58 protein-coding genes and 2 pseudogenes are annotated in these 46161 nt (G+C 46.6%); 49 read left to right on the forward strand and 11 right to left on the reverse strand.

The features are described 5' to 3' along the window. Positions 1-340, reverse strand: a 340-nt coding sequence (locus ACQG1K_RS25205; protein WP_032428144.1) for a S24 family peptidase, incomplete at its 3' end; no start/stop codon positions are given. A 2-nt stretch (positions 341-342) separates the two neighbouring features. Next, positions 343-582 carry a hypothetical protein gene (locus ACQG1K_RS25210; protein ID WP_001549892.1) on the reverse strand — a complete coding sequence of 80 codons (240 nt, stop codon included), beginning with the start codon at positions 580-582 and terminating at the stop codon, positions 343-345. Positions 583-683: 101 nt separating this feature from the next. On the opposite strand from ACQG1K_RS25210, the gene ACQG1K_RS25215 reads away from it, so the two are divergent. Further along, on the forward strand, positions 684-1904 hold the full coding sequence (locus ACQG1K_RS25215; protein WP_417645277.1) for an ISL3-like element ISKox3 family transposase: 1221 nt from the start codon (positions 684-686) through the stop codon (positions 1902-1904). Between the two features lie 88 nt (positions 1905-1992). On the opposite strand, the gene ACQG1K_RS25220 is transcribed toward ACQG1K_RS25215, so the two are convergent. Continuing rightward, positions 1993-2655: a recombinase family protein gene (locus ACQG1K_RS25220; protein WP_001549893.1), complete on the reverse strand. Its 663-nt coding sequence runs from the start codon at positions 2653-2655 to the stop codon at positions 1993-1995. 380 nt (positions 2656-3035) lie between these two features. On the opposite strand from ACQG1K_RS25220, the gene ACQG1K_RS25225 reads away from it, so the two are divergent. From ACQG1K_RS25225 to ACQG1K_RS25240, 4 genes are all read left to right on the forward strand, one after another. Next, entirely contained in the window at positions 3036-3698 is a 663-nt protein-coding gene (locus ACQG1K_RS25225) for a division plane positioning ATPase MipZ (protein WP_000516402.1), read from the forward strand. Between the two features lie 99 nt (positions 3699-3797). Beyond that, complete coding sequence (locus tag ACQG1K_RS25230; protein ID WP_001185481.1) at positions 3798-4082, forward strand: hypothetical protein; 285 nt, start codon at positions 3798-3800, stop codon at positions 4080-4082. Between the two features lie 205 nt (positions 4083-4287). Next, complete coding sequence (locus tag ACQG1K_RS25235; RefSeq protein ID WP_000469598.1) at positions 4288-4599, forward strand: hypothetical protein; 312 nt, start codon at positions 4288-4290, stop codon at positions 4597-4599. Between the two features lie 35 nt (positions 4600-4634). Next, complete coding sequence (locus ACQG1K_RS25240; RefSeq protein ID WP_001043731.1) at positions 4635-4919, forward strand: hypothetical protein; 285 nt, start codon at positions 4635-4637, stop codon at positions 4917-4919. A gap of 20 nt (positions 4920-4939) precedes the next feature. On the opposite strand, the gene ddp1 (ACQG1K_RS25245) is transcribed toward ACQG1K_RS25240, so the two are convergent. The 3 genes from ddp1 (ACQG1K_RS25245) to ACQG1K_RS25255 all read right to left on the reverse strand — a co-directional run bounded on the left by ddp1 (ACQG1K_RS25245) (position 4940) and on the right by ACQG1K_RS25255 (position 6946). Next, positions 4940-5293 (reverse strand): DNA distortion polypeptide 3, encoded by a 354-nt coding sequence (gene ddp1 / locus ACQG1K_RS25245; RefSeq protein WP_000877224.1) that lies wholly within the window; start codon positions 5291-5293, stop codon positions 4940-4942. A gap of 187 nt (positions 5294-5480) precedes the next feature. Next, entirely contained in the window at positions 5481-5924 is a 444-nt protein-coding gene (locus ACQG1K_RS25250) for a hypothetical protein (RefSeq protein WP_001074369.1), read from the reverse strand. 8 nt (positions 5925-5932) lie between these two features. Further along, a complete protein-coding gene (locus tag ACQG1K_RS25255; protein ID WP_001348704.1) occupies positions 5933-6946 on the reverse strand; it encodes a replication initiation protein in 1014 nt (337 codons plus the stop codon). A 610-nt stretch (positions 6947-7556) separates the two neighbouring features. Between ACQG1K_RS25255 and ACQG1K_RS25260 the strand changes: the two are divergent. The 31 genes and pseudogenes from ACQG1K_RS25260 to ACQG1K_RS25410 all read left to right on the forward strand — a co-directional run. Beyond that, positions 7557-7709 (forward strand): annotated as a pseudogene (locus ACQG1K_RS25260) (DNA-binding protein); the annotation flags it as partial. A 589-nt stretch (positions 7710-8298) separates the two neighbouring features. Beyond that, a complete protein-coding gene (locus ACQG1K_RS25265; protein WP_001025390.1) occupies positions 8299-8814 on the forward strand; it encodes a DnaJ domain-containing protein in 516 nt (171 codons plus the stop codon). Between the two features lie 58 nt (positions 8815-8872). Then, on the forward strand, positions 8873-9109 hold the full coding sequence (locus ACQG1K_RS25270; RefSeq protein ID WP_000792381.1) for a hypothetical protein: 237 nt from the start codon (positions 8873-8875) through the stop codon (positions 9107-9109). Between the two features lie 59 nt (positions 9110-9168). Next, a complete protein-coding gene (locus ACQG1K_RS25275; RefSeq protein WP_000662998.1) occupies positions 9169-9720 on the forward strand; it encodes a hypothetical protein in 552 nt (183 codons plus the stop codon). 8 nt (positions 9721-9728) lie between these two features. Beyond that, a complete protein-coding gene (locus ACQG1K_RS25280) occupies positions 9729-9998 on the forward strand; it encodes a hypothetical protein (RefSeq protein ID WP_001006717.1) in 270 nt (89 codons plus the stop codon). Beyond that, positions 9988-10230: a hypothetical protein gene (locus tag ACQG1K_RS25285; protein WP_000008707.1), complete on the forward strand. Its 243-nt coding sequence runs from the start codon at positions 9988-9990 to the stop codon at positions 10228-10230. The genes ACQG1K_RS25280 and ACQG1K_RS25285 overlap by 11 nt, the downstream gene beginning before the upstream one ends. A 93-nt stretch (positions 10231-10323) precedes the next feature. Further along, positions 10324-10662, forward strand: a complete 339-nt coding sequence (locus tag ACQG1K_RS25290; RefSeq protein ID WP_001099725.1) for a hypothetical protein — start codon at positions 10324-10326, stop codon at positions 10660-10662. Between the two features lie 74 nt (positions 10663-10736). Beyond that, positions 10737-10901, forward strand: a complete 165-nt coding sequence (locus ACQG1K_RS25295; protein ID WP_000004083.1) for a hypothetical protein — start codon at positions 10737-10739, stop codon at positions 10899-10901. Then, entirely contained in the window at positions 10898-11155 is a 258-nt protein-coding gene (locus ACQG1K_RS25300; RefSeq protein ID WP_004199355.1) for a hypothetical protein, read from the forward strand. Before ACQG1K_RS25295 ends, ACQG1K_RS25300 begins: the two co-directional genes overlap by 4 nt. 340 nt (positions 11156-11495) lie before the next feature. Further along, positions 11496-12041, forward strand: a complete 546-nt coding sequence (gene ddp1, locus ACQG1K_RS25305; protein WP_001348698.1) for a DNA distortion polypeptide 1 — start codon at positions 11496-11498, stop codon at positions 12039-12041. A 2-nt stretch (positions 12042-12043) separates the two neighbouring features. After that, positions 12044-13204 carry a MobP1 family relaxase gene (gene mobP1, locus ACQG1K_RS25310; protein WP_004199101.1) on the forward strand — a complete coding sequence of 387 codons (1161 nt, stop codon included), beginning with the start codon at positions 12044-12046 and terminating at the stop codon, positions 13202-13204. Positions 13205-13556: 352 nt separating this feature from the next. Further along, entirely contained in the window at positions 13557-14066 is a 510-nt protein-coding gene (locus tag ACQG1K_RS25315; protein ID WP_000455437.1) for a transcription termination/antitermination NusG family protein, read from the forward strand. Between the two features lie 232 nt (positions 14067-14298). Then, entirely contained in the window at positions 14299-14943 is a 645-nt protein-coding gene (locus ACQG1K_RS25320) for a lytic transglycosylase domain-containing protein (protein ID WP_000953538.1), read from the forward strand. Next, complete coding sequence (locus ACQG1K_RS25325; RefSeq protein WP_000916156.1) at positions 14927-15217, forward strand: TrbC/VirB2 family protein; 291 nt, start codon at positions 14927-14929, stop codon at positions 15215-15217. Before ACQG1K_RS25320 ends, ACQG1K_RS25325 begins: the two co-directional genes overlap by 17 nt. 24 nt (positions 15218-15241) lie before the next feature. Continuing rightward, positions 15242-17995 (forward strand): VirB3 family type IV secretion system protein, encoded by a 2754-nt coding sequence (locus ACQG1K_RS25330; RefSeq protein WP_015060057.1) that lies wholly within the window; start codon positions 15242-15244, stop codon positions 17993-17995. A gap of 9 nt (positions 17996-18004) precedes the next feature. Further along, a complete protein-coding gene (locus ACQG1K_RS25335; RefSeq protein WP_000716326.1) occupies positions 18005-18775 on the forward strand; it encodes a type IV secretion system protein in 771 nt (256 codons plus the stop codon). Positions 18776-18784: 9 nt separating this feature from the next. Then, positions 18785-19042 (forward strand): EexN family lipoprotein, encoded by a 258-nt coding sequence (locus ACQG1K_RS25340; RefSeq protein WP_000759841.1) that lies wholly within the window; start codon positions 18785-18787, stop codon positions 19040-19042. 11 nt (positions 19043-19053) lie between these two features. After that, positions 19054-20109, forward strand: a complete 1056-nt coding sequence (locus tag ACQG1K_RS25345; RefSeq protein ID WP_000235886.1) for a type IV secretion system protein — start codon at positions 19054-19056, stop codon at positions 20107-20109. Positions 20110-20303: 194 nt separating this feature from the next. Then, positions 20304-21032, forward strand: a complete 729-nt coding sequence (locus tag ACQG1K_RS25350) for a virB8 family protein (protein WP_004199085.1) — start codon at positions 20304-20306, stop codon at positions 21030-21032. 5 nt (positions 21033-21037) lie between these two features. Then, the gene (locus ACQG1K_RS25355) at positions 21038-21967 is read left to right on the forward strand and encodes a TrbG/VirB9 family P-type conjugative transfer protein (RefSeq protein ID WP_000783386.1); all 930 of its coding nucleotides are present in this window, start codon (positions 21038-21040) and stop codon (positions 21965-21967) included. Next, on the forward strand, positions 21964-23178 hold the full coding sequence (virB10, locus tag ACQG1K_RS25360) for a VirB10/TraB/TrbI family type IV secretion system protein (RefSeq protein ID WP_001295060.1): 1215 nt from the start codon (positions 21964-21966) through the stop codon (positions 23176-23178). The genes ACQG1K_RS25355 and virB10 overlap by 4 nt, the downstream gene beginning before the upstream one ends. A 1-nt stretch (position 23179) precedes the next feature. After that, entirely contained in the window at positions 23180-23377 is a 198-nt protein-coding gene (locus tag ACQG1K_RS25365; RefSeq protein ID WP_000629109.1) for a DNA-binding protein, read from the forward strand. Beyond that, positions 23374-24408 (forward strand): P-type DNA transfer ATPase VirB11, encoded by a 1035-nt coding sequence (gene virB11 / locus ACQG1K_RS25370; RefSeq protein ID WP_000650512.1) that lies wholly within the window; start codon positions 23374-23376, stop codon positions 24406-24408. The genes ACQG1K_RS25365 and virB11 overlap by 4 nt, the downstream gene beginning before the upstream one ends. 2 nt (positions 24409-24410) lie before the next feature. Continuing rightward, the gene (locus ACQG1K_RS25375; protein WP_000053822.1) at positions 24411-26246 is read left to right on the forward strand and encodes a type IV secretory system conjugative DNA transfer family protein; all 1836 of its coding nucleotides are present in this window, start codon (positions 24411-24413) and stop codon (positions 26244-26246) included. Further along, positions 26243-26635 (forward strand): cag pathogenicity island Cag12 family protein, encoded by a 393-nt coding sequence (locus tag ACQG1K_RS25380; RefSeq protein ID WP_000738524.1) that lies wholly within the window; start codon positions 26243-26245, stop codon positions 26633-26635. Before ACQG1K_RS25375 ends, ACQG1K_RS25380 begins: the two co-directional genes overlap by 4 nt. Before the next feature lie 87 nt (positions 26636-26722). Then, positions 26723-27037, forward strand: a complete 315-nt coding sequence (locus ACQG1K_RS25385) for a TrbM/KikA/MpfK family conjugal transfer protein (protein WP_000754496.1) — start codon at positions 26723-26725, stop codon at positions 27035-27037. A gap of 85 nt (positions 27038-27122) precedes the next feature. After that, entirely contained in the window at positions 27123-27449 is a 327-nt protein-coding gene (locus ACQG1K_RS25390; RefSeq protein WP_004208538.1) for a hypothetical protein, read from the forward strand. Then, complete coding sequence (locus ACQG1K_RS25395) at positions 27446-27940, forward strand: thermonuclease family protein (RefSeq protein ID WP_001215543.1); 495 nt, start codon at positions 27446-27448, stop codon at positions 27938-27940. Before ACQG1K_RS25390 ends, ACQG1K_RS25395 begins: the two co-directional genes overlap by 4 nt. Positions 27941-28022: 82 nt before the next feature. Beyond that, on the forward strand, positions 28023-29285 hold the full coding sequence (locus ACQG1K_RS25400; RefSeq protein ID WP_000517490.1) for an AAA family ATPase: 1263 nt from the start codon (positions 28023-28025) through the stop codon (positions 29283-29285). Between the two features lie 3 nt (positions 29286-29288). After that, a complete protein-coding gene (topB, locus tag ACQG1K_RS25405) occupies positions 29289-31616 on the forward strand; it encodes a type IA DNA topoisomerase (protein ID WP_004199098.1) in 2328 nt (775 codons plus the stop codon). Positions 31617-31627: 11 nt separating this feature from the next. Next, the gene (locus tag ACQG1K_RS25410; protein WP_001293458.1) at positions 31628-32083 is read left to right on the forward strand and encodes an H-NS family nucleoid-associated regulatory protein; all 456 of its coding nucleotides are present in this window, start codon (positions 31628-31630) and stop codon (positions 32081-32083) included. A 37-nt stretch (positions 32084-32120) separates the two neighbouring features. On the opposite strand, the gene ACQG1K_RS25415 is transcribed toward ACQG1K_RS25410, so the two are convergent. After that, positions 32121-32771 (reverse strand): YkgJ family cysteine cluster protein, encoded by a 651-nt coding sequence (locus ACQG1K_RS25415; RefSeq protein WP_000351937.1) that lies wholly within the window; start codon positions 32769-32771, stop codon positions 32121-32123. Here ACQG1K_RS25415 and ACQG1K_RS25420 point away from each other — a divergent pair. The 7 genes from ACQG1K_RS25420 (at position 32761) to dqlB (ending at position 35873) form a co-directional block, all read left to right on the forward strand. Next, entirely contained in the window at positions 32761-33027 is a 267-nt protein-coding gene (locus tag ACQG1K_RS25420; RefSeq protein ID WP_032072053.1) for a hypothetical protein, read from the forward strand. The two genes, ACQG1K_RS25415 and ACQG1K_RS25420, sit on opposite strands and share 11 nt — an antisense overlap. Positions 33028-33043: 16 nt before the next feature. Continuing rightward, entirely contained in the window at positions 33044-33223 is a 180-nt protein-coding gene (locus ACQG1K_RS25425) for a hypothetical protein (protein WP_023408316.1), read from the forward strand. Beyond that, positions 33220-34041 (forward strand): SprT-like domain-containing protein, encoded by an 822-nt coding sequence (locus tag ACQG1K_RS25430; RefSeq protein WP_000196235.1) that lies wholly within the window; start codon positions 33220-33222, stop codon positions 34039-34041. Before ACQG1K_RS25425 ends, ACQG1K_RS25430 begins: the two co-directional genes overlap by 4 nt. A 109-nt stretch (positions 34042-34150) precedes the next feature. Next, complete coding sequence (locus tag ACQG1K_RS25435) at positions 34151-34405, forward strand: hypothetical protein (RefSeq protein WP_000510385.1); 255 nt, start codon at positions 34151-34153, stop codon at positions 34403-34405. A gap of 17 nt (positions 34406-34422) precedes the next feature. After that, positions 34423-34698 (forward strand): hypothetical protein, encoded by a 276-nt coding sequence (locus ACQG1K_RS25440; RefSeq protein ID WP_000557557.1) that lies wholly within the window; start codon positions 34423-34425, stop codon positions 34696-34698. Beyond that, a complete protein-coding gene (locus ACQG1K_RS25445) occupies positions 34695-34973 on the forward strand; it encodes a hypothetical protein (protein WP_001093608.1) in 279 nt (92 codons plus the stop codon). Before ACQG1K_RS25440 ends, ACQG1K_RS25445 begins: the two co-directional genes overlap by 4 nt. An 804-nt stretch (positions 34974-35777) precedes the next feature. After that, the gene (gene dqlB, locus ACQG1K_RS25450) at positions 35778-35873 is read left to right on the forward strand and encodes a DinQ-like type I toxin DqlB (RefSeq protein WP_000609145.1); all 96 of its coding nucleotides are present in this window, start codon (positions 35778-35780) and stop codon (positions 35871-35873) included. A 251-nt stretch (positions 35874-36124) separates the two neighbouring features. On the opposite strand, the pseudogene ACQG1K_RS25455 reads toward dqlB, so the two are convergent. Beyond that, positions 36125-36637: pseudogene (locus ACQG1K_RS25455) on the reverse strand (Tn3 family transposase); the annotation flags it as partial. A gap of 143 nt (positions 36638-36780) precedes the next feature. Here ACQG1K_RS25455 and ACQG1K_RS25460 point away from each other — a divergent pair. Beyond that, on the forward strand, positions 36781-39798 hold the full coding sequence (locus ACQG1K_RS25460; RefSeq protein ID WP_004199413.1) for a Tn3-like element IS3000 family transposase: 3018 nt from the start codon (positions 36781-36783) through the stop codon (positions 39796-39798). Positions 39799-40017: 219 nt separating this feature from the next. Beyond that, positions 40018-41019, forward strand: coding sequence for an IS30 family transposase (locus ACQG1K_RS25465; protein WP_023408311.1), 1002 nt, complete (start codon positions 40018-40020; stop codon positions 41017-41019). 108 nt (positions 41020-41127) lie between these two features. On the opposite strand, the gene ACQG1K_RS25470 is transcribed toward ACQG1K_RS25465, so the two are convergent. Beyond that, complete coding sequence (locus tag ACQG1K_RS25470) at positions 41128-42108, reverse strand: IS5-like element IS5 family transposase (RefSeq protein WP_000019402.1); 981 nt, start codon at positions 42106-42108, stop codon at positions 41128-41130. 234 nt (positions 42109-42342) lie between these two features. Here ACQG1K_RS25470 and ACQG1K_RS25475 point away from each other — a divergent pair, with 234 nt between their 5' ends. Genes ACQG1K_RS25475 through ACQG1K_RS25485 form a run of 3 tightly spaced genes read left to right on the forward strand, consistent with a single transcriptional unit; the run spans position 42343 to position 44167 of the window. Then, positions 42343-43155, forward strand: coding sequence for a subclass B1 metallo-beta-lactamase NDM-7 (locus ACQG1K_RS25475; RefSeq protein WP_032495622.1), 813 nt, complete (start codon positions 42343-42345; stop codon positions 43153-43155). Between the two features lie 3 nt (positions 43156-43158). Further along, positions 43159-43524, forward strand: coding sequence for a bleomycin binding protein Ble-MBL (gene ble / locus ACQG1K_RS25480; RefSeq protein WP_004201167.1), 366 nt, complete (start codon positions 43159-43161; stop codon positions 43522-43524). A 4-nt stretch (positions 43525-43528) separates the two neighbouring features. Continuing rightward, a complete protein-coding gene (locus ACQG1K_RS25485; protein ID WP_004201168.1) occupies positions 43529-44167 on the forward strand; it encodes a phosphoribosylanthranilate isomerase in 639 nt (212 codons plus the stop codon). 10 nt (positions 44168-44177) lie between these two features. On the opposite strand, the gene ACQG1K_RS25490 is transcribed toward ACQG1K_RS25485, so the two are convergent. Both ACQG1K_RS25490 and cutA read right to left on the reverse strand, forming a co-directional pair. Continuing rightward, complete coding sequence (locus ACQG1K_RS25490; RefSeq protein ID WP_004201169.1) at positions 44178-45209, reverse strand: protein-disulfide reductase DsbD domain-containing protein; 1032 nt, start codon at positions 45207-45209, stop codon at positions 44178-44180. Positions 45210-45213: 4 nt separating this feature from the next. After that, positions 45214-45348 carry a divalent cation tolerance protein CutA gene (gene cutA, locus ACQG1K_RS25495; protein WP_023408307.1) on the reverse strand — a complete coding sequence of 45 codons (135 nt, stop codon included), beginning with the start codon at positions 45346-45348 and terminating at the stop codon, positions 45214-45216. A gap of 58 nt (positions 45349-45406) precedes the next feature. Here cutA and ACQG1K_RS25500 point away from each other — a divergent pair, with 58 nt between their 5' ends. Continuing rightward, positions 45407-46111 (forward strand): IS6-like element IS26 family transposase, encoded by a 705-nt coding sequence (locus ACQG1K_RS25500; protein WP_001067855.1) that lies wholly within the window; start codon positions 45407-45409, stop codon positions 46109-46111. The last annotated feature ends 50 nt before the right edge of the window (positions 46112-46161 follow it).

The following is a 46161-nucleotide window of genomic DNA, read 5'->3' on the forward strand; positions in this document are numbered from 1 at the left end:
CCACAATGTGCGTAATGACCCCCCTGACCTCCAACCCGTCCTCATCGTCATCAGGTATAGCCCTGAAGTTATCCAGCTTATCGAGTTCCTGGAGACACCGCTTGGGGTGTAGTCGCAATCGCATGATCCTGAATTCTTGTTCCAGGACACAGAGCACCAAAGACCCGTCAACGGGCGTGCCCCCAAAATCTACTATGAGCAGCGCACCAGGCTTTATCCCTTCCCGGAAAGAGTAGGTATCACTTCGAAAAAAGAATACTCCCGGCGCTCCTGTATTACAGTGCTGATCGAGTGACAGCCTGTTTTCCTGGTAGTCGGTTGCTGGCGATGGAAAACCCATTTTTAACGGCCTCCGTTGGGGTTAAAAAGCATGAATGTCCGGTTCTCTCCTTCCTGAGTGGAAATGTCTTTAAAAACGGTCACGTAGGTTTCAATCCACTGATTTGCTTGGCGACAACTCCAGTGAAAATTAATCAGCGCAAGCTGGCTGACAAAGGCTTCTGTCGTAACTGTCTGACGACCGTTCGGCTCACGCTTAATGCTCGCACGCCAGGCTGAGTCAATTTCATAGTGTCTAGGCATGAAAAACCTCCGATCAATATAGCTGTATGCATATGGGTCTTCCCTTGTTGTGGTGGCTGAAGGCATGATAATGGTGTATTTAATCGCCAGAGGTCACCGCCATGGACGAAAAGTCCCTCTACGCTCATATTCTCAACCTGTCCGATCCGTGGCAGGTAAAGTCCCTTTCTCTCGATGAAAATGCCGGTTCTGTTACTGTCACTATTGAGATCGCTGAAAACACCCGGCTAGCCTGTCCGACCTGCGGTAAATCCTGTTCTGTTCACGATCACCGTCATCGTAAATGGCGCCATCTTGATACCTACCAGTTCACCACTATTGTTGAAGCCGATGTTCCACGAATTATGTGTCCGGAGCATGGCTGCCTGACGTTGCCTGTTCCGTGGGCTGGCCCCGGAAGCCGGTATACGTTGCTATTCGAATCGTTCGTTCTCTCATGGCTGAAAATCAGCACCGTTGATGCTGTCAGGAAGCAACTTAAGCTCAGTTGGAATGCGGTTGACGGCATTATGACCCGGGCAGTTAAGCGAGGTCTTGCCCGGATAAAAAAGCCATTATCCGCCCGTCATATGAATGTGGATGAGGTCGCCTTTAAAAAAGGACATCGTTACATAACGGTGATCTCCGATCGCGATGGTCGGGCGCTGGCCTTAACGGATGATCGCGGCACAGAGAGTCTTGCCGGCTATCTTCGCACGCTCACTGATGGGCAGTTGCTGGCTATCAAAACGCTCTCAATGGACATGAACGCGGGCTATATAAGAGCAGCGCGTATCCACTTACCCAGTGCGGTTGAGAAAATCGCCTTTGACCGCTTCCATGTGGCGAAGCAACTGGGCGAGGTAGTTGATAAAACCCGTCAGAATGAACATCCGCACCTCCCTGTTGAAAGCCGACACCAGGCAAAAGGAACCCGCTTCCTGTGGCAGTACAGCGATAAGTGGATGACCGAATCCCGGCAGGAAAAGCTGATGTGGCTGCGTGCACAGATGAAGCTGACGAGCCAGTGCTGGGCGCTGAAAGAGCTGGCAAAGGATATCTGGAACAGGCCATGGAGCGAGGAAAGACGGAGTGACTGGCAGAGATGGTTGGCGCTGGCGGCTAACAGTGACGTTCCCATGATGAAAAATGCCGCGAAAACGATAGGAAAAAGGCTGTACGGGATCCTGAATGCGATGCGACACAGTGTCTCAAACGGAAATGCGGAGGCACTTAACAGCAAGATCAGGCTGCTGAGGATAAAAGCCAGGGGATACCGAAACCGGGAGCGCTTTAAACTGGGGGTGATGTTCCACTACGGAAAGCTGAATATGGCGTTCTGAGCCTTCCCACCATGATCGGGGAAGACCCATGCATATACAGTATAAAGAATCAGTTTTATTCTTCAACACACTGTTTATTATGTTGTAACTACTCCCTACCTTCAGGTTCATGGTTCATTTTGTTAACGGTCTGTTGCTTCACAGCTTTGCTGATAGTCGCCCGGCTACAACCCAGCACTTTTTGAATCTGGCTCCAGGAGCTGCCGCTCGCAATCAGCCTGTTTATGGCGTCATAGCGAGACTGATTAACCTGGCGGCCTTTATACTTCCCTTCCCTTTTCGCCCTGGCGATCCCCTGCTGCTGCCGTTCCCGGCGCTGTTCATAGTCTCGCCTGGCGACGGCGGCCAGCATATCCAGCAACATATCGTTTATGGCCGAAAACATTCGGCTGTCAAAATCATTGTGACCCGATGCGAGCCAGGTTGTCGGAACGTTGACGGCCACAACCCGGATATCTTTCTGCCGGATCATTTTCTTCAGTGTGTTCCAGTCCTCCCCTACCAGGCGTGAAAGCCTGTCCACATCCTCTACCAGCAAGATATCGTTTTGCTGACAATCTTTCAGGAGCCGGAACAACTCAGGGCGTTCAAGCTTAGAACCTGATTCATTTTCAATGTAGTAGTTACAGATGCTCAGGCCGCGCTCGATGGCGAAGGTATTTATCGTGTCCAGGGCGCGTGTTGCATCCTGTTCAGTCGTGGATGCGCGTAAGTAAGCTCTGACAAAGCCTTTCGGTACTGTTTGAGTCATTATAGGGAACCAGTTCATTTTGAGTTAACCAGACACACCCATACAGTACCCATTTCAGTTGGTTCAGGGAAGGCACACTCAAAAAGAACCAGCAAACAGACCCCAGCCCTATAGTGACAACGTCACACTAAAAATTTACAACATAAAGATGATGTAAAGACACACCAAGATTTACACCATAAAGCGCACATAAAGACACAGCAACATTTACCATGTAAAGACACCATAAAGATAAATATATCTTTATTTGTGCTTTACATGGTAAAGCCATTGCATTATAAAGACACTGTAAAGACAAAAGTATCTTTACGAAAAACACACCATGTAAAGACATTCATATCTTTACATGAGCTTTACAACATAAAGAGAGGGATTCTGAAATGGGTAAAATCTTGCTTGTCGTATCAGATAAAGGTGGGGTAGGCAAAAGCACCTACGTGGCTAACACAGGCTCAATGCTGGTCAACAAAGGTAAGTCGGTAATTATCCTGAAGACAGATAAAAACCACGATCTGTTGAGCTGGAACGAAAAGCGGACAGATAACGGCTTACTCACTATCCCGGTTCACGCAGCTTACGGAAACGTCAGCAACGAAATTAAGCGCCTTAGTAAGCTGTGTGAAGTTCTCATTGTCGATTGCCCCGGCCACGACAGCCAGGAGTTCCGTAGCGCCCTGACAGTATCAGATATCGTGGTGACACTGGTTAAGCCGTCCTCTGATTTCGAAAGCGAAACACTGACCAGTGTTACAGAGAAAATCCGCACCGCTCAGAAAGCTAACGCAGCTCTGGAACCGTGGGTGCTGTTCACCAGAATCAACTCAGCGAAACCCCGCCACAGAAAAGCGGCCATTGATCTGGATAAATTACTGCGTTCGGACAACATCTGGATTCAACCTCTGAAAACCCGGATATCCGAGCTGGATGTGTATGAAAGCGCCTGTAATGAAGGGGCAGGGGTACATGACGTTAGCCGGGCATCGAGCCTTTCAACAGCGAAAGCACAGATTGAACTTGTGGCACAGGAAATTGGCATTTTATAGAAATATCAACAATATTCATCGAAATCTTTACATTGTAAATACACCATAAAGATACTATGATATTTACAATTAATGCATACCGTACAAGGGGAAATTTTCATGGCTTTAAAACTAAACCGCCCGAACATCGATGAATCTCAGCAACCAGCAACAAACGCAGAAACCGCGCGTTTTATCTCCGGCGCTACCAGAGCGCCTGTAGCGGGTAAACCAAAGTTGATGAACTTCAGACTGCCAGCGTACTTTGAGGAGATCCTGGAAGCGGAGGCGCAGAGAACAGGCCAGAGCAAGACAACCGTTCTAAAGGCAGCGCTGGCCGCATTCGATAACCTGGACGAGAACCTGAAAAACCACTGGCTGCTTGAATCTGCAAAATTAGGGTAGCGTTATGGCTAAGAAAAAGAGATATGTTGTGATGGTTAGAGATAAACCAAATACAGCGGCAATCAGCGATTATTAGCCTGGTTAGTATGGTTCGCTAACAGGCATAATAAGGCCGTTGCCTATGACTGCGGAGAATGGATTGTCGAACCATCACATTGGTTAAGAATTGGAAATCCAAAATAGAAAGAAACCTAAGGAAAGAAAAATGTTCATATTCAGATATATTAAAACTCTTATTAATATCTACTTGTTATACATCCAACCGATATTGGGGATGTTCCTTATAGGTATAGGCTTATGGGGGTTCTATGCACCTGATGAGGGAACTTGTACTAATCTCAATATTGAGTTATGCGCTGTATCAGCTATTGATGTTCTGAAGCCTGCTATTTTTGTATTTTTAGGCATTATTACCGTTGCCGGATGGTACTTTACCGAACTTCAGCCGAAGCTAAGGGGGGAGGGCAAGTATATGAAGGTAAAAACAGGTGTAAAACCGGAAGATTTCGTTAAGTAAAAACCGAGCCTAAAGACGTTAACCGTGGGGGATTTATGAATAAATCATGGCTTGAACAACAGGTGCAAAATGAAAAATTAAAAAAAGTACAGGAAGAGAAAAAAGATGGCACTATCCAAAAAGGATTGTACAGGGTTCGTATAAAAGACAAATACAGGTGGGATTTGTGGGAAAATGATTTCAGAGTTGTTATTGCTTATTCGAAAGATGATGCAGAGCTAAAATTTACAGAAATGACAGGTTTTAATGAGCATTACTATATAGAAAGCATTGAAAAAATAGTGCTTTCAGATATAGAAAAAATCTTACTGGAAAACTGAAAAGATAGTTATCCAGAGGTTTAGTTAAATAATGGCGTCAGTTTTTCAACCAGTAGCAGATCGCTTAAACCGTCTAAAGAAACAACTTCTATACCAGAATCAACAAGTGAATCAACTCCACATACTTCACCGAAGCCGATAACCATAATCGGCTTTCGGTCTATCAAATCAAAAATCACCAAAGGCAATATTACACTGTTAATCGCTTCAAACTCCTGAAAAAACATTTCAGAGCCGTATTCGCTGGCAGGAAAAAGAATCTCACTTAATCTCAAACCATAAAAAATATGGTAGTGTTCTTTAAGGTTATCCTTTAAAATATTAACAGCCTTAGAATATTTTTCGTTAATAAACTCTTTAACCTGATATTTCATAACTCTCTCCAACAAGAACCGACTGTAGGTCACCGGGCAAACGTTGCGGAATGGCGTCAGAGACGTCATTTTGCGGCGTTTGCCCTATCCTGCATCGCAGTGAAAAGAACTCGCCTCGTGCGCTATGATTAACCGATGATAAAAGGCTGAAAGAAGCACTGCAAGCCGACTGGATAACATTGTTGCTTCACGGCTGATCATCATTGGTTGCCTCAGTGCTAGTGTGCTTTGCATCAGGAACCAGAAGACGATACCACGGCATTTTTTTGTTAAGCAGCTCCATCAGGGGAGTGGCAAACAAACTCAATCCCCACAGCGTTACGATTACTGGAATCGTGAAATTTTGCGGCGTCCAGAACTGGCGCTCAAGGTGGAACCATGTAACAACACAGAGCATTCCACCAATCCAGAAAATAGCTTTACTGAAAGCCCCCAGGACTGCCAGAGAAATAACAGAGACTAAATGCAGTGCGCCAGCCGTAGCAAGACGTAGATAAAACCAGAACCATTTAGCGTGCCGGATAACCGGGTTACCGTTCGTTTCTCGCAATCGTTTTTTACGTTCCCGAATGATTTCTTTTTTCAGCTTACTTCGTTCGGCTCCCTGCGGAAACTCATATATTTTAGCCATGTTTTGCCTCACTTATTCTTTTTTGGTGGAACGACTTTGTCAAACTCCTCTAAAAATGCCATATCATCTTCCGAAAAGGATGAGGATTTTTCATTTATACTAAACTCAAATCTAAGCATGTGAGCCATTCTCCCTTTTTTCCCAACAACAGAGAAAGATAACTGATTTATTTCCGTTTTCTCAATTATCTCATTAATGCTTTTATTGATAACATCACGAACAAAAAATGAGTATTTAGGATACTTATATTTCTTCTCCCCTTCCTCAATAGTATAAAGTCCCATTTCCTCTTTTAAATCATCCACGGATATATCAAAAGATTTTTTTGAACTATTCTGACTGTAATATTTCCTAATGACTTGATAAAGGTTTGTTGAGTTTACACTGTTCAACAACACAACTGATTTCAATACCTGAGTGGTATATCTATTTTCAGAACCAATCAACTTAGAAAAATATCGCTTAGCTGTATTTGTGAATTTTATCCGTACAGTTGCAAGATGATCGTAATAGGCACAGAATTCTGTTAAGTTTAAATCCAAGCGATCAGGTATTTTATTCTTAGATGATAGTATCCCAAGTTCATCAGCCAAATTTTTTAAATCATCTCTGTTTAAAACTAACGTAGTTGAAGAAAGAACTTTAGCTCCCTCTTTCAGAGCTGCATAAGAGGCATATTTATCTAAAGAAGTAGCTTTTGAAAAAAAGTCAGCATCAACCTCCAAAATATCATCATCTAACATTTCCTTTGTATCAATCTGGCAAAGAGCCAGAAAAAGCACTCTTTTTGCTGAAAGGGAAAGGGATGCAAGAGTTACCCCAACTTCATTTCTATGTCTAACTTTCGTTAATCCCGTTACTGTCTTCACGATAAGCCTCATATAACCTTTCCTATGTAGGCAAATCATAACCCCACAAAGGTTGTAATTCAAGACAACAATACAACCTTTAATTAAAAAACCTCTCACCTTTAGATATGAAGATCTGAGGATCTTCATATCTAAAGATAGCAACAACCGCATGTTTCACTTGATGTTCAGTCAAACTGTGGAAACCGTTAAAAATCTTCTCACCTTACGTGAAAAATCCTCTCATCTTTAGTGAAAAATCTAACTACCTTAACTTAAAAATCTTCTCACCTTACGTGAAAAATCCTCTCACCTTACGTGAAAAATCCTCTCACCTTTAGCAATTTTTTTCCATAATTTTCAGGTAATTGAAGCGAGCTAAGTTTTTAAGTTTTTAAGATCAAGAAGAAAATATAAGGCTTTTAATGCACAGCGTCTGTGGATAACTCAGCATAAATCCAGAGGATAGATCCGTCTGGCCTCCCTGAGCACTGCACCACCAAAAATTGAGCAAATATTAACCTTAGCGCGTAAGTGCTCTATTGAAACCCCGTGGAAATTCCGCTTCCTCGCTCACTCGCGGGCTTCGCCCTGTCGTTCGGCTGCGGCGAGCGGTGTAATCTCTCTAAAAGATCCAGACGGGATCCTTTTCCGATCCAATTCTTAAATGCTCTCAAAAGCCCTCAGAGGCGTTTTAACCGCTTTAACCCGGTCATGGTTCAACGGAGCGGGTAAAATGCGCTTAGAACGTCATACAGCTCGTTTTTAACCTGATCCCTAATCAGGGGGTATAACAGAGGCGGCCAAAAAATCCGGCCTTGCTCGTCAGAGTATCTACCGCGCATTATCCCCGAACGGAAACCCGACCATCACAACACTTGCACAGCTTGCAGCAGTAGCCGGGTTACAGTTCACTCTCAGTAAGCCCAACCACTAACCTTTCAGACAAGCCCCTCATACCGGGGGGATTATTTCTTATGCCAGCAAAATTTCACGACCGGCGAGGATGGCCAAGTGTTTTTTGCTGGCAATTTTCGTGCAGCAGCTGGCGCCCGGATTCATTTTTTGCTGTCAGGCATCAATCGGTTTCAGCAACCCGCCCCGTAATTCGCTGCTAACGCATCTCATAACGCGCAGATACAGCGCCCCGCGCCAGTGTTTCACACTGACCCGGCGTACCGTTCGCAAGCTCACGCGCTAACTGCGACAGGCTAAACATCGTCTGATAGTCAGAAATTGGCCTGGCAGGGGTGAGGGGGGTTATCGCTCTCATTCGGGCTTGTTGGTTCGCCAGTCCTGGCGAACGTCTCCGGCGCGATGTTACGACAGCGCATTATGTAACTACAGTTCGCGCCTCTTTCGGAAATCCCTTCATGCGCGGTAAAGCAATATACATCTTTATGTAATCTTTACAATGTAAAGCATTAAAAATGATTCCATAACCATCATTTGATGGTATAATGAATTTGTTGGTTGGGAATGGTTCCCTGCCAGATTCCAGAAGCCCACACGGGCGGGAGCGAAAAATGAATATTCAGGAAGCATTAAACGTTTTTGGTTTATCCGGTGATCTGACTGAAAAGGACATCAAGGCGGCATACAAAAAAGCGGCTTTAAAATATCATCCAGACCGCAATCCATTGGGTGCCGAGCTGATGAAAGCAGTAAATGCTGCGTTTGATTTTCTCATGGCTAACATTGATAAAATCAATCAGTTTCAAAGCACTGATGAAAACGCACGTTACAACTACGGTGAAGATCTGGAAAAAGTTCTGAATACGCTTTCCGGCCTTACAGGGATTGTCTATGAAGTTATTGGTAATTGGGTCTGGATTAGCGGAGAAACTAAAGAACACAAAGACATTTTAAAGGAAATGGGCTGTAAGTGGGCATCTAAGAAAAAACAATGGTTTTACCGTCCTGAAGAACACAAAAGCCGCTGGAACCGTAAAGAACACAGCATTGAAGAAATTCGTGAAATGTATGGTACAGCGGGTAAACGTAAGGCGTCAGGCTGGACACGTGTAGAAGCAAGCGCATAACCGGAATGGGGGCGAAAGCCCCCTAGAACATGGCAAAGATTGATTCGGAGACACGTTGATGAAAAACAAGACCATAACGGAAGCGGAGCTGATAAACATTTTTGAAAGTTACGGAGCCTACATTTGCCCGGATGAGATCGAAGTTACAGCCAAAGAATGCAATGAAAATGGTTCAGTCTTGCACCGTGGCTTAAACGCAGAAGGATGGGCGCATCTTTTTGCGAAGGAAGAAGCATATCAGCAGGAATGCGAAGCCCAGGAAGCTGCAAGTGATGATGGACACTTTGATGAATAGTCTTAAAACTGCCGTAATTCGATTTACGGCTTTTTTATTGAGTTCAAAAGGCTGAATCGATGAAAGAACAGAAAAATTTCTTTGAACGGTATAAACCGGTGTTTGAAATCGTTTGTCGAATCCTGGGGAACGGCTGGCGTGTAAATCTGCTCGATGATTGCCAGTACAGGATTAAGCTAACCTCACCTGATTTTAAAAATTACTCTATACATATTCGAATGGAGAAAGGAAGGTTAGTTATCATTGGAAGCGTAGATAGTCGCAGCTGGAGAAGTCCTTACCATACTTGCACAGTATCGCCAGAGCGTAACCCTGTAGAAATCGCCGCCGATATTGAAAAGAAAATCCTGTCGGATGCTTTAGATAATGTAGATATGGCGCGAGAGTATGAACAACAGTTACAGCAAAAACGCGAGAAAAAACTGATCCTGAAAGGAATGCTATCTCGTTTAGTGCATCTTGAAAGCTGGCATGGGACATTGACCGGGTTTAAAGTTGAGAATGGGTTAGATGGTAACGTATCAGAACGGGGCGACGGATATGAAATGGTAATTCGTGGCCTGAGTGTAGATCAGCTCATAAAGGTAGCGGGGTTTATTAAACAGCTATGAGGCAAAAAATGAATGAAGTCCTGAGCGACAGGAAAAACAAAGGTAATGTAACATACAGGATTGTTGTGTCTGAAGATGCAACACGTTTGTTTATTGAACTTGAAAAACTGATGAAGGTACGCTCTAAAGAAGCGGATAAAAAAACAACTAAAAAGATTGTTTTCCAAAAATCATTTTATTACGAAGAATTCTCGAACGTTAAAGATGAAATTGATGATCCAATTTTATTGAAATTCTATACAGATACTATTGTGAAGGTACAAAATCATGAGTTTTAAGCCAACACCTGAAGAGGTGAAACAAGCACGTATTAAAGCTGGCTTTACGCAGCAGGAAGCCGCTGAACGGTTTGGTTTTACGTTATCAGCCTGGCAAGCCAAAGAAACATCCGGTAAAACGTCTCGTGGTTTAGCCGCTGGTACGTATGAATTACTTTTGCTCCTGGCTGATGAACATCCAGATTACCAGCTCGTTAAGAGAGAAAAAAATCAGGATAAAGTGACTAAATAAATTGCATTACCATCATATGATGGTATAATTTATTTGTAGGTCGGGAATAGTTCCTTACCATGATCCAGTAGCCCAAACGGGCGGGAGACTAAAATGAACACGTATGTTATCACTTTCCAGGCTTTAAACACTAAGAAAGAAAAAATCACCTGCTCTGCTTTTGTCCATTCAGAAACTCTCTTCCTTGCCGTTCATTCTTTCGAAGATAAAAATCGCGGTCGTGGTTATGTTATCACGTCTGTTAGTGAATTGTTGTCCGAGGAACTGACGGCGAAAAATTCCCTCAAGAAAAATATTAACTTTTGGTTTAATGAGTGTGGTTTAAGTAAATCTGAGGTTATAAACGAAGTAATTAACTGGAAGAATTTCGCATATACCCTTAAAGAACTGGAGGAAGCCAAAAATGAAGCGATAAGAGAACTGCGGAGTTAATCAATTAGGGGTGGTATCAGGTTGTGGAGGCAACCTGATACCGTGACACTCAATTCCCTCGCGAGGAATATAAAATGTCGGAACGCATGTTATCAGCAATACAGACTGTTGAAAAGGGTGGGCGTCCGGTTTTTCCCTTGATGCCATTCTCTGCTTTTCCTGAGTACATGGCATTACTCAGAAAAGCCCTGGAAAAGAAAGAAACAAAAGCACTGATAGAAAAACAGGAGGTGCTATGAAAAAACAGGAGTTTTTAGATTTTATCAGTGCAGAACAGAGGCGGGGAGCTGTCCGGTTTTCGCTGGGATTTAACAGCAAAGGGGAAATTGTATTGCACTGGACTAACGAGGCCGGGTTAAGAGTCTGGAGTATACTAAGCGGTAACAGGGGAAAAAGTCCCAGCCGGGCAAACCGGGAAAGAATGAGTAACCTCCGCCGCTGGCTCCATGATGCCCGGCAGGGCATGGAAGGCGACACACCAGAGGCAGAATAAAATTCCCGTTCCTGAATCGCCGAAGCCCTCCCGTTTACGGGAGGTGCTTTTTTTGTATATTCCGTAAAACAGCGCTCGCGCCCCCTGCCAGGCCATTCGCGTAGCGAATTTATTTCCGCCCAAGTTAGCCGCGAATCCGTTGTCTCCGGTCGCAGACGCACCAGATCACAGCCACGATAGCCTTTCATTTTTTGCATTTCGATGGACGCTGAAGCACAATTTATGTGTGGAGGTAGTTCACTGCGATGCAGGATAGGGCAAACGCCGCAAAATGACGTCTCTGACGCCATTCCGCAACGTTTGCCCGGTGACCTACAGTCGGTTCTTGTTGGAGAGTTTTATGAAAAAAGTTCAATTCAGGATTGAAGAAAGCCAACATGATGATCTACTTGATTGTCTTAAAACACTTTATCCAGATGAACCGGGTTTAACCGTGGCAAAAGGAATGAAGCTGCTTGCCAATGCTTTACTGAAAAGCAAGGTTAAAAATGAAGATGTTAATGTGTCAAAAGACAATGATGATTTTATCAAAACCACAATGTATTTGACAGGGAAACAAAGAACTTTAATAGAGAAAGCGGCTCATCGTCATGGCTGGAATTTATCCAGAGAATGTCGTTATCGAATCCAGACGACACTTGAAAATGAACTTGATTTTTTCGATCAGGAACTTCTGGTGATGAATCGTTGCCGTAATGCAATAGATAAAATAGGGCGAAACTTTCATTATATTATCGTTAATGATAATGCCAGAGTACTTGATAAAGATGGGTTCTATCAGGACGCTGAGCGGTTGAGTTCAGAGATAATGAGTCTCAAAAGTGAGTTTGAAAACTACATTATGTTATGCAAAGGGCGAACTGTTTCTAACAAGGTTGAGGTGTAATCATGGGCGTTTATGTTGACAAGGAATTCAGGGTTAAGCGTAAGTCCTCTGAAGCTGGCCGCAAGTCTGCTTTCGCCCATAAAGTTAAAAATGGTGGTAAAAACTATCAACGCAACGTTCAGGAACGTATCAACCGCAAGGGTGCCAGTAAGGAGGTTGTTGTCAAAATCTCAGGAGGTGCGATTACCCGGCAGGGAGTTCGAAACAGTATTGACTATATGAGCCGGGAGTCAGAGCTGCCAGTGATGAGTGAAAGCGGTCAGGTATGGAAAGGTGATGAGATTCAGGAGGCTAAAGAGCACATGATAGATCGTGCTAATGACCCTCAAAATGTTTTCGATGATAAAGGTAAGGAAAATAAAAAAGTAACCCAAAATATTGTGTTTTCACCGCCTGTATCAGCAAAGGTAAAACCTGAAGATCTGCTTGAGTCTGTCAGGAAAACGATGAACAAGAAGTACCCAAATCATCGTTTTGTGCTTGGCTATCATAACGACAAAAAAGAACATCCACACGTGCATGTCGTTTTTCGTATTCGTGATAATGACGGTAAACGAGCTGATATCAGGAAAAAAGATTTACGGGAAATTCGTACAGGTTTTTGTGAAGAGCTGAAGATGAAGGGCTATGACGTTAAAGCCACTCATAAGCAGCAGCATGGACTTAACCAGTCTATTAAAGATGCGCACAAAACAGCGCCAAAACGACAGAAGGGCGTTTATGAGGTTGTTGATGTTGGCTACGACCATTATCAGAACGATAAAACCAAACCAAAGCAGCATTTCATAAAGCTTAAGACACTGAACAAGGGCGTGGAGAAAACATATTGGGGGGCTGATTTTGGTGAGTTAACCACTCGCGAGAACGTTAAGAAAGGTGATCTTGTTAAGCTGAAGAAGTTAGGACAAAAGGAGGTGAAAATCCCTGCACTTGATAAGAACGGTGTACAGCATGGCTGGAAGACTGCACACAGGAATGAGTGGCAGCTAGAGAACCTGGGGGTTAAGGGCATAGACAGAATCTCTTCATCCAGTAAAGAGCTGGTGCTGAACAGCGCGGAGATGATTAAGAAACAGCAACTCCAGATGAGAAATTTCTCGCAAATAAAACAGTCGATGATTCAAAGCGAACAGAAAGTGAAAATCGGAATTCGTTTAGGATAATTCATACTCTCCGGTAACTTATTGATTAAGATCGATTTATTTATCTTGTTAGCAGAGTTTTTGTAAAAAGTAACTAGCGGTAAAAAATTTAGTTAACTTGACTATAAAATAAGCGCATGGTGATCAATCGATCTGCTTTTTTGTTATCAAATAGCATATGTATCTAGATATAAATAAAATACAAGCACAAACAAAATGAAATGTGTCGTAAATGCGATCTAAAGATCTGCTTGTGTGGTTGAACGCAGCACATGTAGCTGATAAAGTTTTTATGAGATGTAAATTTGTCCTTTTGTTTTTTTTCTCTGATTCGGGGTCATCCGAGTCGAGAGAGCGCCTGAAAGGAAAAACTATGGAATGGTATGTTTTGCAATTCACCACTACGAGATTTGCAGCAGTTTTTGCTCATCTCGAACGCCTGAACTTCTCTTACTTCTGTCCTATGGAGACTGAAAGGTATCGTCGCCCGGATAAGATAATTTCATATCGAGAAAGACGTTTGCCGCTTTTTCCCGGTTATCTTTTTATCCAGGCAGATTTTGAAGAGGTTCATTCCACTACAATAACTGCTATCCCTTACGTACAACGCTTTATCTCATTTGGCGGTGAGCCTTTACCTGTACCAGAAGATGTGATGGCGGAGCTTTTGTACAGACAATCACATACAACAGCTCAGGCAAATCTTTTAAGGAAATCAATTCCACACGATTTTGCTGAAATTCTACTCATGGATAATCCGCAGCAAAGAAGTATGGCTTTCATCCACTACATCACAGAGAGAAGCTTAACCCACAAAATGAAACGGAAGAAAAATGACTGCTACCCGAAAAAAAACCGCAACGAGACGCAAGCCCCAACGTAATACACTCTACCTGCCCTCAGCTTCTCGTGAGGAACTGGATAAAATTGCTCTGGAGATTGGCTATCGCAGGGGGCGACGTATTTCAAGCTCTGGTGTTGTCCAGTACCTCATAAAAAAATATTCCAGCCAGGCTATTGAGGAGCTGATAAACGAAGACGATGAAGACGATGACGACTTCGATGACTAACCATTCAGTCTAAACTTTCCGCGCTGTTCTGGCCGGGAGAAAATCATGTTATCTACTACTGCTTTTGCGGCGCTTGCTTTGCAATGCGCGGCCAGCGTTCATCCCGATACTGCGCATGAAGTTGCAAGGGTTGAATCTGGTTTTAACCCATATGCTATTGCCGAGATAATACCGAAGGTTGAACGTAAGCCCGGTGACAAAGGCGTAGTGTCCTACTTTCCCAAAACTAAGGAGGCTGCACTCCAGATCGTAAATCAAATTGAATCACGAAATCATCGTTACTCAGTCGGTCTTATGCAAATAACGAGTACGAATTTTGCAAACTTCAATACAACCGCTGAGAAAATGTTTGACCCCTGCGAAAATCTCAAGGTTTCAGAGCAAATTTTGGTGGATTGTTATAAACGTGGTGGCGATATTTTACGTGGCCTGAGTTGCTATTATTCCGGCAATCCAGAAACAGGAACTAAACCTGAATCAGATTTTAATAACACCAGTTATATACAGCGCATAGGGTTTAATCCGCCTGATAACAAAAAAAACTGGGTGGTTCCTTCAGTTAAAGATGCAATCAGAAAGGAGAATGTAACACAGAGTATCAAACCTAAAGAAGTTACCGTATATCCCCAATATGCCATGCGTGGCACTGTTTTAGATGAAAAGGAAACAAACGATGTTAAAACTCAATAAACGTTATTTAACTCTTTCTGTATTTATGGCTGCATTGATGCTTTGTGTAGCAGAACCCGCCTTTGCTGATGATGTATCCACTAAAACAACTGGCTTCTTGCAGAAGATTATCGATTTTCTGACGGATATCCGTAAGCCAGCAATCACCATCATTGCGCTGGTAATTGGTTATATCGCTATCTTCTCACGCCAGCATGCAGCGTGGATTACGCCTTTAATTATCGGGATTATCATCTTTATTGTTGCGCCATATCTGCCTGACTGGTTAGCGTAATATGTAATAAAAGGGGGCGTAAAAATGAGTACCGTTTTTAAAGGGCTGACACGCCCCGCTTTGATTAGGGGGCTGGGCGTTCCGCTCTACCCCTTTCTTGGAATGTGCGTTATCTGCGTTTTGCTTGGTGTCTGGATTCATGAGGCTATGTATGCCCTCATCCTCCCTGGCTGGTATGCCATCAAGCGAGTTACGAAGATAGATGAACGCTTTTTTGACCTGCTTTATCTGCGAATGCAAATCAAAGGTAATCCTCTGGCAAACAAGCGCTTCAATGCCGTCCATTATGCGGGGAGTTCGTACGACGCAGTCGATATATCGAAAGTGGACAATTTTATGAAGCTTAAAGACCAGTCTTCTCTTGAAGAGTTAATCCCGTATTCATCACACATCACTGATAACCTCATTGTTACCAGAAACCATGATCTACTGGCGACCTGGCAGATTGACGGAGCTTATTTTGAATGTGTAGATGAAGCGGATCTAGCCTTGCTTACTGACCAGCTCAATACGCTGATACGTAGTTTTGATGGGAAACCCGTTACCTTTTATACGCATCGTATTCGGGTTAGAAAAGAAGTGCGACCTGTATTTGACAGCAAGATCCCATTCGTCAACAGAGTGATGAACGATTATTACGAATCGCTTTCGGCGGCTGAGTATTTTGAAAACAAATTATACTTAACCGTATGCTATAAACCGTTCAGCGCTGAAGATAAAGTGACGCATTTTCTTTCAAGGAAAAAGGGTAATAAAAATATCTTCGAAGAACCCATTAATGATATGAATGAAATATGTGGCAGATTGAGCACCTATCTCTCCCGGTTTCATTCCCGTCGTCTTGGGTTATATGAAGAAAATAATATAGTTTATTCAGAACAGCTTACGCTGTTCCAGAAACTGCTATCCGGGCGCTGGCAGAAAGTCAGAGTCACCAATAGTCCGTTTTATACATACCTGGGTGGTAAAGACCTGTTCTTTGGTAACGATGCTGGACAAATCACTGCCTCTGACCATGCCCGGTACTTTCGTTGCATCGAGATCAAGGACTACTTTCAGGAAACGGATGCCGGAATTTTTGATGCACTGATGTATCTCCCGGTTGAGTATGTACAGACTTCCTCTTTAACTCCGATAGACAAGCAGTCTGCAATCAAGGCGCTGGATGATCAGATCGACAAACTCGAAATGACCGATGATGCCGCTAAATCCTTGCTCGCTGATTTGAAAGTTGGTCTCGATATGGTCTCCAGCGGCTATATTTCTTTCGGGAAAAGTCACCAGACACTGATTGTTTACGCAGATTCGCCGGAGCGTCTGGTGAAGGACACCAATATTGTAACGACGACCCTGGAGGATTTAGGGCTGATCGTAACCTATTCAACCTTGAGTCTTGGCGCAGCGTATTTTGCTCAGTTACCTGGTAACTACACGTTACGGCCACGCCTGAGTTCTATCAGCAGTCTGAACTTTGCCGAAATGGAAAGCTTCCATAATTTCTTTACGGGCAAGGAGAAAGGAAATACCTGGGGTAACAACCTTATCACCCTGGGCGGCTCAGGAAATGATATTTATAACCTGAACTATCACATGACTACCGAGCATCAAAATTACTTCGGTAAAAACCCCACGCTGGGGCATACCGAAATTCTTGGTACGTCAAACGTGGGTAAAACGGTAGTGATGATGACTAAGGCTTTCGCCGCCCAGCAGTTCGGAACGCCGGAGTCTTTTCCACCTGAGAGGAAATTAAAGAAGTTAACTACAGTATTTTTCGACAAAGATCGGGCAGCGGAACCCGGTATACGTTCAATGGGAGGTGCTTACTTTCGGGTGAAAGAAGGAGAGCCGACTGGCTGGAACCCTGCGGCTTTGCCACCAACCAAACGAAATATTTCCTTTATGAAAGACCTGGTGAGGCTACTTTGTACGCTTAACAGTGAGCCGCTTGATGATTACCAGAACCGCCTGATTTCTGATGCCGTTGAGCGCCTGATGCAGAGGTCAAACCGCTCTTATCCGATCAGTAAGTTGCGACCACTCATTCTGGAGCCTGATGATACTGAAACCCGGCGGCATGGGCTTAAAGCACGCCTGAATGCCTGGGTGCAGGGAGGGGAATTTGGCTGGGTGTTTGATAACCCGGACGATACGTTTGATGTGGACAACCTGGACGTTTTCGGTATAGACGGAACGGAGTTTCTGGATAACAAAGTACTTTCCAGCGCCGCTTCATTCTATCTCATCTACCGTGTCACCATGCTGGCTGATGGCCGCCGACTCCTTATCTACATGGATGAGTTCTGGCAATGGATTAACAACGAAGCGTTCAGAGATTTTGTTTATAACAAACTCAAAACCGCGCGTAAGCTGGATATGGTGCTTGTCGTAGCGACACAATCGCCGGATGAACTAATTAAATCACCTATCGCGGCTGCCGTTCGTGAGCAGTGCGCAACACATATTTATCTGGCGAACCCCAAAGCGAAACGTAGTGAGTACGTAGACGAGTTGGAAGTGAGAGAACTTTATTTTGACAAAATTAAAGCCATTGACCCGTTATCTCGTCAGTTCCTGGTCGTCAAAAACCCACAGAGGAAGGGGGAAAGTGATGATTTTGCGGCTTTCGCAAGACTGGATTTGGGAAAAGCGGCGTATTACCTACCGGTTCTCAGCGCATCGAAACCCCAGCTTGAACTGTTCGATGAAATCTGGAAAGAGGGTATGAAGCCGGAAGAGTGGCTTGATACCTATCTGGAACGTGCAAACCTGATTTAAGGAATCCCTATGAAAAAGCATATCGTTGCGGCACTTATCGCCTCTGTTACGGTTATTTCTGGTGCTCAGGCTGGTGTTCCCGTTGCCATTGATGCAAACCCTGAATGGGCTGTCGAAGCGCAGCGCTGGACAGAACGCCTCAAACAGTGGCAGGACACCGTGAACCACTACCAGAAACAGATTAATGCCTATAAGCAGGAGCTGCTGACCAAAACGGGCATTCGTGATGTTCAGGGACTGGTGCAGTCTGCGCAATCTGTCAGTAAGGAGCTGGAGAATATTTACGACCAGGGGAACTCCTTCATTGATGATTACATTAAGAACCCGGAAGCCACCCTGTCTGAGCAAGCCAGATCACTACTGGCCGATTATAAGGTGACAAACACCTGTAAGGGGCTGGGATATACGGGCGACCTGGTGCGGGGCTGTGAAGCCTCGTTCCTGTCCCAACTGGCGGGGATCGAGTACGGCAATAAGCTGGAAAGTAAACTGCGTGAAGATAATCAGGAAATGGCCGACCTTATCGACCAGGTGAAGAACGCCCAGGACACGAAAGCCACGCAGGACGCGACAAACGCTGTATCTCTGGCAAGCCTGAAATTTAACAAGCTCAAATTTCAGTATGAAATGTATCGCGATAAGCAGCGCGATCTTGCAGAATACAAGGAGAAAATGTTACAGGCTGCTTTCCAGGAGAAACAATTAGGGGCTGTTAATAAAGAAACTCCAGTTGTTGATTATAAGGCAGCATTTGAGCAGCAGAGTTATGAAATGAACTGAGGGGGCATTTTGAAAAAATATGGATTAGTTGCGGCGTTGGGGCTTACATTCTTTCTTACCGGGTGTGAAGAGGTTAAATCTGTAGACTGGTGGCAGTCTCACGTAGACGATGCAACGAAAAAAGTAGCTGAATGCAAAAAGTCTGGGAGTGATAGCGAAAATTGTAAAAACGCTAAGGAAGGTTTGTTTAGGTATAAGCAATTACATCCTAAGCATGTTGACTATAAAGATGCATTCAAAAATGTATTGGGTAAAGATGGAAGTTAAAAGGAGCCACTATGGCAACTTCTAGGTATTTCCAGGCCGCTCATGACGTTATTGTTAAAACTCTTGACCAGTCTTTGACTGGTCAGTTAGATAACTTTTCTTCAATAGCGTCTCAGTTGGGTAAGTATGGTATTTCCATTTATATATTGTGGTATGCTTATACCACAATAGTTGGGAAGCAAAAAACCGCAGTGCAGGATTTTTTATGGAATCTATGTCGATTCTGGTTAATTCTTGTTTTTGTCAAAAATATGGGGGGGTGGTTAGATAGTGCAACTCAGGCCATTGATGGGCTGAAGGAAACATTTGCAGGAGGTGATCCTTGGAAATGGGTTGACGAGCTTTGGGAGAAAGTTCAGCAGGTAGCTGCATATCTTATGTCCAAAGATACTTCGAAGTATGTGAAAACAGATGGGGCAATCGCATCTTTATTAACATATGCTGGAGGGATAATTGCATTATTGCTAACTTCAATAGTTTATCTCGCCGCCGAAGTTACTATTAAGATACTTACTATTACCGCGCCGTTGTTTATTATTTGTCTTTCATTTGGTTTTTTAAGGCAGATGTTTAATAGCTGGCTTCAGTTAATATTTAGCTCATGCTTCATATTCTTGTTTTGTGGACTGGCAATTAAAGCGGGAATGACGTTCCTTAATGGCATTCTGACAATCTCGATAGCTAACGCAGATGAATTAAATCTGATATCAACAGGTGCTCAGGCCGGGGTTGCAGGTGCATTTATGGCCTGGATTATCTGGCAAGCCAAAACCTATGCTTCCCAGCTCGCAGGGGTAGGTGTTGAAGGCGCGATGCAAGGGGCAGCCGCAATGGGGATTGGTGCTGGCGTGTTCGGCGCTTCCCGTATGGGGCGTAATCTGCTTGGTATGGGTAAAAATGCAGGGATTGGCGCATGGAAAGGCGTTCGCCGTCAGGATGGAGGGTTCAACCAGTCTCCTGGTGTATCCGGTAAGTTGGGGAATCTGACCGGGCAGGGCGTTAATATTGGCGCTAAGAGGCTTCGCCAGGCTGCGATAGATGCGGCGAAAAAGAAATATGGAGGTTAACCGATTTATTATTTAAATCTGTCAACTCTGAGTATTCCGCAGTAAATATTCACTCCTCTATTTAGGTTCTCACATTATGAAACTACTTATCACGGCTATCGTGACGCTTTGCCTTGTCGGATGCCAGGCGTCACATAAACAACCTCCGGTATCCGGAAAAAGCGAACCTGTTAATTCAGCAGAGGTAATGCGCAATGGGGTTTAAACTCTCAGGATTAAAACTTCCCGGTTTTAACAAGAAAAAAGAAGTAACAGACTCTTCAACTACTTTTGAAGAGAAAAATGTATTGATGCAGGAGAAAATGAACCGCATTTATAAATTCGGTGGTATTGCAGGAATTGCCGTAGGTGTGTTGTCTCTGCTGGCACTGAATGGAGCGCTACCGTTAAAGAGTACGGTTGTCGAAGCTTATCTTATTAATGGTGTCACTGGCGTTGCTGAAAGACTGACTTCTGTTAAAAAAGAAAACCTCTCTGAAAATGAAGCGCTGGCGAAATACTTCATTACTCAGTATGTGAAGCGTCGTGAAGGGTATAACTATTTCAGTCTCCAGCATGATTATGATTATGTTCTGTTATACAGCGCTGAGAATGTGGCGACGGATTACAACGCTTTAATCAACGGCAACCAGTCACCAAAGGTTATTTATAATAAAGCGGAAAAAACCGCATCTGTTCAGGATAATCCGTCCGTGATTATCAGTCCGTCATCCCGGCGCGATGATAAGGATATGGGAGCATATATCCGGTTTAAATTAACCATTCGAAATGTCGCGACAGGCCAGGATGATTATGAATACTGGAACGTCCGGTTGACCTACCGTATTGAACCACAGGTCGAAATGGCATCGGGTGACCGAAACAATAACCCGCTTAAATTCGTTGTAACGAGCTATGTACGCGATAAAGAAGTGAAAGGGTGAAAACTATGAAAATGAATAAAGGAGCGCTAATTGTGGCGCTTCTGTTGGTGTCGCACGTCTGCCATGCAGCCGTTACGCCAGCAGCCAGCCGTTTTGATCCCCGTAATCAGATTGTCAGTTATAACCCGCAAAACACGACAGTCATAAACAGTGCGGTTGGCTATACAACCACACTGGTATTTGACGAGGATGAAACGGTCATCAGTGCCAGAACCGGCTTTCCCCAGGGCTGGGAAGTGAACAAAGAAGATAACCTGGTGTATCTCGAAGTGAAGCCCGTCAAACAGACCGTACAGAAGAACAGTACCGATGACAATGGCAACCAGTCTTCAGAGGTGGTCAGTGTAGCCCTTGATCCTGAAAACGACCTGGAACGCTGGCGAACAAACCTGTTTGTTCGCACAACAAAACGTAATTACAGCATGGAGCTGAACGCCCGAACGTTCCGGCAGCCGGATAAGATCGCGTTTGTTGTTAATTACCAGTACCCGCAGGAACGCCGGAAGGAGCAAGCCGAAATCGAGAAGAAACGGATTGAGGCTCTTAACAAGCGGCAGGAGGAGCAGGCAATCAACCGTTCTCTTGAAAATGCGAAGTCGCCCAAGAACTGGGATTACTGGAAGCGGGTAGCTGACGGCAGCCAGTCAATCAGCCCGGATTATGCGTATGACGATGGCCGCTATACCTGGTTTGGCTTCAGCCCCCTGAAGAAAATCCCCAGCGTCTTTGTTATGAGCGGCGAACAGGAAACGCTGACTAACCCGGTAGTCAAAAACAGCGGTAGTTTCACCGTTGTTGGTGTTCCTGTAGACCAGCGCTTTGTTTTGCGTATGGGAAATCAGGTTGTTGGGGTTGAAAACCGGGGCTTTGGCAAAGTCCGTCTTCCGGCAGGAGATACCGTTTCCCCGAACGTTGAGAAAGAGGTGATCCAGTGAGCGAACAGGAAAATAAAATCCCGACCGCTGTAGAAATTGAACAGGCACTACGGGAACGGCATCAGAAAGAAATTGAGCAAAACGATAAAACGGATAAGGGAGATGAAGATGACGGTAAATCAGTAAAACGCCTGGGTATCGAGAAGCTTAAAAAATCGCGTAAGGGGCTGGTGATTATTGTGGCCGCTTTCCTTCTGCTGGCCGCCGGGGTGTCTGTCTACTATATCCCGTCGATTATTCGTGCAATGTCCAGCGGTGATGATAAGCCTGCCAGTAATGCGGTATCTACTGGTTCAGTAAAACGCGCGACAGGACTCAGCGATGATGTTGATCCATTCAACACCAGGGAAGAACCGGCTAAGACGGAAGAACGGAAGGAAAGCAGCGGCAAAGCGGAAACGCCACCGGAAAAAGTACAACAAAACTTCAGTCGTGCGCTGGATGTGGCCTATGGGGGGAGCAGCTCTGCTTCCTCAAATTCCGGTGGTAGCTCATCAACGGCCAGCAATACCAGGAACGAGGGGGACGGCAGTGACAAACAGGCAGAGGTTCAGCCTGTTAATGCAGGGCAACCCGCGCAGCTTTCTAAAATTACGCGCGTTCCTTATGACCCTAACCTTTTCATTCCTGAAAATACCGCGATTAAGTGCTCGCTGGACAGACGATTTATTTCTGATCTGGCTGGCAAGCTGGTCTGTACGATTAATGAGGACGTATACAGTGCAAACAGGAATGTAAAGCTAATTGAAAAGGGAACAGCCGCATATCTGATGTATAAAACGGGCACGTTCAATCATGGTCAGGGAGCCGTGTTTATCGCTGCTACGAAGCTTAGAACACGTAAGGAACCTTTCATTGATATTCCGCTGATTGATACACAGGCGGCGGGAGCGCTGGGTGAGGCCGGGGCTTCAGGCTGGATTGACACACATTTTGCAGATCGCTTTATGGGCGCGATGATGGTTGGCATGATCCCCGATGTGGCACAGGCCGCAAGTGGAGCGGCTAAAAGTAATAAAGACAATCAGACCGACTATACAGCTAACAGTCGCCAGGCTTTTGCTGATATAGCACGCGAAGCGTTTGCAAACAGCGTAAATATCCCTCCAACGCTTTATAAAAACCAGGGGGAAATCATTACTCTGATCGTTGGTCAGGATTTGGATTTCTCCAGCATCTACAAATTAAAAATGGTGGGTACCCGGAGGTAATTTGATAACGCTGGATATCAAAGAGTTTTCAATGCTGTTAGGAATAAGGGAAAGCGAAATATACCATCATATTCGTAAGGGCATACCAATAAATGGCGTTCCTTTCCCCAAACCACTGAAACAAATCAAAACGCATCGATTTAATTACGAAGAAGTCATGCGTTTTATTGAAGATCTTAAAGGAAAAGGTGAATTATGAAGGATGCAGAGAACAGACATATTGTTTATGAAATAATAGATGAATACTTCCACCACTGGCTTAATGAAGTCGATGGTTTAACTGAAATCGCGGTAAATCGGCCTGATGAACTGTTTGTTAAAGTGAGTGGGAAATGGCAGCAGCATGAATTAAAAATGGATTTTAAAGATTGTATGTCATTTGCAGGGGCAATTTCTGATTATCATGATGGTGGGTCGGTTACGCCAGAATATCCCTTACGTTCTGTTACGCTCCCCGGAGGGGAGCGTGTACAAATAGTTATTCCCCCGGCAACGGAACGGGAAACGGTGTCTATTACAATCCGTAAGCCGTCCAGTGTGTTTATCGACCATGATACCTTTGTTAAACAAGGGTTTTACTCAAGGCTAAATCAAGGGGGGAAATTCAGGGATAAAGAAGATGAATTATCTTCAATGTTTAAAGATAATTGTTTTGAACAATTTGTCCCTGAATGCCTGGTTAAGGGTAAAACGATGGTATTTTGTGCCGGAACGGGGGCGGGTAAAACCACCTTTGCAAATGCCTGTCTTCAGTACATACCCCATCATTTACGATGTATTTCAATTGAAGATACAGATGAAGCAAAGTTCAGGTTCCACAAAAATCATGTGAAATTGTATTACCCGTCAGAAGGGGAAAGTAGCACTGTCAGTTCCGCTTCTCTTTTACGTTCTGGTTTTCGTATGAACCCGGACAGAATCCTCATGACTGAGGTTCGCGGCGCGGAAGCCTGGGATTTTCTCAAAGGCTCAAGTTCCGGCCATGCAGGGAACCTTACAACCGTCCATGAGAGCACCCCTGAAGATGCTGTGCTTGGACTGGTTCAACGGTGCTATATGAACCCTGAATGTCAGAATTTGCCTTATAACATTATATTGCGGAGGGTGTTAAGCAACGTCGATGTGATTATGAGTATTAAGTACATCGATGAGGAAGATAACCGATTTGCATCGGGTATTTACTATCGTGATATTCATTTTCAGGAATACTTTGAAAAGCTGAAGGAGTGATTATGTCTCTGAAACTACCCGATAAAGGCCAGTGGGCTTTTATCGGTCTGGTTATGTGTCTTGTGACGTATTATACTGGCTCAGTTGCTGTTTACTTCCTGAACGGAAAAACGCCGCTTTATATATGGAAGAATTTTGATTCCATGCTGCTGTGGCGGATAATAACAGAGAGTAATATACGGACAGATATCAGGTTAACCGCAATCCCCTCTCTTTTATCAGGTATGGTTTCGTCTCTCATTGTGCCTGTTTTTATTATCTGGCAACTGAATAAAACGGATGTTGCTCTTTATGGTGACGCGAAGTTTGCCAGTGATAATGATTTAAGAAAATCGAAACTTCTGAAATGGGAGAAAGAAAACGATACTGATATTCTTGTAGGTGCATATAAAGGTAAATACCTGTGGTATACCGCACCAGATTTTGTATCACTTGGCGCAGGAACCCGCGCAGGTAAAGGGGCTGCAATAGGTATTCCAAACCTGCTGGTCAGGAAACATTCCCTGATTGCATTAGATCCAAAACAGGAACTGTGGAAAATCACCAGTAAGGTACGTGAAAAACTGCTGGGTAATAAGGTCTATCTTCTTGACCCTTTCAACAGTAAAACGCATCAGTTTAACCCGCTTTTCTATATTGATTTAAAAGAAGAGAGCGGGGCTAAAGACCTGCTGAAGCTGATTGAGATCCTGTTCCCGTCTTACGGTCTGACCGGAGCGGAAGCACACTTTAATAACCTCGCGGGGCAGTACTGGACGGGGCTGGCAAAATTGCTTCATTTCTTTATTAACTACGACCCCTCCTGGCTTGGTGAGTTCGGGCTTAAACCTGTTTTCTCAATTGGTTCTGTAGTCGATTTGTACAGCAACATCGACCGGGAGCTGATACTCAGTAAGCGAGAAGACCTGGAGGGAACAAAAGGACTTGATGAAAACGCGCTGTATCATCTGCGCGATGCCCTGACCAAAATCAGGGAGTATCACGAAACCGAAGACGAACAACGTTCGAGTATTGATGGTTCGTTTCGTAAGAAAATGAGTCTGTTTTATCTTCCGACTGTTCGCAAATGTACAGACGGCAATGATTTCGACCTTCGCCAGTTGCGCCGGGAAGATATCACTGTTTATGTTGGCGTTAATGCTGAAGATATGTCCCTGGCCTATGACTTCCTCAACCTGTTCTTTAACTTCGTTGTGGAAGTCACGTTACGAGAAAACCCTGACTTTGACCCGACACTGAAACATGACTGTCTGATGTTCCTGGATGAGTTTCCGTCTATTGGTTACATGCCAATCATTAAAAAAGGTTCGGGTTATATTGCCGGGTTTAAACTCAAACTTCTGACGATTTACCAGAATATCAGTCAGCTTAATGAAATCTATGGTGTTGAAGGTGCCAAAACGCTGATGAGTGCGCATCCCTGCCGGATTATCTACGCTGTCAGTGAAGAAGATGACGCTAAAAAGATTTCGGAAAAGCTGGGCTATATCACCACCAAATCGACAGGTTCAAGCAAGACAAGCGGACGCTCAACGTCGAAAAGCAGTTCAGAAAGTGAGGCGCAGCGCGCCCTTGTGCTCCCGCAGGAGCTGGGAACGCTGGATTTTAAAGAAGAATTTATCATTCTTAAAGGTGAAAACCCGGTTAAAGCTGAGAAAGCCCTCTACTTCCTCGACCCGTATTTTATGGACAGGCTGATGATGGTAAGCCCCAAACTTACCGAGTTAACCGCCTCTCTGAATAAGACTAAAAAAGTATTGGGTGTTAAAGGGCTTAAATATCCTTCTAAAGAAAAAATGCTCTCCGTCGGTGAGCTGGAGTCAGAGGTTTTACTATGAAAAAAATGTTAATGGTCAGTGTCCTTTTTCTCTCTGCCTGTTCCTCTCCGCCTGAACCACCACAGGTTGACTGGGAACAGAATCCTGAAACGGTGAATACACAATTAATGGACTGGCAACCGACATACTCAGTTATTAAATCAGACAAGGTTAATTCATCGTGGGTTAAGGTTATCCATAATTTCAGGCCTGAAAACCGCCTTTACGATGATGCTGTTTTTTATTCTGTTGCACATTCTGATTCAGTGATTGTTGAAACCAGTAACGGAACAGACTTTTTCACAGCTAAAAACTGGTTGAGGGCGAACGGTGCAAACGGTGTCATACAGTATCGTTATAAAATGAACTGTTTTTCTTGCCGGACTACCAGTGTTTATTTATCACGATAACGCCGGATTAATAAAATTCTTGTAATTTTATTGAGCCGGGGTTGAACAACCGCAGGGCGTTAGTTGCCCGTTATCCATGAGGTGTATATGAAAAAGACCGTAACCACGGCAGTGCTGCTTTGTGCGTTCGCTGCCGGAACTGCTCATGCTGAGGAAAAGGCCGACCCGAACGATCCATGTGCAATGGTGTTATGCCTTGCCGGAAAACTTGACGGAAGTAGTCCGGCAGAATGTGACCCGATGTATAAAAGTTTTATGTCAATCAGGAAAAAGAATAAACATGGTTTTTTACCCGATCACACGGCAGATGCCAGAAAGAAAAAACTAAATGAATGTCCTGCGGCTGATGCAGGTACAGTAAGTAAAATTATTTCAAGCTTTGGCCGATTGAAAAACTTTTAATTCTGTTTGATTTAATTCTGATGTGAATACGCAAGTTTCAGGTTTGAGACTGGAACTTGCGAACATTTTTTACAGGGGTGGGAGGATGAAAATTATTAACGTACCTGATGCAAGAAGTGTGAGAATTGCCGGAATTGAAATTATCGATAGTGTCAAATCGGTCGCTTCTGTTTTTACTGAAATTTTGTTGTTTATGGTCTGGTTTCCGGCAATTGTCTATGGGCTTTATCGTTTTGTTATCGTTTTGTGGGATGCTTCCTTAAAGCCGCAATCGCTCATTGAGTTTATTAATTTCATGGTTGAGTTATACAGCTATGTACTTCCTTCGTTGGCTGTTATCGCAGTGGCTTTAGTCGTCGTTTTATCCATTTTTAAAAGACTCTCAGCAATATGGGAGGGAAGAAAGCAATGAGACATTTTTTTAATGTTCTTTCCTTTGCTGTTGCCCTGTTGCCAGCTACATTGTGTGCTGCTCAGATTCAGGGGAAAGTTATTCGCGTTCTCGATGGAGATACCATCGAAGTTAAAACACTACCCGCGAAAATTGTTGTGTATGAAGTTCCGATTCGAGTCCGATTGATAAATATCGATGCACCGGAAAAAAAACAACCCTTTGGTCGCTGGTCAACCAATCAACTTAAAGCCCTGCTGGCAGGGCAATCAGTTACCGTCTCTTATACGCAAACAGATCGCTACGGGCGAGTCCTGGGACGAGTGGTGACAGCGAACGGCACTGAGGCTAACCGCCAGCAAGTGCTAAAAGGGGCTGCATGGGTTTATGACAGGTACAACACCGATAACTCATTACCGGCTCTGCAACGGGAAGCTCAGACACAGAAGCGCGGCCTGTGGGCTGACAGTAATCCCGTTCCTCCGTGGGAGTGGCGTCATAAACAAAACTGACGCGCTTCGCTTGTCCAACCCCTCCTCTGCCTGAAGAAAATCTTCAGGCAACGTCACGGTTTTTAATATACATGGTGCGCATATGGGTAAATTAACTCTGGTAGAGCAGGCTTTACGGCTCCATAAAGAATATTACGGTGAAGATAATTTTGGTACTGTCGTAAAGGATTGTGATTACTATCCTAAAGTGGCAGAGATTTTTATAAACAGAAAGAATCGTAAAATTTATTCGAATCTTGATATCGAACCCGTTGCTTCAACCGTCGTTCATACGGGAAGTAGCCCTGTTATGGCTAAAGCCGGGAGGATTAAAAAGCTTATGTTTAAAGATGGTTCGGGAGCATACCGGATTCATCTTGGTCAAAATGAAGTGGTTCATATTATTCGCTTCATTCTTAACTCTAAAGTCAGAATGGAGTACGCAGTTGGCACAACCAAAAGTATGTCGATGCTTCATAATCTTTGCGAAGCTGGACGCGCTAAATTAAACCGCTCTTTACCCCGTAAAGGTATCTGGAAAATCGGGTGTTACGACGGCGTTTATTATCACGGTAAGGCAAGGAAGGAAGAAATAGAAAACGCTTTACGTTTTTCTGTTCATCCAAAGTTTAATGAGCTGGAGAATGACTTTAATCAGTTCTTTTCGGATATTGATTTCTACACCCGTTATGGTCAGTCAGGAATGCGAAAAGTGCTTTTTACTGGTCCTCCGGGCACAGGGAAAACGACTATCGCAAAAGCTTTGGGGGCAAAATATCAGGATAAATATGTATTTGTTTATGCTGATGATTACTTTAAAGATGTTTGCTATGCCGCAGCTCAAAAGAAAATACCCGTTATCATAATAGCTGAAGAGGTTGATGAACTTTATCGGGCTGATGCCGGAACGTTAAGTTTTCTTGATGGGGCTGATACACCGCGAAATCTTGCCGGGACATATGTTATTTTTTCAACGAACTATCCTAACCGGATTGATCCGCGCATCAGAAAACGCCCTGGCAGAATTGACAGAATCATATCTGTAGGTGCTTTTCGGACTAAAGCCGCTGCCGCTTGTGCCAAAATGTACTTACCAGACGATATAAATATTGACCTTAAAGAACTTGGCGCGGTGCTGGACAGAACGACTCCTGCTGAAATAAAGGAGATAATAAATATTGCTATTGGCATGATTCGCGGAACAAAAAACGAATTAACAGTAGATGTAATCAAGAATGCGCGTGCCTTTTTGAAAGGAACCCTTGACCTTAGTGTGCAGGAGGCAGAAGAAGACATAGAGGAAAGGGAAGAAATCTTTAAAAAGAATGGTGCGCAGCCTGACTATTCAAGTTACCTTGAGGATTGATTAATGAGACTTTTTATTGCAGAAAAACCGTCTTTAGCAAAGGCTATTTTTGAAGGACTGGGCGGAAATCCCAATACAGAAAAGAAAAACGGCTATTTTGAACACGGTTCTGATGTCGTTACCTGGTGTTATGGTCATATGCTGGAGCTTTACGACCCACAGGATTATGACGACAAATATTCCAACTGGCGTTATAGTGATTTACCCATTAAAGCGGTTTATCCGCCAAAATATAAAATCAAGCCTGAATCAGAAGCACAGACCCGCATTATTTTGTCTCTTATCGATAAAGCCGACAGCATCGTTCATTCAGGCGACCCCGATGATGAAGGATGTTTGCTGGTTGATGAGATTCTGGGTTATGCCGGAAACAAGAAACCCGTCCAGCGACTGCTTGTTGCCGACCTCAACCTTGCGCCAGTGCAAAAATCACTGTCGAATTTACAACCTAACGATAAATTTCGCGGTATGACGTTAAGCGCCCTGGCGCGTTCCCTGTGCGATCAGGGTTTTGGCTATAACATGACGCGGGGATGTACATTAAAAGGCCGTGAGAAGGGCTATGACGGCGTTCTGAACGTTGGCCGGGTACAAAGTGCCGTTCTTGGTCTGGTGAACATGCGCACGCTGGCGAACCAGAATCACACAGAAAGCTTTTATTACGATGTATTCGCCAGTCTGTCGATGAACGGGCATCAGATTAAGGCGAAATATCAGACAACAGACGACGATCAGATAGACGAGAAAAAACGCCTGATCTCCGAAGCTCAGGCCGCGCATATTGCCGGACGTGTTACGGGTAAGGATGCTATTGTTACTATCGCGACGACAAAGCCGGAAAATAGCAAGCCTCCGCTTCCGCTTAACCTTTCCACGCTTCAGCAGCTCTGCGCAAAGCGATTTGGTTATTCTGCAAAAGATACGCTCGATGTGATGCAGGGGCTGTATGAAACTCACAAGCTTCTGACCTATCCACGTTCTGACAATCGCTATCTTTCAGATGAGCATTATTACCAGGCCGGAGATATTGCCACTGCTATAGCGGCCACCGTACCCGAACTGGCGTCTGCGATCGTAGATATGGATAAAGGCCAGAAACACAAAGCCTTTAATGCCAGTAAGATTGAGGCGCACCACGCCATCATCCCGACGACAAAAAGCGGAGCCGGTATTCAGCTTAATGAAAAAGAGCGGAACGTTTATAACCTGGTGTCCGTCTACTTTATCGGGCTGTTCTACCCGGATGCGATCCGCAACAAGACGAAAATCCACTTTGATATTAAGGGGGATACCTTTACGGCCACACAGAGCGTTCTGGTACAAAAGGGCTGGGAAGCGCTGGGTAAGGATAGTGATGACGAGGACGAAACCGAAGATGCCGGAACGGACGGTTTTGACCTTTCATTGCTGAAATTTAATGACAGCGGCCTGTGTGAATCGGCAGACGTGGACAAGAAAAAGACTACACCACCTCGCTATTTCACAGAGTCAACGTTACTGGCCGCCATGACGAGTGCGGCAAAATTCATTGATGATCCGGCTCTCAGAAAGGCGCTGGAAGCGAAAGACGAGGGCAGCAGTGATCGTGGCAGTATCGGAACGGAAGCCACCCGCGCGGGTATTCTTGAGAAACTGGCGGCAAATACCGGGCTTATCTCCATCGAAAAAGAAAAGGGGTATTCGGAGCTGGTATGGAAAACCACAAAACAAGGCCAGGAGTTTTGCGCTGCACTGCCTCCTGAAATCACTAAACCGGATATCTCCGCTCTGTGGGCTGAAAAGCAGTCTCAGATCAAAGCCGGAGAGCTGACAGTTGAGGAGTTTATTAAGGAAAATGATGAGTACGTCCAGGGGTTAATCGACGAGCTGGACAGGAACGGAATTTCGATTTCTTCAAATGCCACGCCCTGCCCGGTTTGTAACAACGGTTTCCTGCGTAAGCGTAAGGGGCAAAATGGCTTTTTCTGGGGATGCTCCTGCTACCCTGAATGCAAGACAACATTCCCGGACAAAGACGGCAAACCGGATATGGAAGCAAAATCCAGATCAGAAGGTTCCATGTCCCGGCTCGAAGCCCCCTGCCCTTCATGCAGTAAAGAAATTATTATCCGGCCTAAAGGCTTTTTCTGTTCCGGGTGCGAGTTTAAAATCTGGTCTGAAGTGTCAGGAAAAAAACTGACACAAAATCAGGTTGAGACATTAATCAAAAAAGGTAAAACCGGAGAGATTAAAGGCTTTACCAGTAATAAAACCGGGAAAAAGTTTGACGCTGCAATTGTTTTGCAGGATAAAACTACGGGTAAACTTGGGTTTCAGTTCAGTAAAAAATAAGGATTAACTCGATGAGTGAAAATGAAACGTTTGACGCAACAAAAAAGCTACTCCTGAATATTCGCTCTGTTCGTGTTTTTGCGCGAGAAACCAGCTTTGAACAACTGCTGGAAATGCAGGAAAAGCTTAACGCCGTGATCGAAGAACGTCGTGAAGAAGCAGAGCGTGAGGCAGCAGAACGCGCAGAGCGCGAAAGAAAGCGCCAGGAACTGCTCCAGTTGATTGCCGGAGAAGGTTTTTCACCGGAAGAACTGCTTGGCCTGTCCGAAGATGCGCAAAAAACACGCAAAAAGACGTTGCCAAAAGCGCCGCCTAAATATCAGTTTGATGAAAACGGCGAAACGAAATACTGGTCTGGTCGTGGCCGGACACCAAAACCAATCGACGAAGCGTTAAAAGCTGGCCGTTCTCTTGATGAGTTTCTCATCAAAAAAGATGCTTCCAGCACTGCTGGTGACGAACAGTAATCTAACAAGCCTCTGACACTGCGTCAGAGGCTTTTTTTTAGCAAAAAGGGCGCGGGGGGTTATGGTGAAGAAATCTTTGGATATCTTCGCGGGGATAAGGGAAGTAGTCTCTGATATCTTTGGTTTCTAACTTACCAGTGCAGTGATACGTCTGAAAATAGATCCACTCTGCTATTGTTTTGTAGATGTGATTTCCCATGTTCGCGCTTTGAGAACCATACTGCATGACTTGTGCATCCAGGTCATTACACATCTCCGGCGGAGTGAGTACATGATATGTCCTGCATAACAGCGGGCGGTAATTGTAGATTGAGCATGTTCCCTTCTCAGACAAAAACGGACATTTTGACTCATGCCCGGTCGTAAGCGGGTTGTCTCTGGCAGTAAGTTTACTTGCTTGTGCAATATGTGTTGCCTCAAGCGCGGTTAAATGAACATCCATTTTACAGCACGAAGAGCACCCCTTTTGACAGGAGGTAAACGTGCTCACAAATTCTTTGTTAAAACGATCCAAAAAGGCGTACATCTGTTTTAACTTGAGGTAAATATTACCGGATTGAGTATTGAGTTTATTTATGAGTGCCTTTAACTCATCGAAATACTTATCAGGTACGGGTTTCAGATTGGTATAGCCGGGTAATGTTTCGCCTGGCTCCAGGTGGATCACTGAGTTAGGTTTGATATCCATTGCTTTTGCTTCCTATATTCTTCTCGCGCTGGTTGTTCATTTGACACTAAAACAAGCGTCATACAATGGCAAGGTGTCAAGCCCAGCAGTAAATCACGCTTGCCAGCAAACCAGTTTCCTGCAGCCGGTTTGGCCGTTGATTTTTGCCAGCAATATTACCCGCTCGATGCCCGCCCTGGGCGTGAAATTGCCAGCAAAAAAGATTGCCGCTATCAAAGGTGTGGTTTATATTATCTGTATCGTACGATACAGATAATGGAGAAGCTTAATAGATGACTGAAAAAATCACTGACGAGGAACTGGTAGATTTGTTGGAGGCGCTCAAAAGAGCACATGGTATGGGCGTTTGTTCAAAGGCGGTTAAGCTGGCACAGCGTTGCGCTGATGTGTTCCCTGCTATTGTTGCAGAGTTACAGGAATATCGGAACGCCGCTAAGCGAACTTCAGCATGACAAGAGCCACGGAACGCGCTTACAGCGAGCTACAACAGGCGTTTGATTTCTATAACCAGCGCCTTTTTGACGGCGAACTCCCTGACTGTCTGATTACGTTCCAGCGCGGCAAGAACACAATGGGCTATTTCAGTTACAGGCGCTTTGTTGCTGCTGACGGCAGCGGCAGGATGATTGATGAAATCGCCCTCAATCCTGAATACTTCCCGGTGTACCCGCTTATTGAAGTCATGCAAACGCTGGTTCATGAGCAGTGCCATATGTGGCAGTACCACTACGGCAACCCGTCGCGTAAGACGTACCACAATGCGCAGTGGGCGGCAAAAATGGAAAGTATCGGACTTATGCCCTCCTCCACCGGGAGACCTGGTGGTGCGAAAGTCGGCCAGAAGATTAATGACTATCCGATCCCTGGTGGCCGCTTCCAGCGCGTCACACTGGAACTGTTCCAGGGGCAATTTGCTTTGAGCTGGTTTGATCGCTTCCCTGTCCAGGTCGAACAACAAAAAGATATGACCGCCGTAATAGAGCAATGGCGCGAAACGCTTGCTCTGGCGCATCAAAATGCTGAGGCCGGGATTGATATAGAAGCGGTGCTTTCTATGGCTCTGCTGCCGTCAGTGTCACCGCAGAACGGGAGCCATTCAGATGATATGGCCGGGAGCAATGACAATGATTTGTCAGTTGCAGCATTTGAGGACAAGCCAAAACGAAATAAAGTTAAATATCAGTGTCGCGGGTGTGGCGCTGCCGTGTGGGGCAAAGCCGGACTGAATATTGAATGCGGCGATTGCGAGCTGGCTTTCATCGAAAATTAATTGCCAGCAAATTTTCCCGGTCACATCTGTTGGCCAGTGTTTTTTGCCAGCAAAGTTTCTTCCCGGGTTCGCGCCGGCAGCGCAAAAATGACAGCAAAAGAGGGGTATCATGGGGCATTACACAATCAGAACGAATGACGACGAAGATCAGGCCATTAAAAAGGCGCAGGAAGCGACCGGACAGGCATCAGCCAGCAAAACCTTTATGACGGCTATCCTTGAGCTTCAGCGTAACAGAGACGAGATGGCGCAGCTACGGCGTGAACTGGCGCAGGAAAAAGCGCGGAGTCAGGAGCTGGTATCATCGGTAAAACAATTCCGTTCCAGCCTGAACAATCTGTTTGATCTGGCTGACAACCCTTAAATAACAAGGAGCGAAACGTGCATACCACAAATGCGATTATCCTGTGCCTGGTGTCATATCCCTGCATCGTTGCATGGGTTATCTATAAAAACAGATTTGTCGATTACTTGTTTTTAACTCTGCTTGCTTGTTTGGGGAGCATTTTTTCAGTCGTATTGTATAAACAGCCCGACTACTCATTGACCATATATCAGGCCGTTGCTGTCGGCTATGCTGCCGTGATCATGCCAACGGTGTTAGTTTTGAGTGTCGTTAATATCTTCATGGGAAAAGCAGAGAGAACGTGCAAATGAATACACTGGCTGCACTGGAAAATACGTTTCGTGATATGAGAAAGCATGGCTGCCAAACAGTCATGGTCACGCAGTCTTTAGCTGATTTTGGCCGCTACAGCTATAAACCGCGCCCTGCATTTCAGGACTGGATCGAACGGCTGAAGACTGGCGAACGTCTGCCGCGAGGCCGTTACTTTGTTGGCAAGAAGCCTGGTGGCCGCCTGGTGCTCATTGATGAATTGGGGGGAACATGGACAGAAAAAGTAACAGTGATTCATACCAACGCTGGATGATAGAGAAGGCTGACAAAAGGGAAAGGACGCAAATCAGTATGTCGTTCGTAAAGATGAAGGACGTACTTTTTAACGTGCTGGCTATCGGTACTGTTTTAGCAGCCCTGGTGGTGATCTTTTATGAAGTGCAAAGCAGCTTATAAATTGATGGCCGTTGACAATGAATGTCATACTACCTGACCGGGCAATGCCGGAAGATTTCTTTCACGGGTGATGGTTTGTGATCCCGGCATTGTTCCGGCGCTCTCTCGTAAATTCTCGCGCCCAATCCCCCTCGCAAAACCTCAGAATTCACGTAACGCACCGCGATTTCGGCAACCATCAACCCTAACGTCCTTATGTTGTTGGGTTTGCCGCAGAACAATTTATTCATTTAAAATAGATTTAAACGAAGCGGGAAACCGCAGACGTAAAAAAACCGACTGGTGAGGTCGGCTTTTTTACGGTTCCGGTGCGAGCTGGTAACTCAGCCCGGAAGGGAAACTCTCTACAACTGACAATAGTATGATAATCCGTGAAGCCTGATTATGCAATATGACGGGCAGTGACTGTGCGTTAACGGTTTGCCTGAACGTTAGATAAACGTATAATCAGAGGGTTAGCTCTGTGGTGAGTCTCTCCCTGCATTCCGCTAAATGCGGCATGAACAGGTTCAAAGTCCTGACAGGTAATACAGGTGGTGCTGGTTATCTGTGCTCTGGCAGGAGTGAGACTCTCTACAACTGACAAGACGAAGAGAAGCCGTGGTGACAGGCAGTGTAAGAGCAAGCCACGGTGTCTTTACTCCATTTATGGAGAAAACGGATGATTAACCTGTTAATCATCGTTCTGAGGGCGGTAGCGGCGCTTGCAAACGCGCTGATTGCCATTCTGGAACTGATCCGCCAGTTCATCGACTAATGAACACGGAAACGTAATTAAGGCCGGAGGAACACCACCTCCGGCCTTTAATAAAAATATAGTTTAGTTACAACATTCACTAGTCTGTACTAACCACCACACACCTGACCTTCTGCGCACAAGTTACCTTTAATCACTCCTAAACAGGCATTTCATGAAACTCCCCTGTTCTTGCATCGGTAACAGGGGTCTGACGCTCAGTGGAACGAAAACTCACGTTAAGCAACGTTTTCTGCCTCTGACGCCTCTTTTAATGGTCTCAGATGTCCTTTGGTCACCAGTTCTGCCAGCGTGAAGGAATAATGGCCGAGCATATTGATATGTCCGTGGCAAAGCGGGGAGAGGCGTGCGATATCTTCATCATTCAGTGTTTCACCCTGCGCCCGGAGATGATCCAGGGCTGCCTGCATATAAATAGTGTTCCATAACACGACGGCGTTAGTGACCAGCCCCAGTGTGCCCAGTTGATCTTCCTGACCGTCGGTATATCGTTTTCTTATCTCACCTTTTTGACCGTGACAGATGGCTCTGGCAACGGCATGGCGACTTTCTCCCCGATTAAGCTGGGTCAGAATGCGCCGGCGGTAATCTTCATCATCAATATAATTAAGCAGATACAGCGTTTTGTTGATGCGCCCCACTTCAATGATTGCCTGAGTCAGTCCGGAAGGACGTTCACTTTTCAGCAATGAACGGACCAGCACTGAAACCTGTACTTTGCCCAGCTTCAGGGAGCCAGCGGTCCGGATCATTTCGTCCCACTGAGGGGTTCTAGGGATTTTCCGTCCAAAAACGACAAAGTGCTCTGGAGGCCCCGCCGTCTGTGGCCTCCAGAGGGGTATTACTTTTTTCGAGATCCCTATTTGGGCTCTGTTTGAGTAAGATTTAGTCTTTTTGGGCTAAATCCATGGCATTCGAAGAACGTGTCCAAATCTTGTCCGAGGCAGAACAAGATGAGTTATATGGACCCCCCGCTTTCACCTCCGCCGACCAACGCTTCTTTTTCTCGCTGAACGATAAGGAACTGGCGATCGCTAAAAGCCTCCGTCATCGGGGCCAGCGTTACATGCTGGTGGTACTGCTGGGCTATTTCAAAGCCAAGCCGGTGGTGCTGAATCCCGGCTTTCATCAGATCAAGCAGGACCTCAAATACGTTTATCAAACCGTTCTACCAGGCCCAGGCTGTAGACCCTTTAATCTCACGCCAAAAGAGAACGAACGGATTTACCAACGTGTTTTCCAGCTCTGCAACTACCAGCGCTGGAATGTCAAAGACCATGGAGCGGCGTTGAGAGATTACTTATCCCAGCAAGCCAGAGCCTGGACAGCGCCTAGGCACCTCTTCGATGCGGCCAATGAATATTGTTCGGGGCAGAAGATCGCAATCCCTGCCTACAGCACGCTGCAAAAGATCATCAGTCAGGTGGTGGGAGACGAACAGGAACACATGGCCGCGCACCTTGAGCGTGCAATGTCACGCGGTCTTAAGCAAGCACTGGCGGAGCTCGTGAACGGCACAGGTCCACTGCCGTTCCGACAGTTGCGACAATCGGCTCGTAACTTCACCGGAACCGAGTTGGAGAAAGAACTGATTGTCTATCGCCATATCCAGCATTGGATGCCGGAAGTGGATCTGCTGTTGAGCACGCTATCACTGTCGCAGAAAAATCTGCAACACCTGGCAGAGAAAGTCGACTACTACGGTGCCAAACTGAAACGTCAAACCGTAGGCAGCCAATGGCTGTATTTATTGTGCTATCTTCAAACGCGATGGCAGCAAGCGCTGGAACGTATTGCCGATGGCTTTGTGCATCATGTCAGACAGACCAAACAGAAGGCAAAGGATTATGCGCAGGAAGCGGTGTTTAAGGATTGGCAAAAAGCAGCTAAAAATGTCAGCAAGGCAGCTGAAGTACTGCACCTGTTCATTGATGACAGCATTGATCTGCAACTACCGTTTGCAACAGTAAGACAGCAAGCACTGAGCCTGCTGACCAAAAGGGATCTGGAATCTGTATGTCTCTTCCTGAACGAGCAGCGACGATCGGTCGATGAAGCCATGTGGCAGTACTGCGACGAGAAAGAAAGTCTGCGGAAAGGTTTGCTGCGAGAGTTGTTCCTATGTCTGCGCTTCGAAGGCTGCGACGGCACCCAGCACTTAGCGGCCGCCTTGGCGAAAACACAAAACGAACTCAACGGCCAGGACGCTCAGTTGCAAACTGCCGACACCAGACTCCTTTCCAAAAAATCACGTGAATTCCTGCTGGATGGTGAAGGGAATATCCTGATCGATCGTTATGAGTGGTTCCTCTATCAACAGATTCCTGATCGCCTGAATGGCCAGCTGACGCTGCCTGATATCACTAAATACCGGGCACTCGACGCCGACCTGATCGACGGGGAACATTGGCGAAAAAACAAATATACGCTGCTTCAACAGAGCCATTTTACAAAATTAGCGGAGGAGCCTGAAAAGCTGATCAAACAGATGGCCATGGAATTGGATACCCGTTTGTACGAAGTCGGCGAATATCTTGAACAGGAAGACAACCGGAATATCATCTTGCGTAATCCGCAGGGTAAACGCTTCTGGCGCCTGCCTTCGGCCAGCAAACATCATCTGGTCAACAATCCCTTCTTCCAGCAAATTCCCACAACGGGGATTGCGGATGTACTGCGCATGGTTGATCGTGACACCGGTTTCATTGACTGCTTCGCTCATGTGCTGGGTTCCCAATCCAGAAGCCGTTCCCATGAATATGACCTGTTGGCAATTCTGGTCGGCAATGCAACCAATCAAGGCATTTACGGCATGGCACAGATCTCTGATCGTACCTATGATCAGCTCAGCACTATCCAGGCGAACTATCTTCGCCTGGAAACATTGAATGCTGCTAACGACAACATCAATAACGCGACAGCCAAGCTACCCATCTTCCGGTACTACAACATCCAGGAAGATGTGATCCACGCCAGTGCCGATGGTCAAAAGTTCGAAGCCCGGCGCGAGACCTTCAAAACCCGTTATTCGTCGAAGTACTTTGGCACTCAAAAAGGTGTTTCTGCCATGACCTTGATCGCCAATCACGCTGCGATCAACGCCAGAGTGATCGGCGCCAACGAACATGAATCGCACTACATCTTTGATTTGTTGATGAGCAATACGTCAGACATCATTCCGGATGTGCTCTCAACCGATACCCATGGGGTGAACCATGTGAACTTCGCGTTACTGGATCTGTTCGGATACCAGTTTGCCCCACGCTATGCCCAGGTTGGCAAAGTGATCAATGACATGTTTGATGTCAAGGAAGACAAAGAACACCGAATTCAGCTGTGCTTAAAAAAGCCAATCAATACCCATCGTATTGCGCAGCACTGGGATACCATCCAACGGATTGCAGTATCACTTAAGCAGCGGAAAACAACGCAAGCCACCTTGGTGAGAAAGCTCTCGGAGTACAAGCGCAATCACCCGCTGCTGGAAGCCCTGACGGAATACAATCGCCTGGTGAAAGCGAATTATCTACTGTGCTACATCGATGATGCCAGTTTAAGAAACTATGTTCAGCGCGCGCTGAACCGGGGAGAGGCCTATCACCAACTGCGTCGGGCCGTGAGCAGCGTCAATGGGGATCAGTTCCGGGGCAGTTCAGACGAAGAAATCCAGCTATGGAATGAGTGCGCTCGCCTGGTCACCAATGCCATCGTTTACTTCAACTCCAGGATACTCAGCCAGCTGTTGACCAGCTTCGAATACCAAGGAGATACCAAGAGAATAGATATCGTCAAACAGGCATCCCCTGTGGCCTGGCACAACATTAACCTCAAGGGGACTTACCACTTCGAATTGAGCGAAAAATTGCCAGATCTGGAGGAGCTTATGCGCTCAATCGAGGGATATTTACCCGTCAGCGAAAAGTAATACCCCTCTGGAGGCCACGGACGGCGCGGCCTCCAGAGCACTTTGTCGTTTTTGGACGGAAAATCCCTAGAACCCCATTATCTAAAAATACTTAATTGTCTTTTAACGTCGCTAAATTTTAAATAAATAAGTGAAGAGTGTTAGTGGAGCCACTGATTTAAAGTTGGCAGAGTAAAACTTGAAGTGCGACATAAACCACCTAATTAATTTAAAGGGTTTATGGAGTATATAAAATTGTCATACCATCATCTTAACTTTGAAGATCGTACTGCATTAATGCTTGAGTCAAGAAAAGAAGGCTTTTCAGCCAGAAAATTTGCTGAACTCATTAAAAGACATCCTAGTACGATCTATCGTGAGCTTAAAAGAAATAGCATCAATGACGTTTATCAAGCTCGATATGCTTCTGATAACACCTTCGCTAGACGTAGACGTGGTCACAGAAAACTCAAAATCGATTCAATCCTCTGGAAATTTATTGTTGAAGCGATCCGTTGTTTATGGTCTCCTCAGCAAATAGCAAAGCGTTTAAAGACATTTCCTGATTTGGATCAAACAATGAATGTAAGCCATACAACGATTTATTCAACGATACGAGCATTACCAAAGGGTGAGTTGAAAAAAGACTTATTATCCTGTCTACGTCATGAAAATAAAAAGCGAAAAGCTAACGGTGAACCTAAAAAAGATTCTATATTACAGGATATTAAAACTATTCATGAGCGCCCAGCCGAAGTTCAAGAAAGAAAAATACCGGGTCATTGGGAAGCTGATTTAATTAAAGGTAAAGACAATAAAAGTTCGATAGCAACACTTATTGAACGAAATACACGGCTCTGTATCTTGGCAACATTACCTGATGCAAAGGCAGAATCAGTGCGCAAGGCTTTAACTGAAGCTCTGAAATATTTACCTGCAGAACTGCGTAAAACGTTGACCTATGACCGTGGACGTGAGATGTCAGAACATAAAATACTCGAAGAAGATTTAGGCATAGATGTATATTTCTGTGACCCACATTCACCCTGGCAAAAAGGCACATGCGAAAATATGAATGGTTTAATTAGGCAATATTTACCTAAAGGGATTGATTTAAATCAGGCAGATCAGCATTATTTAAATCAAGTTGCCATGTCACTGAATACTCGTCCTAGAAAGGCGTTAGATTGGCTTACACCATTAGGGAAGGTGCGAATAAGCGGGGAAATTCTTCTCGGCTGACTCAGTCATTTCATTTCTTCATGTTTGAGCCGATTTTTTCTCCCGTAAATGCCTTGAATCAGCCTATTTAGACCGTTTCTTCGCCATTTAAGGCGTTATCCCCAGTTTTTAGTGAGATCTCTCCCACTGACGTATCATTTGGTCCGCCCGAAACAGGTTGGCCAGCGTGAATAACATCGCCAGTTGGTTATCGTTTTTCAGCAACCCCTTGTATCTGGCTTTCACGAAGCCGAACTGTCGCTTGATGATGCGAAATGGGTGCTCCACCTTGGCCCGGATGCTGGCTTTCATGTATTCGATGTTGATGGCCGTTTTGTTCTTGCGTGGATGCTGTTTCAAGGTTCTTACCTTGCCGGGGCGCTCGGCGATCAGCCAGTCCACATCCACCTCGGCCAGCTCCTCGCGCTGTGGCGCCCCTTGGTAGCCGGCATCGGCTGAGACAAATTGCTCCTCTCCATGCAGCAGATTACCCAGCTGATTGAGGTCATGCTCGTTGGCCGCGGTGGTGACTAGGCTGTGGGTCAGGCCACTCTTGGCATCGACACCAATGTGGGCCTTCATGCCAAAGTGCCATTGATTGCCTTTCTTGGTCTGATGCATCTCCGGATCGCGTTGCTGCTCTTTGTTCTTGGTCGAGCTGGGTGCCTCAATGATGGTGGCATCGACCAAGGTGCCTTGAGTCATCATGACGCCTGCTTCGGCCAGCCAGCGATTGATGGTCTTGAACAATTGGCGGGCCAGTTGATGCTGCTCCAGCAGGTGGCGGAAATTCATGATGGTGGTGCGGTCAGGCAAGGCGCTATCCAGGGATAACCGGGCAAACAGACGCATGGAGGCGATTTCGTACAGAGCATCTTCCATCGCGCCATCGCTCAGGTTGTACCAATGCTGCATGCAGTGAATGCGTAGCATGGTTTCCAGCGGATAAGGTCGCCGGCCATTACCAGCCTTGGGGTAAAACGGCTCGATGACTTCCACCATGTTTTGCCATGGCAGAATCTGCTCCATGCGGGACAAGAAAATCTCTTTTCTGGTCTGACGGCGCTTACTGCTGAATTCACTGTCGGCGAAGGTAAGTTGATGACTCATGATGAACCCTGTTCCATGGCTCCAGATGACAAACATGATCTCATATCAGGGACTTGTTCGCACCTTCCTTAGAGAAATTTGCTCAGCTTGTTGATTATCATATGGCTTTTGAAACTGTCGCACCTCATGTTTGAATTCGCCCCATATTTTTGCTACAGTGAACCAAATTAAGATCATCTATTTACTAGGCCTCGCATTTGCGGGGTTTTTAATGCTGAATAAAAGGAAAACTTGATGGAATTGCCCAATATTATGCACCCGGTCGCGAAGCTGAGCACCGCATTAGCCGCTGCATTGATGCTGAGCGGGTGCATGCCCGGTGAAATCCGCCCGACGATTGGCCAGCAAATGGAAACTGGCGACCAACGGTTTGGCGATCTGGTTTTCCGCCAGCTCGCACCGAATGTCTGGCAGCACACTTCCTATCTCGACATGCCGGGTTTCGGGGCAGTCGCTTCCAACGGTTTGATCGTCAGGGATGGCGGCCGCGTGCTGGTGGTCGATACCGCCTGGACCGATGACCAGACCGCCCAGATCCTCAACTGGATCAAGCAGGAGATCAACCTGCCGGTCGCGCTGGCGGTGGTGACTCACGCGCATCAGGACAAGATGGGCGGTATGAACGCGCTGCATGCGGCGGGGATTGCGACTTATGCCAATGCGTTGTCGAACCAGCTTGCCCCGCAAGAGGGGCTGGTTGCGGCGCAACACAGCCTGACTTTCGCCGCCAATGGCTGGGTCGAACCAGCAACCGCGCCCAACTTTGGCCCGCTCAAGGTATTTTACCCCGGCCCCGGCCACACCAGTGACAATATCACCGTTGGGATCGACGGCACCGACATCGCTTTTGGTGGCTGCCTGATCAAGGACAGCAAGGCCAAGTCGCTCGGCAATCTCGGTGATGCCGACACTGAGCACTACGCCGCGTCAGCGCGCGCGTTTGGTGCGGCGTTCCCCAAGGCCAGCATGATCGTGATGAGCCATTCCGCCCCCGATAGCCGCGCCGCAATCACTCATACGGCCCGCATGGCCGACAAGCTGCGCTGAGCCATGGCTGACCACGTCACCCCCAATCTGCCATCGCGCGATTTCGATGTGACAGAGGCGTTTTATGCGAAGCTGGGCTTTGCGACGAGTTGGAAGGATCGCGGCTGGATGATCCTGCAGCGCGGCGGTTTGCAGCTCGAATTCTTCCCCTATCCTGACCTCGACCCAGCTACGAGCTCGTTCGGCTGTTGCCTGCGGTTGGATGATCTCGATGCCATGGTGGCATTGGTGAACGCGGCGGGAGCCGAGGAAAAAAGCACCGGCTGGCCGCGCTTCAAAGCTCCGCAACTGGAGGCGAGCGGCCTGAGGATCGGCTACCTGATCGATCCCGACTGCACGCTGGTGCGGCTGATCCAGAACCCCGACTGACCGCATGCCCGCGAAAATCAAGATTTGCGGGATCAGCACACCCGAGGCGCTCGATGCGACCATCGCGGCGCGGGCGGACTATGCCGGGTTGGTGTTCTATCCAGCGTCGCCCCGTGCGGTTACGTCGAATGTCGCGGGCGCTTTGACATCGCGCGCAGCTGGCCAGATCGCCATGGTCGGTTTGTTCGTCGATGCGGATGATGCTGTCATCGCCGACGCACTGGTGGCAGCCAAGCTGAACGCGCTGCAGCTGCACGGTTCGGAATCGCCCGAACGCGTGGCCCAGTTGCGCGCGCGGTTTGGCAAGCCGGTGTGGAAGGCGCTGCCCGTCGCCAGCGCCAGCGATGTCGCACGCGCCGCAGCCTATGCCGGGGCGGCGGACTTGATCTTGTTCGACGCCAAGACCCCCAAAGGCGCGCTGCCCGGCGGCATGGGGTTGGCGTTCGACTGGTCGCTGCTGGCCGGATATCGCGGTGCCTTGCCGTGGGGGCTGGCAGGCGGGCTAAATCCGACGAATGTTGCCGAGGCGATTGCGCGCACCGGAGCGCCGCTGGTCGATACCTCCAGCGGCGTCGAAAGCGCGCCGGGCGTCAAGGATACCGACAAGATTACCAATTTCGCCTTTGCGGTGCGCTTGGCCTAAATCGCGTCGATCAATAGGCGTCGTTCAGCGCAAAGATCGGCTTGCGGGTGCGCCACTGCCCTCGGGTGAAGTCGGGAAAATCTAACGTGCGATTGCCCTCAGCAATCGATTGTTCCGACAGAGGCGTGATCGCGCTCCAGGCCAGCGCGTCGTAAATGTCGATTGGCATCGGGGCCTTGGCCTTCAGCGCCTCGACAAAAGCGTGGATCACGAACCAGTCCATCCCGCCATGCCCGGCCCCTGCCGCCAGATCGGCGTAGCGTTTCCATAGCGGGTGATCGTATTTCGCAAACCAGCCCTCGGCAGGCTCCCAGCGGTGCGGCTGTGGGCTCTTGCCCTCCAGATAGATCGACTTGTTGACGTCCATCCACAGCCCCTCGGTGCCTTGCACCCGAAAGCCGAGAGAATAGGGGCGCGGCAGCGAGGTGTCGTGGCACAGCATGATCGTTTCACCATTAGTGCAGCCGATCATGGTGTTGACCACATCACCCAGTGCGAATTTCACCTCGGCGTTGGGATGATCGGCAGAGCCGTTCTTGACGACATAATCATGCAGCCCGCGCGCCTTACAGCCGAAGCCGCCAGCGCCCGCTTCGCCCGGCAACGCGACCTTCAGGGTGCGGGTCTGCGGCGGGTAGCACACGCCGGCATCGGCGCAGCCCTGGTACTTCACGGTCAGGGTGGTCGCGCTCGCGCCGGCCGCGGGCGTGCCGGTGAGGGTGCCGAGCAATTCCTTGCGGTAGGTTTCGACGTCGCCGAAGAATTCGTCGCGGTAGGCCTTGCCCTTCGGCAGCGCCATGGTCGCGCCGGTGAAGGCGGCATCGGCCTTGACCGAGGTGCGGTGCCGGTACAGGTAATAGCCGTCGGCGATCCGCCAGCGCACCTCGATGCGGTCCGGCGCGGTGGCCTGCGCGGACAGGACGAAGACCTCGTCGACCGGCGGCAGTTCGAAGTCCTGGGCGACGGCCGAGGTCGCGGGCAGCGCAAGCAGCAGGGCGAGCCCGGCCAGCCAGCGGCGCAGGCGGATCGTGGATGCGGTCATTGGCTCAGTTTACCGGTCGGCTCTCGGCGGCCAGCCATTGCAGGTATTCGGGCAGGCCGGACGCGGCTTCGACCGCGAGCAGCTCCGGGAGTTCGTAGGGATGCAGTTGGCGCAGGCGTTCCTGCAGGGCGGGGGGCACTGTTGCAAATAGTCGGTGGTGATAAACTTATCATCCCCTTTTGCTGATGGAGCTGCACATGAACCCATTCAAAGGCCGGCATTTTCAGCGTGACATCATTCTGTGGGCCGTACGCTGGTACTGCAAATACGGCATCAGTTACCGTGAGCTGCAGGAGATGCTGGCTGAACGCGGAGTGAATGTCGATCACTCCACGATTTACCGCTGGGTTCAGCGTTATGCGCCTGAAATGGAAAAACGGCTGCGCTGGTACTGGCGTAACCCTTCCGATCTTTGCCCGTGGCACATGGATGAAACCTACGTGAAGGTCAATGGCCGCTGGGCGTATCTGTACCGGGCCGTCGACAGCCGGGGCCGCACTGTCGATTTTTATCTCTCCTCCCGTCGTAACAGCAAAGCTGCATACCGGTTTCTGGGTAAAATCCTCAACAACGTGAAGAAGTGGCAGATCCCGCGATTCATCAACACGGATAAAGCGCCCGCCTATGGTCGCGCGCTTGCTCTGCTCAAACGCGAAGGCCGGTGCCCGTCTGACGTTGAACACCGACAGATTAAGTACCGGAACAACGTGATTGAATGCGATCATGGCAAACTGAAACGGATAATCGGCGCCACGCTGGGATTTAAATCCATGAAGACGGCTTACGCCACCATCAAAGGTATTGAGGTGATGCGTGCACTACGCAAAGGCCAGGCCTCAGCATTTTATTATGGTGATCCCCTGGGCGAAATGCGCCTGGTAAGCAGAGTTTTTGAAATGTAAGGCCTTTGAATAAGACAAAAGGCTGCCTCATCGCTAACTTTGCAACAGTG

It is taken from the genome of Enterobacter cloacae complex sp. 402C9 (genome assembly GCF_050030745.1).
GTDB classification, from domain to species: Bacteria; Pseudomonadota; Gammaproteobacteria; order Enterobacterales; family Enterobacteriaceae; genus Enterobacter; species Enterobacter intestinihominis.

Coding starts and splice junctions, on each gene's coding strand:
- ACQG1K_RS25210 (WP_001549892.1), bottom strand. CDS start 582: ATGCCTAGACACTATGAAATTGACTCAGCCTGGCGTGCGAGCATTAAG.
- ACQG1K_RS25500 (WP_001067855.1), top strand. CDS start 45,407: ATGAACCCATTCAAAGGCCGGCATTTTCAGCGTGACATCATTCTGTGG.
- ACQG1K_RS25335 (WP_000716326.1), top strand. CDS start 18,005: ATGAAAAAGCATATCGTTGCGGCACTTATCGCCTCTGTTACGGTTATT.
- ACQG1K_RS25400 (WP_000517490.1), top strand. CDS start 28,023: ATGGGTAAATTAACTCTGGTAGAGCAGGCTTTACGGCTCCATAAAGAA.
- ACQG1K_RS25265 (WP_001025390.1), top strand. CDS start 8,299: ATGAATATTCAGGAAGCATTAAACGTTTTTGGTTTATCCGGTGATCTG.
- ACQG1K_RS25425 (WP_023408316.1), top strand. CDS start 33,044: ATGACTGAAAAAATCACTGACGAGGAACTGGTAGATTTGTTGGAGGCG.
- ACQG1K_RS25475 (WP_032495622.1), top strand. CDS start 42,343: ATGGAATTGCCCAATATTATGCACCCGGTCGCGAAGCTGAGCACCGCA.
- ACQG1K_RS25320 (WP_000953538.1), top strand. CDS start 14,299: ATGTTATCTACTACTGCTTTTGCGGCGCTTGCTTTGCAATGCGCGGCC.
- ACQG1K_RS25325 (WP_000916156.1), top strand. CDS start 14,927: ATGTTAAAACTCAATAAACGTTATTTAACTCTTTCTGTATTTATGGCT.
- ACQG1K_RS25300 (WP_004199355.1), top strand. CDS start 10,898: ATGAAAAAACAGGAGTTTTTAGATTTTATCAGTGCAGAACAGAGGCGG.
- ACQG1K_RS25390 (WP_004208538.1), top strand. CDS start 27,123: ATGAAAATTATTAACGTACCTGATGCAAGAAGTGTGAGAATTGCCGGA.
- virB11 (WP_000650512.1), top strand. CDS start 23,374: ATGAAGGATGCAGAGAACAGACATATTGTTTATGAAATAATAGATGAA.
- ACQG1K_RS25315 (WP_000455437.1), top strand. CDS start 13,557: ATGGAATGGTATGTTTTGCAATTCACCACTACGAGATTTGCAGCAGTT.
- ACQG1K_RS25380 (WP_000738524.1), top strand. CDS start 26,243: ATGAAAAAAATGTTAATGGTCAGTGTCCTTTTTCTCTCTGCCTGTTCC.
- ACQG1K_RS25230 (WP_001185481.1), top strand. CDS start 3,798: ATGGCTTTAAAACTAAACCGCCCGAACATCGATGAATCTCAGCAACCA.
- ACQG1K_RS25395 (WP_001215543.1), top strand. CDS start 27,446: ATGAGACATTTTTTTAATGTTCTTTCCTTTGCTGTTGCCCTGTTGCCA.
- ACQG1K_RS25270 (WP_000792381.1), top strand. CDS start 8,873: ATGAAAAACAAGACCATAACGGAAGCGGAGCTGATAAACATTTTTGAA.
- ble (WP_004201167.1), top strand. CDS start 43,159: ATGGCTGACCACGTCACCCCCAATCTGCCATCGCGCGATTTCGATGTG.
- ACQG1K_RS25220 (WP_001549893.1), bottom strand. CDS start 2,655: ATGACTCAAACAGTACCGAAAGGCTTTGTCAGAGCTTACTTACGCGCA.
- dqlB (WP_000609145.1), top strand. CDS start 35,778: ATGATTAACCTGTTAATCATCGTTCTGAGGGCGGTAGCGGCGCTTGCA.
- ACQG1K_RS25275 (WP_000662998.1), top strand. CDS start 9,169: ATGAAAGAACAGAAAAATTTCTTTGAACGGTATAAACCGGTGTTTGAA.
- ACQG1K_RS25410 (WP_001293458.1), top strand. CDS start 31,628: ATGAGTGAAAATGAAACGTTTGACGCAACAAAAAAGCTACTCCTGAAT.
- ACQG1K_RS25240 (WP_001043731.1), top strand. CDS start 4,635: ATGAATAAATCATGGCTTGAACAACAGGTGCAAAATGAAAAATTAAAA.
- ACQG1K_RS25430 (WP_000196235.1), top strand. CDS start 33,220: ATGACAAGAGCCACGGAACGCGCTTACAGCGAGCTACAACAGGCGTTT.
- ACQG1K_RS25355 (WP_000783386.1), top strand. CDS start 21,038: ATGAAAATGAATAAAGGAGCGCTAATTGTGGCGCTTCTGTTGGTGTCG.
- ACQG1K_RS25250 (WP_001074369.1), bottom strand. CDS start 5,924: ATGGCTAAAATATATGAGTTTCCGCAGGGAGCCGAACGAAGTAAGCTG.
- topB (WP_004199098.1), top strand. CDS start 29,289: ATGAGACTTTTTATTGCAGAAAAACCGTCTTTAGCAAAGGCTATTTTT.
- ACQG1K_RS25345 (WP_000235886.1), top strand. CDS start 19,054: ATGGCAACTTCTAGGTATTTCCAGGCCGCTCATGACGTTATTGTTAAA.
- ACQG1K_RS25255 (WP_001348704.1), bottom strand. CDS start 6,946: ATGCGGTTGTTGCTATCTTTAGATATGAAGATCCTCAGATCTTCATAT.
- ACQG1K_RS25490 (WP_004201169.1), bottom strand. CDS start 45,209: ATGACCGCATCCACGATCCGCCTGCGCCGCTGGCTGGCCGGGCTCGCC.
- ACQG1K_RS25460 (WP_004199413.1), top strand. CDS start 36,781: ATGGCATTCGAAGAACGTGTCCAAATCTTGTCCGAGGCAGAACAAGAT.
- ACQG1K_RS25375 (WP_000053822.1), top strand. CDS start 24,411: ATGTCTCTGAAACTACCCGATAAAGGCCAGTGGGCTTTTATCGGTCTG.
- ACQG1K_RS25215 (WP_417645277.1), top strand. CDS start 684: ATGGACGAAAAGTCCCTCTACGCTCATATTCTCAACCTGTCCGATCCG.
- ACQG1K_RS25285 (WP_000008707.1), top strand. CDS start 9,988: ATGAGTTTTAAGCCAACACCTGAAGAGGTGAAACAAGCACGTATTAAA.
- ACQG1K_RS25470 (WP_000019402.1), bottom strand. CDS start 42,108: ATGAGTCATCAACTTACCTTCGCCGACAGTGAATTCAGCAGTAAGCGC.
- ddp1 (WP_000877224.1), bottom strand. CDS start 5,293: ATGAAATATCAGGTTAAAGAGTTTATTAACGAAAAATATTCTAAGGCT.
- ACQG1K_RS25385 (WP_000754496.1), top strand. CDS start 26,723: ATGAAAAAGACCGTAACCACGGCAGTGCTGCTTTGTGCGTTCGCTGCC.
- mobP1 (WP_004199101.1), top strand. CDS start 12,044: ATGGGCGTTTATGTTGACAAGGAATTCAGGGTTAAGCGTAAGTCCTCT.
- ACQG1K_RS25295 (WP_000004083.1), top strand. CDS start 10,737: ATGTCGGAACGCATGTTATCAGCAATACAGACTGTTGAAAAGGGTGGG.
- ACQG1K_RS25415 (WP_000351937.1), bottom strand. CDS start 32,771: ATGGATATCAAACCTAACTCAGTGATCCACCTGGAGCCAGGCGAAACA.
- ACQG1K_RS25445 (WP_001093608.1), top strand. CDS start 34,695: ATGAATACACTGGCTGCACTGGAAAATACGTTTCGTGATATGAGAAAG.
- ACQG1K_RS25290 (WP_001099725.1), top strand. CDS start 10,324: ATGAACACGTATGTTATCACTTTCCAGGCTTTAAACACTAAGAAAGAA.
- ACQG1K_RS25465 (WP_023408311.1), top strand. CDS start 40,018: ATGGAGTATATAAAATTGTCATACCATCATCTTAACTTTGAAGATCGT.
- ACQG1K_RS25350 (WP_004199085.1), top strand. CDS start 20,304: ATGGGGTTTAAACTCTCAGGATTAAAACTTCCCGGTTTTAACAAGAAA.
- ACQG1K_RS25280 (WP_001006717.1), top strand. CDS start 9,729: ATGAATGAAGTCCTGAGCGACAGGAAAAACAAAGGTAATGTAACATAC.
- ACQG1K_RS25225 (WP_000516402.1), top strand. CDS start 3,036: ATGGGTAAAATCTTGCTTGTCGTATCAGATAAAGGTGGGGTAGGCAAA.
- ddp1 (WP_001348698.1), top strand. CDS start 11,496: ATGAAAAAAGTTCAATTCAGGATTGAAGAAAGCCAACATGATGATCTA.
- ACQG1K_RS25485 (WP_004201168.1), top strand. CDS start 43,529: ATGCCCGCGAAAATCAAGATTTGCGGGATCAGCACACCCGAGGCGCTC.
- ACQG1K_RS25435 (WP_000510385.1), top strand. CDS start 34,151: ATGGGGCATTACACAATCAGAACGAATGACGACGAAGATCAGGCCATT.
- ACQG1K_RS25330 (WP_015060057.1), top strand. CDS start 15,242: ATGAGTACCGTTTTTAAAGGGCTGACACGCCCCGCTTTGATTAGGGGG.
- ACQG1K_RS25235 (WP_000469598.1), top strand. CDS start 4,288: ATGTTCATATTCAGATATATTAAAACTCTTATTAATATCTACTTGTTA.